This window comes from Microbulbifer rhizosphaerae, assembly GCF_014191725.1.
Classification (GTDB): domain Bacteria; phylum Pseudomonadota; class Gammaproteobacteria; order Pseudomonadales; family Cellvibrionaceae; genus Microbulbifer; species Microbulbifer rhizosphaerae.
Genome location: NZ_JACHWZ010000007.1, coordinates 1 through 57671 on the forward strand (window position 1 = coordinate 1; position 57671 = coordinate 57671).

Annotated in this window: 32 protein-coding genes and 1 tRNA gene (1 of these 33 running past the window's edge); 12 read left to right on the plus strand and 21 right to left on the minus strand. The window is 56.9% G+C overall.

The genetic code is table 11. The annotated features are described in order from the left end of the window. Positions 1 to 364: 364 nt before the first annotated feature. Both FHS09_RS08635 and FHS09_RS08640 read left to right on the plus strand, forming a co-directional pair. The gene (locus FHS09_RS08635; RefSeq protein ID WP_183458821.1) at positions 365 to 943 is read left to right on the plus strand and encodes a hypothetical protein; all 579 of its coding nucleotides are present in this window, start codon (positions 365 to 367) and stop codon (positions 941 to 943) included. 5 nt (positions 944 to 948) lie between these two features. Continuing rightward, on the plus strand, positions 949 to 1314 hold the full coding sequence (locus tag FHS09_RS08640; RefSeq protein ID WP_183458823.1) for a hypothetical protein: 366 nt from the start codon (positions 949 to 951) through the stop codon (positions 1312 to 1314). A 15-nt stretch (positions 1315 to 1329) separates the two neighbouring features. Here FHS09_RS08640 and rlmB read toward each other — a convergent pair whose 3' ends face one another. The 3 genes from rlmB to rnr all read right to left on the minus strand — a co-directional run bounded on the left by rlmB (position 1330) and on the right by rnr (position 4946). Continuing rightward, positions 1330 to 2100: a 23S rRNA (guanosine(2251)-2'-O)-methyltransferase RlmB gene (gene rlmB / locus FHS09_RS08645; protein WP_183458825.1), complete on the minus strand. Its 771-nt coding sequence runs from the start codon at positions 2098 to 2100 to the stop codon at positions 1330 to 1332. A 135-nt stretch (positions 2101 to 2235) separates the two neighbouring features. Continuing rightward, a complete protein-coding gene (locus FHS09_RS08650; RefSeq protein WP_183458827.1) occupies positions 2236 to 2439 on the minus strand; it encodes a hypothetical protein in 204 nt (67 codons plus the stop codon). Next, a complete protein-coding gene (gene rnr / locus FHS09_RS08655) occupies positions 2439 to 4946 on the minus strand; it encodes a ribonuclease R (protein ID WP_183458829.1) in 2508 nt (835 codons plus the stop codon). The genes FHS09_RS08650 and rnr overlap by 1 nt, the downstream gene beginning before the upstream one ends. A 262-nt stretch (positions 4947 to 5208) precedes the next feature. On the opposite strand from rnr, the gene FHS09_RS08660 reads away from it, so the two are divergent. Continuing rightward, positions 5209 to 5295, plus strand: a tRNA-Leu gene (locus FHS09_RS08660). Positions 5296 to 5520: 225 nt separating this feature from the next. Here FHS09_RS08660 and ppc read toward each other — a convergent pair. Continuing rightward, positions 5521 to 8184 carry a phosphoenolpyruvate carboxylase gene (gene ppc / locus FHS09_RS08665; RefSeq protein ID WP_183458831.1) on the minus strand — a complete coding sequence of 888 codons (2664 nt, stop codon included), beginning with the start codon at positions 8182 to 8184 and terminating at the stop codon, positions 5521 to 5523. 685 nt (positions 8185 to 8869) lie between these two features. On the opposite strand from ppc, the gene FHS09_RS08670 reads away from it, so the two are divergent. Then, positions 8870 to 10981: an Ig-like domain-containing protein gene (locus tag FHS09_RS08670; RefSeq protein ID WP_183458833.1), complete on the plus strand. Its 2112-nt coding sequence runs from the start codon at positions 8870 to 8872 to the stop codon at positions 10979 to 10981. A gap of 156 nt (positions 10982 to 11137) precedes the next feature. Here FHS09_RS08670 and FHS09_RS08675 read toward each other — a convergent pair whose 3' ends face one another. From FHS09_RS08675 to FHS09_RS08685, 3 genes are all read right to left on the minus strand, one after another. After that, complete coding sequence (locus FHS09_RS08675) at positions 11138 to 25228, minus strand: filamentous hemagglutinin N-terminal domain-containing protein (RefSeq protein WP_183458835.1); 14091 nt, start codon at positions 25226 to 25228, stop codon at positions 11138 to 11140. Between the two features lie 178 nt (positions 25229 to 25406). Further along, the gene (locus FHS09_RS08680; RefSeq protein WP_183458837.1) at positions 25407 to 27386 is read right to left on the minus strand and encodes a ShlB/FhaC/HecB family hemolysin secretion/activation protein; all 1980 of its coding nucleotides are present in this window, start codon (positions 27384 to 27386) and stop codon (positions 25407 to 25409) included. Positions 27387 to 27469: 83 nt separating this feature from the next. Then, positions 27470 to 30034: a bifunctional serine/threonine-protein kinase/formylglycine-generating enzyme family protein gene (locus tag FHS09_RS08685; RefSeq protein WP_183458839.1), complete on the minus strand. Its 2565-nt coding sequence runs from the start codon at positions 30032 to 30034 to the stop codon at positions 27470 to 27472. 759 nt (positions 30035 to 30793) lie between these two features. On the opposite strand from FHS09_RS08685, the gene FHS09_RS08690 reads away from it, so the two are divergent. The 8 genes from FHS09_RS08690 to FHS09_RS08725 all read left to right on the plus strand — a co-directional run bounded on the left by FHS09_RS08690 (position 30794) and on the right by FHS09_RS08725 (position 38221). After that, positions 30794 to 31282: an Hcp family type VI secretion system effector gene (locus FHS09_RS08690; protein ID WP_183458841.1), complete on the plus strand. Its 489-nt coding sequence runs from the start codon at positions 30794 to 30796 to the stop codon at positions 31280 to 31282. A 120-nt stretch (positions 31283 to 31402) separates the two neighbouring features. Further along, positions 31403 to 32143, plus strand: a complete 741-nt coding sequence (locus FHS09_RS08695) for a hypothetical protein (protein ID WP_183458843.1) — start codon at positions 31403 to 31405, stop codon at positions 32141 to 32143. Between the two features lie 557 nt (positions 32144 to 32700). Continuing rightward, positions 32701 to 34581: a type VI secretion system Vgr family protein gene (locus FHS09_RS08700; RefSeq protein ID WP_246394696.1), complete on the plus strand. Its 1881-nt coding sequence runs from the start codon at positions 32701 to 32703 to the stop codon at positions 34579 to 34581. A gap of 11 nt (positions 34582 to 34592) precedes the next feature. Then, a complete protein-coding gene (locus tag FHS09_RS08705) occupies positions 34593 to 35171 on the plus strand; it encodes a DUF6931 family protein (protein ID WP_183458847.1) in 579 nt (192 codons plus the stop codon). A 49-nt stretch (positions 35172 to 35220) separates the two neighbouring features. Continuing rightward, positions 35221 to 35469 carry a PAAR domain-containing protein gene (locus FHS09_RS08710; RefSeq protein ID WP_246394730.1) on the plus strand — a complete coding sequence of 83 codons (249 nt, stop codon included), beginning with the start codon at positions 35221 to 35223 and terminating at the stop codon, positions 35467 to 35469. Positions 35470 to 35529: 60 nt separating this feature from the next. Next, entirely contained in the window at positions 35530 to 35937 is a 408-nt protein-coding gene (locus tag FHS09_RS08715) for a DUF6795 domain-containing protein (protein ID WP_183458851.1), read from the plus strand. A 10-nt stretch (positions 35938 to 35947) separates the two neighbouring features. Further along, positions 35948 to 37135 (plus strand): lipase family protein, encoded by a 1188-nt coding sequence (locus FHS09_RS08720; RefSeq protein WP_183458853.1) that lies wholly within the window; start codon positions 35948 to 35950, stop codon positions 37133 to 37135. A gap of 366 nt (positions 37136 to 37501) precedes the next feature. After that, positions 37502 to 38221 carry a hypothetical protein gene (locus tag FHS09_RS08725; RefSeq protein WP_183458855.1) on the plus strand — a complete coding sequence of 240 codons (720 nt, stop codon included), beginning with the start codon at positions 37502 to 37504 and terminating at the stop codon, positions 38219 to 38221. Between the two features lie 71 nt (positions 38222 to 38292). On the opposite strand, the gene tssH is transcribed toward FHS09_RS08725, so the two are convergent. The 14 genes from tssH to tssK form a co-directional block, all read right to left on the minus strand. Beyond that, a complete protein-coding gene (gene tssH / locus FHS09_RS08730; RefSeq protein ID WP_183458863.1) occupies positions 38293 to 40971 on the minus strand; it encodes a type VI secretion system ATPase TssH in 2679 nt (892 codons plus the stop codon). A 27-nt stretch (positions 40972 to 40998) separates the two neighbouring features. Continuing rightward, positions 40999 to 42129 carry a type VI secretion system baseplate subunit TssG gene (gene tssG / locus FHS09_RS08735; RefSeq protein WP_183458870.1) on the minus strand — a complete coding sequence of 377 codons (1131 nt, stop codon included), beginning with the start codon at positions 42127 to 42129 and terminating at the stop codon, positions 40999 to 41001. Then, positions 42093 to 43922 carry a type VI secretion system baseplate subunit TssF gene (tssF, locus tag FHS09_RS08740; protein WP_183458872.1) on the minus strand — a complete coding sequence of 610 codons (1830 nt, stop codon included), beginning with the start codon at positions 43920 to 43922 and terminating at the stop codon, positions 42093 to 42095. Before tssF ends, tssG begins: the two co-directional genes overlap by 37 nt. Continuing rightward, a complete protein-coding gene (gene tssE, locus FHS09_RS08745) occupies positions 43922 to 44395 on the minus strand; it encodes a type VI secretion system baseplate subunit TssE (protein WP_183458875.1) in 474 nt (157 codons plus the stop codon). Before tssE ends, tssF begins: the two co-directional genes overlap by 1 nt. A gap of 17 nt (positions 44396 to 44412) precedes the next feature. Then, positions 44413 to 45846: a type VI secretion system contractile sheath large subunit gene (tssC, locus tag FHS09_RS08750; RefSeq protein ID WP_246394706.1), complete on the minus strand. Its 1434-nt coding sequence runs from the start codon at positions 45844 to 45846 to the stop codon at positions 44413 to 44415. A gap of 149 nt (positions 45847 to 45995) precedes the next feature. After that, a complete protein-coding gene (tssC, locus tag FHS09_RS08755) occupies positions 45996 to 47483 on the minus strand; it encodes a type VI secretion system contractile sheath large subunit (protein ID WP_183458883.1) in 1488 nt (495 codons plus the stop codon). Further along, entirely contained in the window at positions 47480 to 48001 is a 522-nt protein-coding gene (gene tssB / locus FHS09_RS08760) for a type VI secretion system contractile sheath small subunit (RefSeq protein WP_183458891.1), read from the minus strand. Before tssB ends, tssC (FHS09_RS08755) begins: the two co-directional genes overlap by 4 nt. Before the next feature lie 46 nt (positions 48002 to 48047). Beyond that, positions 48048 to 49328: a type VI secretion system protein TssA gene (gene tssA, locus FHS09_RS08765; RefSeq protein WP_183458899.1), complete on the minus strand. Its 1281-nt coding sequence runs from the start codon at positions 49326 to 49328 to the stop codon at positions 48048 to 48050. Positions 49329 to 49469: 141 nt separating this feature from the next. After that, complete coding sequence (locus tag FHS09_RS08770) at positions 49470 to 50255, minus strand: hypothetical protein (protein WP_183458902.1); 786 nt, start codon at positions 50253 to 50255, stop codon at positions 49470 to 49472. A gap of 459 nt (positions 50256 to 50714) precedes the next feature. Next, positions 50715 to 51467, minus strand: coding sequence for a SapC family protein (locus tag FHS09_RS08775; RefSeq protein WP_183458904.1), 753 nt, complete (start codon positions 51465 to 51467; stop codon positions 50715 to 50717). A 34-nt stretch (positions 51468 to 51501) separates the two neighbouring features. Beyond that, on the minus strand, positions 51502 to 52179 hold the full coding sequence (tagF, locus tag FHS09_RS08780; RefSeq protein WP_183458906.1) for a type VI secretion system-associated protein TagF: 678 nt from the start codon (positions 52177 to 52179) through the stop codon (positions 51502 to 51504). Between the two features lie 16 nt (positions 52180 to 52195). After that, positions 52196 to 55738: a type VI secretion system membrane subunit TssM gene (gene tssM, locus FHS09_RS08785; RefSeq protein WP_183458908.1), complete on the minus strand. Its 3543-nt coding sequence runs from the start codon at positions 55736 to 55738 to the stop codon at positions 52196 to 52198. Between the two features lie 53 nt (positions 55739 to 55791). After that, positions 55792 to 56667, minus strand: coding sequence for a type IVB secretion system protein IcmH/DotU (gene icmH, locus FHS09_RS08790; protein WP_183458910.1), 876 nt, complete (start codon positions 56665 to 56667; stop codon positions 55792 to 55794). Between the two features lie 2 nt (positions 56668 to 56669). Continuing rightward, on the minus strand, positions 56670 to 57671 hold the 3' portion of the coding sequence (gene tssK / locus FHS09_RS08795) for a type VI secretion system baseplate subunit TssK (RefSeq protein WP_183458918.1). Its footprint extends 336 nt past the window's final position; only the last 1002 of its 1338 coding nucleotides appear in the window; its start codon lies off the right edge, out of view; its stop codon occupies positions 56670 to 56672.

Genomic DNA, 57671 nt, shown 5'->3' on the forward strand with positions numbered 1-57671 from the left:
ATCAAGAGTAGTGCGGCGGCGGGCGCTTAAGGGCGCCCTGGCTAAGGGCCGCGTTCTTGACTTACCTATCCGGGGATTTGGGGGAATCGTGCAGGAAAATTTTGAATGCTGGTGGATATTTGTGACACAGATCACAAAAAATCACCCCTGCAACCCAGGATTGCGCGAATTTTGAACACCGAGTCATAAAATACCTGCCCATCAAGAGATAGCGAGGGCTGAAGTGACAAGCACCCCCAACCAACCTACTCATCAAGTGGCATTTTAAGAATGCTGGAACCCAGCAGTCCCCAGGGTCAACCCTGAGCGCTAGCCGTTCCGGAGCCGGATATGTAGAATGACTCCCATTGACAGGAGAGCTTTCATGCCCACACAGACAAAAGAAGGCCTGGACGCGGAGGAGCTATTTCATTGCGCCTTAGAGGCCAGTAATCGCAAACAGCACGACCAAGCTATAGAACTTTTAAAGCGCAGTATCGATCTTGAAGATCATCCGGCAAAGCGCTTGGTATTGGCTGCAGAACACGCTGAAATCAAGATGTATGACCGTGCAATTGCAGGGATGAAATCAGCTATCACTATGGCCCCCCAGTTATGGGTTGCTCACTTTCAACTAGGGCAACTCTATCTTATAACCCAACAGCTTGACGAAGCCAAAACTGTGTGGCAACACTTGATGAATACAAATGAAGCTCCCAAATATTTTCAAACCCTTGCACAAGGGCTGCTTGCCATAACTGACAACAAGATAGAGGAAGGTGTGGAATGGTTGAGGCAAGGGATCGGGGAGAATACTGAAAATCCGGCGCTAAATGGAGATATAGAACGCATCATCGAAGTCACCCTGAACCCCTCCAGCTCCGACGAGCAAGAGGATGACAAAGCACAAGACGATGATAGTGCGGTCAATAAAATGCTGCTGTCCCGCTATACCCAACATTAATCGCTATGAAAATCGACGGAAACAACACTTCAACGAAACTACTTCTGGAAAAACTACAAGCTTCAGCCAGGAAGAAAAAATCAAAAAGCGGGGGGCACAGCCACCGCAGCGAAGCAAATACCAAAACCGACGGGGTCAACCATCTAGTAATAAACAATGTTCTTCAGCTACACGAGCAGGGAGCGGATTTAGAAACGCTTAAAAGAGCTTTTATCAGTACCGTATTGACGAATGAGTTTGATCAAAAACTTTCGCCCGAACAATTACTCTCTATGGCGGAATCGGCAATAATAGCTTTCACGTCTGATAAAAATTTGAACAGCAAGCTTGATCAATTGATATTAGACCTCACAGAGGTTAATTCGAAATAGCTTTGTGCAAAATGCTCAAAGATTAACTTTTTCACATCGTCTCTGTCGAACCGCTTCAAACAGGCATACACCGGTAGCTACCGAGACATTCAAACTGCTCACCTCCCCCGCCATGGGGATCCTGATCAGGTGGTCACAGTTTTCCCGCGTCAGCCGGCGCAGGCCGGAACCCTCGGCGCCCATCACCAGTGCCATGGGGCCTGTGAGCTGGCTCTGGTAGATATCCTGCTCTGCCTCGCCGGCGGCGCCGAAAATCCATATTCCCGCCTGCTGCAACTGCTGCAATGTGCGCGCTAAATTGGTGACGGTGACAAAGGGCAGCACTTCCGCGGCGCCGCAGGCGACTTTTCTGGCGGTGGGCGTGAGGCCGGCGGATTTGTCTTTGGGGGCGATTACGGCGTGTACGCCGGCGGCCTCGGCGGTGCGCAGGCAGGCGCCGAGGTTGTGGGGGTCGGTGACGCCGTCGAGGACCAGCAGGAACGGCGCCTCGGATTTCTGTTCCAGTTCCTGCAGCAGTTCTTTCAAAAAACGCTCATCGTGGACTTTTGTTTCGCCGGCGCACAGGGCGATCACGCCCTGGTGATTGCCTTCATCGCCGACCTTTTCATCCAGGGTGCGGCGGTCGACAAAGCGCAGGGGAATATCGTTTTGTTCCGCCTGTTTGAGAATTTTCTGCAGGCGCTGGTCTTTGCGGCCGCGCAGCAGGAATAGCTCCTGTACTTGTTGGGGGGAGCTTTTCAGCAGGGCCTGTACGGCGTGGAGGCCGTAGATGTTTTGTTTGGACATTGGTGTTATTTACTGACGATGTGGCGGGGTGGGAATGCCCTCTCCCCCGGCCCCTCTCCCGCAAGCGGGAGAGGGGAGCTAATCTTTCAGGCTTTGTAGCGCTTATCCACCCTACAGCTTTCCCGAATCCCGATATTACTTTTTCTTCTTGCCCTTAGCGGCTATTTTCTTCTTGCCCTTGCCGTTTTTGGCACCGGCCTTTTCCGCTTTTTGTGCGGCTTTGCGCGCGGCTACCGACGGGCGCTTGCCACCCTTGCGGGTTGGGGTACGTTTGGGACCGCGCTTTTTGCGCGGGGCTTCCCCCTCTTCCGGGGCGGGTGTTTTTTCCGGCTGGGCCACTACCGGTTGCGCTTCGGTGGAGCCGACTTTGCGTTTCCGGAAGGGCGTCGCCTTCCCCGGGATTTCCTCGCGCCTGGCCCAGGGGCTGGTCTTTCCTTCCTTTCCTTTCGGGGTTTTTCCGGCGGCGTCTCTACCTCGCCTTTCGCGCTCTCGCTGGTGCTCCAAGGCCATTTCCATAGCGCGCGCACTAATCTGCGGATTTTGTTCGGTTTGTCCGGCTTGTTCGGTTTTTTTTTAGTCTTGCTCAGCAACTCGCCGAAAGCGAAGTCCACCTTGCGCTCTTCGAGATCCACCCGCGCCACCTGCACGGTGACCAGGTCTCCCAGGTGATACCGGGCGCCGCTGCGCTCGCCGATCAGGCGCTGGTGGGCCTGCTCAAAGCGGTAATAGTCCTTGGGCAGGGCGGTGACATGGACCAGGCCCTCCACGTAGAGGTCCTCCAGTTCCACGAACAGGCCGAAGCCGGTGACGGCGCTGATCACGCCGCGGTAGACCTCGCCGACATGGTCCTGCAGGTATTCGCATTTGAGCCAGCTGACCACGTCGCGGGTGGCGTCGTCGGCGCGGCGCTCGGTCATGGAGCAGTGCTCGCCCAATTGGATCATGGCGGGCATATCGTAAGGGAGGATGCGCTCCCGCGGCAGCGCCTTGGCCCCGGGCTCTACGTGGACCTTTTTCGCCACCATGCGCTCGTTGGCGCTGCCATTGCGGACCAGCCAGCGCAGGGCGCGGTGCAGCAGCAGGTCCGGGTAGCGGCGGATGGGGGAGGTGAAGTGGGCGTAGGCGCGGTAGTCGAGGCCGAAATGGCCGCGGTTTTCCGGCTGGTACACCGCCTGGTTCATGGAGCGCAGCAGCATCATCTGAATGATGTGCGCGTCCGGGCGCCCCTCCACGGATTCCAGCAGTGCCTGGAAGTCCTTGGGCTGAGGTTCGGCGCCGCCGGGAAGGCGCAGGCCCAGTTCGCCCAGGTACTCGCGCAGATTGCTGAGCTTCTCCTCCTTGGGGGTATCGTGCACCCGGTAGAGCATTGGCAGCTCCGACAGCTCCATCAGTTCCGCCGCACACACGTTGGCGGCGAGCATGCACTCCTCGATCAGCTTGTGGGCGTCGTTGCGCTGCACCGGGACTATGCGCTCGATCTTGCGGCTCTCATCGAAAATAATCCGCGTCTCGGTGGTTTCGAAGTCGATGGCGCCGCGGCGGTCGCGGGCCCCGCGCAGGGCTTTGTAGAGGTCGTGCAGGTTATCCAGGTGCGGGGTGAGCGCGGCGAATTGCTTGCGCAGGCCGCTGCTGCGCTTGCCGCGCTCCTCGATCATCTGCCCCACCTGGGAGTAGGTGAGGCGCGCGTGGCTGCGCATCACTCCCTCGAAGAAACGGTAATCGAGGATGCGGCCGTCGACGTCGATGCGCATCTCGCACACCATGCACAGCCGGTCCACGTCGGGATTGAGGGAACAGAGACCATTGGACAACTTCTCCGGCAGCATGGGCACCACGAAGTCCGGGAAGTAAACCGAGTTGCCGCGGCTGTGGGCCTCTTCGTCCAGGGCGCTGCCGGGGCGCACATAGTGGGAGACGTCGGCGATGGCCACCAGCAGTTTCCAACTGTCGTCCTTTAACACCTCGCAGAAGACAGCGTCGTCGAAGTCGCGGGCGTCCTCGCCGTCGATGGTGACCAGCGGCAGCTGGCGCAGGTCGACCCTGTGGACCTTGTCCTCCTCTCTCACCTCGTCGGCAATGGCATCCACTTCGCTCTGCAGTCCCGCCAACCAGGTATGGGGGATACCGTAGTTGCGGATGGCGACGTCGATTTCCATGCCCGGCGCCAAGTGGTCGCCGAGCACTTCCGTTACTTCGCCCTGGGGCAGGCTGGTGCGGCTGGGCTGGGTGACGATACCCACCACCACATACTGACCGTGACTGGCGCCGGCGGTCTTGTCCGCCGCCACCATGATGTCCAGGTTGATGCGCGGGTTGTCCGGACGCACGAAGCAGATGCCGTTCTCGCGAAACAGGCGCCCGGCCAGCTCCCGGGTGTTGTGCTTGATCACCCGCACCACCGCCGCCTCGCGCTTGCCTCGGAAGCCGCCGGGGGTCTCGCGCACCAGCACTTCGTCGCCGTCGAACACCTTCTTCATCTGGCGGTGGGAAAGATAGAGGTCGTCGCCACCATCCCTGGGAGAGACGAAGCCGAAGCCGTCCCGGTGGCCGATGACACGACCGCGCACCAGGCTCATCTTGTCCAGCACGCCGAAGTCGCCGGAGCGGTTGCTGGCGATCTGGCCGTCGCGGGACATGGCGATCAGGCGCCGACGCACCCCCTCGCGGCGGTCTTCGTCCTGGATATCCAGGGCGTCGGCCACCGTCTCCCAGGATACCGGGCCCGGCTGCTGCTCCAGCAGCTGCAGCAGGTACTCGCGGCTGGGGACGGGTTTTTCGTATTTCTCGGCCTCGCGCTCGGCGTGGGGATCGGCCTGGGTGTGGTGTGTGGGTTTCTTTTGAGTCAAAGCAGCATCCGTTGTTCGAGGTGACCGCCGGTCTGCGGCGGCTCCCCGGACAGGGCCCGGGGATTGGTAGATTGCGACACGGGGCTCGGCCGATAACGGCGCCAAGGGCCGCGGCAGAAGGTCGCATTGCTGGCAGTATAAGCCATTTCCCGCCCTATCCCGACTCCTGCGAACGATGACGAAACAAACGCAAATTGGCCGTTGACACCCCTGGGGCAAATCTCTATAGTTCGCGACCTCAACGGGGCACACCGTTGAATTTGCCCAGGTGGCGGAATTGGTAGACGCGCTAGCTTCAGGTGCTAGTGGCCTTACGGTCGTGGAAGTTCAAGTCTTCTCCTGGGCACCATATTCAAAAAGGCCGACTCGCGAGAGTCGGCCTTTTTTATTTGGCCCTCGCCACCACTAAGCCAAAGCCCGGGCGGCCCCGCTGCCGGAGGCCATTCGGGAAAAAGCCTGATCGGCGAACATTTCCCAAACAGCCACCGGGGATCAGGGCCTTCGCATCGAACTCCGGTATTCTTCTCCGCCCCCCGGGTGTAGTCACTGACCCTCACCGAAACCCCGCACATCATCATCCGGTGTTGCGCATCCCCGCAGCGATTCCCGCGATGGTTACCATCAACGCGCTTTCCAGAACCGGATCGGTATCGCGCTCACGCAGGCGGGCCATCAGTTCCGCCTGCAGCAGGTGCAGCGGATCGGTATAGGGATCGCGCACGCGGATCGACCAGCGCATCACCGGGTTGTTGTCGAGGAGGCTGTCGTGGCCGGTGAGGCGGTGCAGCGCTGCCACGGTGTCGGCCAGGTGCTCGCGCAGTGTGTCGCCGAGGCGGATCAGCTCCCCCTCATCAGTAAGCCGCTCCTCGTACCAGGACGCGACCCGGGTGTCGGTCTTGGCGAGCACCATCTCAAGCATATCCACGGCGCCCTGAAAGAAGGGCCACTGCTCGTCCATCGCGCGCAATATTTCCGTTTCCTCGTCGCTGGCCAGTGCGCTTTCCAGCGCCGCGCCGGTGCCCAGCCAGGCGGGCAGCATCAGGCGGATCTGCGTCCAGGCGAACACCCAGGGAATGGCGCGCAGGGTTTCCACCCCGCCGCCGGGTTTGCGCCGCGCCGGGCGGCTGCCCAGGGACAGGCGGCTGAGTTCGGTTTCCGGGGTTACGGTGCGCAGGTAGGCCACCAGTGCCGGGTCGTCGCGCACCACTTGGCGGTAGCCGTCCACCGACACTTCGGTCAGGCGATCCATTTCCGCGCGCCACTCCGGGCGCGGCTCCGCCGGCGGCATCAGCGTGGCTTCGAGGGTGGCGGCCACGTACTGCTCCAGGTTGTAGGCTGCCAGCGAGGGACGGCCGTATTTGACTCGGATCATTTCGCCCTGTTCGGTGACGCGGATGCGGCCGGCCACCGAGCCCGGCGGCTGCGACAGCAGCGCCATACGGGTCGGTGCCCCGCCCCGGGAAATGGAACCGCCGCGGCCGTGAAACAGGGTCAGTGGAATACCGTGCTCGCGGAAAATCGCAGTGAGCTTTTCCTGGGTGCGGAACTGGGCCCAGGCGGCGCCGAGGAAGCCGGCGTCCTTGGCGGAATCGGAATAGCCGATCATCACTTCCTGACCGCCGCTCACACGCTGTTTGTACAGCGGAATATCCAGCAGCGCGCGCATGGTGTCGCCAGCGTTGTTGAGGTCATCGAGGGTTTCGAACAGCGGTACCACGCGCATCGGGTGGTGCACACCAGCGATCTTCTGCAACAGCTTCACAGCGAGTACATCGGAAGACGTCCTCGCCATGGAAATCACATAGGCGCCGAGCCCTTCCGGGCCCTGCTCGGCGATCACCTTGCAGGTGTCCAGCACTTCGCGCACGTCTTCATCACAAAGATCGCTGTGATAGAAGGCCTCATCCACCAGCGGACGCCGGCTCTCCAGTTCGGTGAGCAGGAACTGCTGTTTCTGTGCCTCATCCCAGTCCGCATAACCACCGAGGTCCAGGTAGCGGGTGATGGCGTCCAGCGTGTCGATATGGCGGGTGGACTCCTGGCGGATATCCAGGCGCAGCAGTGTGATGCCGAAACAGTTGAGCCGGCGCAGCGTATCCTTGAGCTGGCCGTCGGCGACGGCGGACAGGCCCACCGCGCGCAGGGAGCGGTCTATCAGGCTCAACTCGTCGAACAGTTGCCGGCCGCTGGTGTAGCCCTCGCCTTCCGGTTCCGGGCGGGCCGCCACCCGGGCTTCCATCCGCGCCCGGGTGATGCGCAGGCGCTCGCGCACCTCGCGCAGTACCAGCCGGTAGGGTTCGTGGCTGGGGCCGGTGCGTTCCAGCAGTTCGTCACTGGCCCGGTGCATGGACAGGTCCGCCAGCAGGTTTTCCACATCCCGCAGGTACAGGTCGGCAGCCATCCACCGGGCCAGCAGCAGCACCTGGCGGGTCACGGCGGCGGTGACATTGGGGTTGCCGTCCCGGTCCCCGCCCATCCAGGAGGCAAAACGGATCGGCACCCAGTCCGCGGGCAGCGGTTCCAGGCCGGCCAGGGCCAGCTCCGCTTCAATCTCGCGCATACCCCGGGGCACCGCCTGCCAGAGGGACTGCTCGATAGTGGCGAAGCCCCATTTGGCCTCGTCCACCGGTGTCGGCCGCTCGCGGCGGATTTCGTCGGTACTCCAGGCGGAGACAATCTGTTCGCGCAGGTGACGGCGCAGATCCTGCTCCTCTTCTTCGGTGAGATCGGGCCGGTCCAGATCGGTGAGCAGGTCGGCGATCCGGTCGTACTTGCGAATCAGGGTGCGGCGGGTGACCTCGGTAGGGTGGGCGGTGAGCACCAGCTCCACGGACAAGTCTTCCAGCACCGACTTGACCTTATCGTCGCCGACGCCGGCTTTTTTCAGCTCCGCCAGCACCTGGCGCAGGCCTCGGTCCGTATCCGGGTCGCCGGGATAGCGCTGGTGATGGCGGTGCAAGCGTTCGCGGTGGCGCTGCTCGGCGATATTGGCCAGATTGAGGAACTGGCTGAATGCCCGCGCCACTTCCAGCAGTGTTTCGTCGTCGAGCGGGTCCAGCAACTGGCGCAGGCGCTTCACCGGCATCTCGCCCTGGCTGCGGCTTTCCACCGCGGCTTGGCGGATGGTTTCAACTGTATCGAAAAGTTTCTCGCCGGCCTGCTCCCGCAGTACCGCGCCGAGCTCCTCGCCGAGCAGGCGGACGTCTTCTCGTAGAGGGGCGTTTTGATCCCGATTCACGGACTTTTTCTCCCGGGTGGAACGATTTGGCGCATTTTCGCATATATCCACGGAGAGGGATCGCTCCAGGTGGCTCAAAAAAATTATGGACGGACCCAACGCCCGCAACCAGCCGGGTTGAGCTTGTGATCACAACCACTACGCGTCGAGCGAAACGAGCACATCCAGATGATCCCGCCTCCTTTTGGTAACAGCACAGCATCACATGCGATTACAGTCGCGACTTAGCGCTGACCACCCCCCCCAATAACTACTCCAATGTTCTGAAGTGAGTAGCAACTGATTTCTCTAGTTCAAAGTGGGATTTACCTCACTAATTGCGGCTGCGTTGGTGGATATGGCATTTGCCAATGGGTAAAATCCGTTTTGAATAGCCACGGGTGTGGCAGGGAAACTGCCAGGGAATTGAGGTATGCCTGCCAGCATAGTGGCCATGCGAACAGCTAGGCTAACTACATCCCCTCCCAGATACGGCCAAGCCGGTTCCCCTGGTTGCGATCGACTGCCGATAGCGGGCACCCTGCCCGCAGTCAGCCCAATTTACTGAGGCTGAAAAATATGCAGTTTAACCATATAAATCGAATAGCTTCCCTGAATTAAAAAAAGCAAATACCGAGCCATCAAAGAATACCGTACAGCAACACTATCGAACGGACCCCATACAATCAGTTGAAAAGGAATAGCAATGATCACAACCAGTAAAAACATCAGCCAGGGGCTTGCGGGCCTTACCGGAAAATTACCCGTGCTACTTTTGACCGCAACGTTGGCGGCCTGCGGGGGCGGGGGTGGCGGCAGTGACAATGGGGGCGGCAGCTCGAGTAGTAGCAGCTCCAGCAGCAGTAGTTCCAGCAGCAGTTCCGGCGGCGACGTCGATACGCAACCTCAAGCAGCCGACGACACTATCACCGGCAACGAAGATACCGACATTGTTATCGATGTACTGCAAAACGACGATCTTGGAAGCGATGGAATCAGCACATTGGTGGTGAAGACATCTCCCCAATACGGCCAGGCGACGGTTAACGACTCCGGCACACCCGATGACGCGAGCGATGACACTATCACCTATGTTCCCAGTGTAGACTTCAACGGTGAGGATAGCTTTACCTATGAAATCTCCGATACAGATGGAGACGTCTCCGAAGCGACGGTGACGGTAACGGTCACACCCATCGCCGAGTTGTCAGCGAGCGCCGAGGCAGGTGGTGACGGCACAAATCCGAAAATGCTGAAGATAAGCTGGACGATCGATGTGCCCGTCGACCACTATCGCGTTGAAGTCAACCCGGATGGGAGTTCCGGTTTCACAGACTCAGGTCTTGAAGTCATTGCAGGCGACCAGACTGAAGTGGAAATCGAGGTTCCGTTGCACCTTACGCTCTGGGATAAGGCTCGCCTGCAGCTTATTGCACTGGACCAGGATGAGCGCATTATTGAGAGCTCGAATGAAATCGCCTTGGATGGCGTGGATACGAGGTCCATGATTGGCTATTTTAAGAGAGCCTTACCCGAAACCGGAGATAACATACCAGAGAACGACGACTTGGTATTTGGCTCAAGTGTTTCACTTTCCGCTGACGGTTCGGTTATGGCTGTAGGGGCGCCCGCATACGGAGAGTGGGATATAGGTGGCGTGTATATGTTCCACAAGACGTCGAACGGCTGGACATCGTATTTAAACGGTGGAACTCTGCCGTTACAGAGCAGTGATTTCACCCGCAGCAATGACAATATCGGCGAGACGCTGTCCCTCAGTGCGGATGGAAAGTTTCTCGCGGTAGGTGTCCGATACTCAAACAGAACGCCCACTGGATCGGATGCAACTGACCACGGCGCAGTTCACTTCTTCGCTTATAACGAAAGCGCAGAGGAAGACATGCGCTGGGAATCTATCTGGGAAGACCCGAACCCCGTCGAAGACGGAGAAGGGTATGGAAAATCGATAGCTTTGTCTGCCGATGGTCACACTTTGGCGGTCAGCGCCGGCGAAAAATCTTCCAGCGATCCTGCAAGAGTAGACGTTTTAAAACTAGACAATGACGGTTACATCTTAACGAGGGAAACTATATACACCGATGAGACTGCATATTATTTGAGTGTCGCTGTTTCTGAAGATGGCAGCACCATAGCGGTTGGCAATCTCTACAAGGGTAGGGCTTATCTTTACAGTTCGGCAGACAATTACTCTACTGCACAAGTTGTTACTTCTGATCTCATAGATAACGCCGATGGTGATGCTTTTGGTGCCGATGTTGTTTTATCCGGTGACGGAAAAACACTGGTGGTAGGAGCCATTGCAGATGACACATCCGGCGCAGGTATTGATATTACCCCTGACGACCTTCTAGAGGATTCTGGGGCTGCATATGTGTTCGAAAGAACTGAGGATGGATGGGAGCAGGCGGCCTATATAAAACCATCACACCCTGAAGCAAACATCTATTTTGGTGAAGTATTGGCACTTTCATCGGATGGAAAAAACTTGGCCATAGGGTCTAGAGAAGGTGCCGATAGCACTGCAGGCACCGGCATCAACCCATCTCATGAGGGAACCGCAGAGTATTCCGGAGCTGTCTATACCTTTTACAAGGACGGCAACACCTGGCATCAAGCAAGCTTTGTCAAAGCGTCAAATACTGGAGTTTGGGATGGTTTCGGATATTCCATAGCACTATCTGAAGATGGTAGCACCATGGCCGTCGGCGCTCCTGGGGAGGCGAGCAATGCCACCGGGATTGGGGGCAATCAGGAAGATGACAACAACCGAGGAAGCGGGGCTGCTTACATTTACTAAAGCGATCTAATCTAATCTGCTTGTGACGTTAGCTTAGCCAACTTGGCAAAGCCGTCTAAAGAAAGGGCCGACTCGAGTGAGTCGGCCCTTTTATTTGCTATGGACTGGACTAAGCCAGAAATATCTCCAGACCGTGAAACTATAAGCCTATAGCGATTAGCCTCCAAATCCGGCGGGCGCCAATGCAGCGCGCTTGCGCTCCCGCTCTGGAGCTTCTTCATTTTCTTCCAGTTCAGCGGATCTATCCAGAAACTCATCCTCGTCATCTGGTGTCGTGGAGTTATCAAGCGGAACCAGCGCCTCACCCGTCAGACGCATCTCCGGAGTATTGACCGCATCCACGCCGGTACTGTAGGGATTAACTGCGTTGAAGATACCCGGGTCCACTTGGGCGAAATCCTCCACCGCATTCTGCACTGCGGACTTGAGGCCCTGAGCAGCCTGGGCCCCGGCTACGGATTGCAGCTCGTCACCGGTACTGGTGAAGGCGGGTATCTGGCCGATAAAGTCCGGCTCGAAGTAGCTAATGGACACGATATCCACTGACTGGGAGACATCCATGCGCAGGGGGTTGATCGCGCTGCCGATTACGGTCCACTGCTGCAACTCGGAGCCCAACTTCACGGTACCCGCTGTCAAGTGGGTATCACCGTAGGTCTCAGCGGTAAGACTGCCGAAGCCCGCGCTGTTGATCGTTATATTGCCGCGACCTGCGTTGATTTCGTCGATAACCAAATCTTTTTGGGCCGTAACTAAAATATCAATATCAGGACCGGAGGTGTGGACATCGAGCGTATTCACGTCGGTCACAATATCCATATCGCCGGCAACAATCAGTTCTGCACGGTCCGCTTGCAAGTCCCCACCAATGGTTCCTGTTCCCGTACTGGTGATAGTGATATCACCGCTGCCGTCGTACCCTAAGCGTACACCGCTGTTTGCGAACAAAATTCCGGCGCCATTACGGTTGAAGCTGGCAGATTTGTCGCCCCCGTTTACAAAATCAAAGTTCTGGTCGGTTTCCAAAGTCAGGCTGTCGGTATTGTTATCCAGCCACTCGAAGCCGGAGAACTGGAAGTTACCTACCTGACTGCTGCTGCCTGTAAACTGCCAGGTCTTGTCAGCGATATTGAATTGGAATTCGTCATCGCCGCTACCGCCGTCGAGCAGTATCCCCTCGCTGCTGTCGGTATCGACCTGTAGTTGGTCATTGCCCTCGCTCAGGGATAGGGTTTCCAGGCTGGTTCCGGCAAGTAGTACCCTGTCATTTCCGGCACCGGTATCAATTGCCGTCAGCTCGCCGCCGGAGAGGGTGAACTGGTCTGCGCCACTGCCGGCAACAATGGACTCCACACCGTCGAACACCAGCGACTGGCCGCCGCTGCTGACAGTTCCCTGTGCGGCCTCCAGGGTCCATTGCGCATCTATATCGGCACCGCGCAGCACGTCGAAACCACTTCCGCCGGCGAAGCTGTCCAGGCCGGCGAAGGTAACCCCGGCGACACTCAGGGTATCCAGGCTGCTAAAGGCGTATTCAGCGTCGATATCCTGGCCCGCGTAGGAACCGGCGTCGTCGACCAGCTCCAGATCCTGGAATAGCACCGTCATACTGTTAACCGTAGCCTGGGCACTGCCGTCGACCAGCGCTTCGCCGCTGCGCACCGAGGTCCAACTGGCACCGCTGGAACTGACCGTATCTGCGCCCTCGCCCGCGGCTACGGTTTCGAGGCCGTTGAAGCTGATACCGGCCACGCTGATATCGCCGGAGCCGGCGAGTTCGAAACTGTCCGCGCCTGCGGTGCCCTGCAACAGATCACTGCCGCCGCCGGCCGCCACCTCCGCGATCCCTTCGAATGCCATACCGGCGACGTCCAGAGCACCCTCGCCCGCGAGGGCAAAAGTCTCGCTATTGGCGGTACCGCGCAAGAGCGCATTGGCGGTAACAACCCGGTCGATACCCGACAGCTCTACGCCGTTGACAGACAGTTCGCCGTCAGCGCCGGTCAACTGCCATTCGCTGGCATTGCTGGTTACGGAGTCTCCCGTATCGGCACCGGCAGAGACACTGCCTGCCGAGGAGAAGTCGATCCCGCGCACACTGAGCGCCTGCCCGGAGTCGCTCAGCACGAAATTGTCACTGGCGTTGTTGGTGGCCGCGTCGACCAGCACATTGCCTCCGGCAACGGTTTCGATATTCGCGAATTCTATACCCGCCGCTGCGGCACTGCCGTCTGCGACTCCCAGCACCCAGGTTTCGCCGTCGGCGGAGGTGACCAGGTCTGTGTCCGCACCGGCATCCACCTGTGTAATGGCGGTGAAGGTAATGCTGTTGGCAGTCACCTGGTTATTGGCGGTAATCGTAAATTGATCAATGGAGCCAGACCCGGTCAATACGCCATTGCCACCGCTGGTGGTCTCCAGGCCGGTAAAGTCGATACTGGCATGGCTCAAGGCATTGTCAGTTCCGCTCAGCTGCCAGGATTCGGTATCCAGCCCGATCAGATTGTCGCTGCCACCCGCTGCAGCCACAGAGTTAACACCCTCAAAGCGCACACCGTAACTATCCAGCTGATTGCTCGCGACCACGGTGAACTGGTCGGCGCCGCCGGTGCCGGTGAGGGCGCCGGTGCCGCTTACCGTATCGATATTGGTAAAGGCAATAGATCCTGCGGTCACCGCCTGGGTGCCACTCAGGGTGACGGACCCCAGGGCGACGAGTACATCAGCTCCGTCTCCCGCATCCACGGCAACGAGGCCGCTGAAGCTGAGATCTGTGGAGTCGATATTCAGGGCATCCACGGCCGTCATGGTAAAACCCTCTGCTCCACTGGTTGCCACCAGGGTCGCATTCTGGCCGACGAAATCTTCCGCACCTGTGAAGACTATGCCGTCGTGGGTAACAGAGGCACCGCTATTCAACTGATAGCCCAGGCCATTGCGTCCCAAGACGCTGTCGTTGCCGCCACCTGCATCCAGGGAATTCACACCGGAAATCGTCAGGCCGTAAATGTCCAGGGCGCTGTCAGCGAGCATCTGGAAGCTGTCGTCGCCGCCGGTAGCAACCAGATCCGCCGCGGTAAGGAGATCGAAACCGCTGAAATTCATACTGCTGGTTGAGAAGGCACCATCAGCACCGCTCAGGGTTACACTGGCGATTGCCTGCAGCGAGTCGGTGCCGGAGCTGCCGCTGATATCGGCCAGGTCACTGAATGTCATGTTGTCGACAGACACAGTGCCAACCCCATCCACGCTGTAGCTGTCACCGCTGGTGTGCCCCGACAGAGTGCCGTTGCCGCCGCTAAAGGATTCCACGGCGCTGAAGGTGATGCCGGCGTGCACGGCCTCGTCGCTGTTTGCAGTCAAGGCCCAGGTATCGGAAGCAGAGCTGCTGACACTGTCACTGCCGGCACCGGCGGCAATGCTGTTGACGCTGCTGAAGTCCATTCCCGCGGCGCTCAATGTGCCTGTGCCGGTAATGCTGAAGGTATCTGCGCCGCTGGTGCCGGTCAGGGCGGCCGTGACGGCGTCGTCGATATTACTGAATACCAGCCCGCCAGCGGCCAGTTGCTGGTCGATGCCAGTCAGCGCCAGTCCGGTGTCAAAGGCGCTGGCATCCAGTGAATCGGTCCCGTCCAGTGCGTCTACGGCATCCAGGTCCAGGAAGGTCATGCCGAGCAGCCCGACAGAGCCATCGGCCAGCAGTGTGAAACTGTCGTTGCCGCTGGTACCGACCAGACCAGCGTTGCTGGCACTCAGCACTTCCACATTGCTGAAGGTGATTCCGCTGTTCTCGGCTACGGTGCTACCGACCGCCGTCCAATCAGAGCCGGTGAACCCGGCGACAGTGTCGATGCCGCCCCTGGTATCCACGCTGCTTATACCGCTAAAGGCAATCTCGTTGGCAGATACCGCGTTGGCGCCAGTAATGACAAAAGCATCGGCACTGTCGGATGCCTCCAGGCTGCCGCCTGTGACGGCTTCAATTCCGGTAAAGTCGATACCGCTGGTGCCAGCTTCGCCATTGCTACCGGTCAAAGTAACCACATTCAGCGCAGCAACAGTGTCGCTGCCCGTACCGGCGTTGACGCTGCCCAGGCCGCTGAAACTGATACCGGCGGCATCGAGACTGTTGGCGGCGGTTACAGTGAACAGGTCTGCGCCGCTACTGCCGGTCAGCACCGAGGCCACTGCACTCTGGATATTGCTGAAGGTGAGGGAGCCTGTGCCCAGCTGGTTATCCGTGCCGGTGAGCGCCACGCCCGCCGCATAGGCGCTGGCATCGAGGGAATTGCTGCCGGCCAAGCCATCCACGGAATCCAGACCGCTGAAGCTCATGTCATAGATATCAACGTCACCACTGGCCTGCAATACAAAACTGTCGTCGCTGGCGGTACCGATCAGCCCCCCGTTGATCGCGTTCAGCACTTCCACGTTGGAGAAGGTGATGCCGTTGTTGACCGCCTCATTATTGGTACCGGTCAGTGTCCAGTCGGCGCCATCGGTGCCGGTAACACTGTCGATGCCCTCTTTGGCATTCACACTGCTGATGTTGCTGAAGGCGATTTCGTTGGCGGTTACCGCGTTAGCGCCGGTAACGACAAAGGTATCGGCATTGTCGGAAGCCTCCAAGCTACCGCCTGTGACGGCTTCAATTCCAGCAAAGTCGATACCGCTGGTGCCAGCTTCGCCATTGCTACCAGTTAGAGTAACCACATTCAGCGCTGCGATGGTATCGCTGCCCGTACCGGCGTTGACGCTGCCCAGGCCGCTGAAACTGATACCGGCGGCATCAAGGCTATTGGCGGCGGTGATAGTGAACAGGTCTGCGCCGCTACTGCCGGCCAGCGCCGAGGCCACCGCACTCTGGATATTGCTGAAAGTGAGGGAGCCTGCGCTCAGTTGGTCGTCGGCTCCGGTGAGGGCCACACCCGCAGCATAGGCGCTGGCATCGAGGGAATTGCTACCGGCTAAACCATTCACAGTACCCAGACCGCTGAAGGCCATGCCATAGATACCAACGTCACCACTGGCCTGTAATACAAAACTGTCGTCGCTGGCGGTGCCGATCAGGCCCCCGTTAACCGCGGCCAGCGTTTCCACATTGGAGAAAGTGATGCCGTTGTTGACCGCCTCATAATCGACACCAGTCAGTGTCCAGTCGACACCATCGGCACCGGTGACACTGTCGGCGCCAAGCTTGGCGTCGACGCTGCTGATGTCGCTAAAGGCGATTTCGTTGGCGATTACCGCGTTGGCGCCGGCAACGACAAAGGTATCGGCATTGTCGGAAGCCTCCAGGCTGCCGCCTGTGACGGCTTCAATTCCGGTAAAGTCGATACCGCTGGTGCCAGCTTCACCATTGCTACCAGTCAGAGTAACCACATTCAGCGCTGTAACGGTGTCGCTGCCCGTACCGGCGTTGACGCTGCCCAGGCCGCTGAAGCTGATTTCAGCCGCATCGAGGCTATCGGCGGCGGTAATGGTAAACAGGTCTGCGCCGCTGCTGCCGGCCAGCACCGAGGCCACCGCACTCTGGATATTGCTGAAGGTGAGGGAGTCTGCGCTCAGCTGGTTGTCGGCTCCGGTGAGGGCCACACCCGCTGTATAGGCGCTGGCATCGAGGGAATTGCTGCCGGCCAAGCCATCCACGGAATCCAGACCACTGAAGGTCATGCCGTGGACACCGACTTCGCCGCCGGCCTGTAACACAAAACTGTCGTTGCCGGCAGTACCGATCAGCCCCCCGTTTATTGCGCTCAGAACTTCCACGTTGGAGAAGGTGATGCCGCTATTGACCGCCTCATAGTCGACACCAGTCAATGTCCAGTCGGCGCCGTCGGCACCGGTAACACTGTCATTGCCCAATTTGCCATCGATAGTACCTGTGATGCCGCTAAAGGCAATATCATTGGCGGTTATCGAATCGTTGCCGGTGACAACAAAAGTATCGGCTAAGTCTGAAGCCACCAAGCTGCCGCCCGTGATCGACTCGATATCGCTGAAATTTATACCACTGCTAATGGCCTCCTTACTGCCGCCTGTCAGGGTCACTGTCCCCAAAGCCGCAATCGAGTCGTCGCCGGCGCCGCCGTCGATACTGGATATATTGGAGAAGCGGATACCGATAACATCCAGTACATTGTCAGATACCAGGCTGAAGCTCTCATCGGATAATGAGCCGAATAGTGCGACCGGAGCTGACGCAACAGAGGACTGGATTCCGGAGAACTCAATACCGCTGCTGGTGAATCCGGTTCCAGATTCAGCCAAGTACACATCAGAAATAAGATTAACAGTATCGCCACCGTCGGCCCCATTGAGAGAGGAAAGGCCGGAAAAGCTGATTCCTGCCACATCCAGGCTATTGGAGGACGTTATGGTAAATACTTCAGGAGAGTTGGTGCCGCTGAGAGCACTGGCAACCGCGCTTTCGAAATTGCTAAAGATAAGCCCATCGGCTTCTAATTGACTGTTATTTCCATTCAGGGACAAGGTTTGGGAATAGGCGCTGGCATCGAGAGAATCTAAACCATCGAGTCCATCTATAGAGATCAACCCCTGAAAATCCATTGAGCCTATGCCAACATAACTATCCGTCAGCACAAAGCTATCATTGCTGGAGGTACCCCAAAGGGAAGAGTTTAGTGAAGAGAATATCTCCACATCGGAGAAAAGCATACCGCTAGCTTCGACTTGGTTGACATCAACTATAATCCATACAGTTTCATCCTGGCCAATAACAAAATCTGCACCTGTTTCTCCAGAAACACCTACCAACCCTGAATGTACTTGGCCGCTTTCTTCTCTTACAGATCCATCTCCAACAACTGTAACAACACCAACACCTTCTGTAATCCTAAAAACTGAGTTATTTCCAGTCGTCTCCTCAATGCCAGTAAAATATATACCACTGGTAGTATATTTATTTCCACTACCCTCTATTTCTCCAAGATATATAATCTCATCCCAGCCCCCTCCAGCAAACACATTAAGCAACCCGCTAAAACTAATATTATCCACTGATATACTGTTGTTTCCGGTCACAGTAAATATGTCACTGGAGAACAAACCAGTACCATAAAGCGTCTCTACACTAGCCTCTTCTATGTTATAAATTTCCAGGAAATCTGTTTCTAATTCATTATTGGCGCCGGTCAAGAACAAGCCGTCCGAATATGCAGTCGCATCAATGGAATCAATTCCTTCAGCGGCGTCTACAAATGCAACTCCACTAAAGGTCATGCCCCCCAAAGACACACTGCCGGACGCACTGAGAATAAAGCTATCGTCTCCCGAAGTCCCGATCAGACTCGAATTCGTTGCATTGAAATCTTCCGCATTAACAAACGTAATACCGTTGTTTTCTACTTGATTAGTGCCGAGCAATGCCCACTCTGATCCAGAAGCCCCAGTAACGCTGTCACTGCCCAATCCAGCATCGACATCGCTGATGCCATTAAAGGAAATATCATTCGCCGTTACCGCGTTGGCACCGGTGATGGTAAAGGTATCCGCGCTGTCCGAGCCCTCCAAGCTACCTCCGGTGACGGATTCGATAGCTGAAAAATTAATACCACTGGTGATCGCTTCCTTGCTGTTGCCCGTCAGCGTCACCAGCCCCAACGCCGCCACTGTGTCACTGCCCGCATCGGCATTCACACTACTTAGGCCGGTAAAACTGATAGCCGCCGCATTGAGGGCGTTGTCTGCAGTGATGGTAAATAGGTCCGCGCCGGAGCTACCCACCAGTGCCGCGGCCACCGCATTCTGGATATTACTGAAGAGAATAGAGTCGGCGCCCAGCTCGTTGTCGGTGCCGGTGAGGCTGAGACCCGCTGCATAGGCGCTGGCATCCAGGGTGTTGGTGCCACCCAGAGCATCCACGGAGTCCAGACCATCAAAGGTCATGCCATTGGTAGAAACATCGCCAGAGGCTTGCAGCACAAAGCTCTCATCAGCGCCAGTGCCGATCAGCCCTCCATTTATCGCAGACAATACCTCGATACTGGAGAAAGTAATCCCACTGTTTACCGCTTCGCTAGCGACGCCTGTCAGGGTCCAGTCGGCACCGTCCAAGCCGGTTACGCTATCGCTGCCTAATTTGGCATCGACGCCGTTGATACCACTGAAGGCGATATCATTGGCCGTCAACGCATTGGTACCGGTGACCGCAAAAGAATCCGCGTTATCCGAGCCTTCGAGGCTGCCACCACTGACAGACTCAATGCCCACAAATGAGATACCGCTGGTTTGCGCTTCGCCGCTAACGCCGGTGAGGGATACGATTCCCTGTGCCGCCACGGTATCGCTGCCTATATCGGCATCGACGCTATTCAAGCCGGTAAAACTTATACCTACAGCATCGAGGGCATTAGCGGCGGTTACAGTAAATAGATCGGCACCTGCGCTACCAGCCAGTATCGCCGTTACCGCATTCTGGATATTGCTGAAAACCATTGAGCCGGCGCTCAGCTGATTATCATCGCCGGTCAGAGTCAAGCCCGCCACATAGGTGCTGGCATCCAGAGAGTTGGCGCCTCCCATGCCGTTCACGGCACTCATCCCACTGAAGGTCATACCGTTGACATCTACATCGCCACTAGCTTGCAGCACAAAGCTTTCATCAGCGCTGGTTCCGATCAACCCTCCACTGATCGCGGATAATATCTCTACATTGGTGAAGGTGATATTACTGTTTATTGCCTCATTGTTGAGACTTGTCAGTGTCCAATTGGAGTTCGTGTCATCAGTAACGCTATCGCTACCTAGTTTGGCATCCACACTGCTGATACCATCGAAGGCAATATCATTGGCCGTTAGCGTATTGGTGCCGGTAATCACGAAGATATCGGCATTGTCCGAACCTTCAAGGCTGCCACCACTCACCGACTCTATGCCCGAGAAGCTGATACCACTGGTCAGCGCTTCACCGCTGTTGCCGGTCAGGCTTACCAGTGTTTGAGCAACCACAGTGTCATCACCCAATTTGGTATCGACACTGCTGATACCACTAAAGGCGATATCATTACCCGTCAGCGCATTGGTGCCGGTGACAACGAAAGTATCGGCATTGTCCGAACCCTCAAGGCTGCCACCACTTACCGATTCTATGCCCGAAAAGCTGATACTACTGGTCAGCGCTTCACCGCTGTTGCCGGTCAGGCTAACCAATCCCAGGGCTGCCACCGCGTCACTGCCGGCATCGGCACTGACGCTGCTCAAGCCGGTGAAGTCGATACCTGCAGCACTGAGGGCGTTATCGGCGGTGATGGTGAAAAGATCCACACTGGCGCTGCCTGCCAGCGCTGTGGTTATCGCATTCTGGATGTTGCTGAAAATTACAGACCCGGTGCTCAACTGGTTGTCGGTGTCGGTCAGGGACAGACCGGCGACATAGGCGCTGGCGTCCAGGGCGTTGATGCCGACCAGTCCATCCACGCTGTCCAGGCCGGTAAAGGTCATGCTATTGACATCGACATCGCCGCTGGCCTGCAACGCAAAGTTGTCGTCACCGGCGGTACCGATGAGGCCTCCATTGATCGCGGTCAGAAGCTCGATATTGGAGAAAGTGATACCGCTGTTTTCCGCTTCATTGATGGCGCCCGTCAATGTCCAGTCGGCACCGTCCAGGCCAGTGACACTGTCGGCACCCAGTTTGGCGTCAACGCTGCTGATACCACTAAAGGCAATATCATTGGCGGTTACCCCATTGGTGTCGGTGACAACAAAAGTATCCGCGCTGTCCGATGCTTCCAAACTGCCACCAGTGGCGGACTCGATAGCAGTGAAGAGAATACCGCTGGTACTCGCCTCACCGCTGGTGCCGGTCAGGGTCATTACATTGATAGCCGCGACTGTGTCACTGCCGATATCGGCATTAACAGTGCTTACTCCACTAAAGCTGATACCCGACGCATCAAGGCTGTTAGCGGCGGTGATGGTGAAGGTGTCCGCGCCTGAGCTGCCGGCCAGCGCCGCGGCCACCGCGCTTTGGATATTACTGAAGGTGATGGAGGCCGCGCTCAGCTGGTTGCTATTGCCGGTAAGGGCCACACCCCCCGCATAGACGCTGGCATCGAGCGAGTTGCTAGTGCCACCCGCGCCATCTACAGAGCCCAGGCCACTGAAGGTCATGTTGTAGGTATCGACACTGCCATCAGCATTCATAACAAAGCTGTCGTCGCCAGCGGTGCCAATCAGACCGGCATTAACTGCGGCCAAGGTCTCCACATTGGAAAAGATGATGCCGCTGTTTTCCGCCTCATAGTCGGTGCCGGTCAGTGTCCAGTCGGCACCATCGGCGCCGGTGACGCTATCATTGCCCAACTTGGCATCAATACTGTTGATACCACTAAAGGCAATATCATTCGCAGTTACCACATTGGTGTCGGTGACAACAAAAGTATCCGCGCTGTCCGATGCTTCCAAACTGCCACCAGTGGCGGACTCGATAGCAGTAAAGAGAATACCGCTGGTGCTCGCCTCACCGCTGGTGCCGGTCAGGGTCATTACATTGATGGCCGCGACTGTGTCACTGCCGATATCGGCATTAACAGTGCTTACTCCACTAAAGCTGATACCCGACGCATCAAGGCTGTTAGCGGCGGTGATGGTGAAGGTGTCCGCGCCTGAGCTGCCGGCCAGCGCCGCGGCCACCGCGCTTTGGATATTACTGAAGGTGATGGAGGCCGCGCTCAGCTGGTTGCTATTGCCGGTAAGGGCCACACCCCCCGCATAGACGCTGGCATCGAGAGAGTTGTTAGTGCCACCCGATCCATCTACAGAGCCCAGACCACTGAAGGTCATGTTGTAGGCATTGACATTGCCATCAGCATTCAAAACAAAGCTGTCGTCGCCAGCGGTGCCAATCAAACCGGCATTAACTGCGGCCAAGGTCTCCACATTGGAAAAGGTGATGCCGCTGTTTTCCGCCTCATAGTCGGTGCCGGTCAGTGTCCAGTCGGCGCCGTCCAAGCCGGTGACGCTGTCACTACCCAGCTTGGCATCAATGGCGCTTATGCCTTCAAAAGCGATATCGTTAGCCGTTACCGCACTGCCTCCAGTGATTACAAAGATATCCGCGTTGTCCGAGGCCTCCAGGCTGCCGCCCGTAACAGCGTCGATTCCTGTGAAATTGATGCCGCTGGTGACCGCCTCCCTGCTATTGCCGGTCAACACCACGGCGCCCAGGGCGGCCACTGTGTCGATGCCCGCATCGGCGTCCACGCTGCTCAGGCCGGTAAAACTGATGTTCGCTGCATCTAAGTCGTTGTCACCAGTAACGGTGAACAGATCTGCGCCGGTACTGCCCGCCAGTGCCGAGGCGACTGCATCCTGGATATTGCTGAAGATTATCGAGTTGGCGCTCAGCTGGTTGTCATTGCCGGTCAGGGCCAGGCCCGCTGCATGGGCACTGGCATCCAGGGAGTTGGTGCCGCCCAGCCCGTCCACGGTATCCAGGCTATTAAAGGTCATGCCATTGACTGCAACATCACCACTGGCTTGCAGTGCAAAATTGTCATCGCCGGAAGTTCCGAGCAGACCTCCATTAATTGCAGCCAAAAGTTCTACGTTGGAGAAGGTGATGTCGCTGTTTTCAGCCTCACTGTTGATGCCGGTCAGTGTCCAGTCGGCGCCGTCCAAGCCGGTGACGCTGTCACTACCCAGCTTGGCATCGATAGCGCTTATGCCTTCAAAAGCGATATCGTTAGCCGTTACCGCACTGCCTCCAGTGATTACAAAGATATCCGCGTTGTCCGAGGCCTCCAGGCTGCCGCCTGTAACAGCGTCGATTCCTGTGAAATTGATACCGCTGGTGACCGCCTCCCTGCTATTGCCGGTCAACACCACGGCGCCCAGGGCCTCCACTGTGTCGACGCCCGCATCGGCGTCCACGCTGCTCAGGCCGGTAAAGCTGATGTTCGCTGCATCTAAGTCGTTGTCACCAGTAACGGTGAACAGATCTGCGCCGGTACTGCCCGCCAGTGCCGAGGCAACCGCATTCTGAATATTGCTGAAGATTATAGAACCAGCACTCAGCTCGTTGTCGTTGCCGGTGAGGCTGAGACTCTGTGCATAAGAGCTGGCATCGAGGGAGTTGATCCCAGCCAGACCATTCACAAAATCCAACCCGCTGAAGATCATGCTTTTGACAGCGATATCGCCATCGGCCTGCAGCACAAAACTGTCGTCGCTCGAGGTGCCGATCAACCCCCCATCAGTTGCAGACAGTACTTCTACATTGGAGAAGAAGATACCGCTGTTCTCTGCCTCGTTATTGGCACCGGTCAATATCCAGTCTGCGCCGCTGGCACCGACAACGGTGTCAGAACCATCTCCGGTCTCGACACTGTCAACAGCGGTAAAGGAAATATTTCCCGAAAGAATGAAGGATTTATCGTCATCGACAATCAAGTCATCGTCTGCAGAGGACAGGATGAAGCTATCCAGTCCCGTGCCGCCGATTACACTGCCGTTCCCTGAAACAGCGACATCACCAAGCCTATTCTCAGTATCTGATCCAGTATCACCGACACTCAGAGAAAAGTTTTTGACGGCAATGCCGCCATCGCTTGTGAAGGAGCCATCGGCGATCATGGACAGGTTGCCATTTAGCGCTTCAATTGACACTCCGCTTTCAATATGGATGTCACTAAATGAATCCAGTGTAAGCGTCGTCGCCGCACTCCAATTCAAGCTACTCCGCACCCGAATGCCATCTGCGTAGTCGGTAGCGGGATCACTATCGTCGGGAATAGTTAATCCCGTTCCAGAAGCCGTGTTGGCATCGGCTACTGTAATGGTGACGTTATTCGAAGCAAGGCCACTTTCCAAACTGCTAACAGTGACGCAGTTTGTGCAAGAGCCCGCTCCCGGATCGACAATATCCAGCCAGCCCGGATCCAGCAGCCAGTTCCCGGTTTGCCCCCCGCCCAGGCTCAGCGTGGAGACAAACATGGTGTCTTCGCCCAGGTTCAGATTGACTTTGCCGGAGGTTTCCACGAAGCCGCCATCACCACCCTGCTTACCGGATTCAGCGCGGATACTACCGGCGAAGTAAGTGCTGTCGTCGGCCCATACGACTACCTTGCCACCGTCACTATTACCGATTCCGCTGGCGTCGATATCGGCTTCGGCGGTAACCCTTGTGGCTTCGGCATTGTGGATTTCACTGTTCTTGCCCTGATAGTCTCCGCCGATCAGCACCTCCCCGCCGCCGGCGCGACCACGGGCGTCAATATCGCCGCTGACGGTAACCTCGTCACCCAGAACATAAGCCCGGCCTGCGACACCTGCATTACCGCGCACGGCGATCTCGCCACTGTGAATGGCGCTATCGCCCTCCAAAACCACTTGGCCACCAGTACTGCCCGAGGCGTCCAGGACCCCATCATTGACCACAGAGGAACCGGAACCCGTCAGGCGAATGATGCCGCCACTGGTGTCTATACCCCGGGCACGCACTACGCCTTCGTTGTTTACCGCTGAGGTGAACAGGTCTCCGGAGACACTGGCCTCCATCAGCACCTTGGTACCGTCTATCTGGCCCTGGTTGAGTACGGCAGTATCGATACCCAGCTCGTTCTCCATGACCTCTTTGGTGACCTGTACACCAATAAGGCCATCGGCATCAAAGGTCAGTACCGCCTCATCGGCGGCGACGAGGCTGACCATCTCTGCGCTGATCAGGGAACCCGGTGCATTGGTGATCTGCCTACCCACCAGTACTGCGCTGGCGGCGTTGATTATCCCCCGGTTGATTACCACACCAGCGCTGCCGCTTTTCGCCTTGAAGGCGAAATTGCCGTTCATAAAATCCGCCGGGTCCATATCCAGGCCGGAGGCGGTAATGGCGCCCACATTGATAGTGGCTGTCTCGGTAAACAGCACACCGCGGGGGTTGGCGAGAATCACATGGCCGTTGGACTCGAGACGCCCGCGGATTTCACTGGCATTACTATCCAATATCCGGTTCAGCACCACCGAAGAGGAATCCGGCTGCAGGAACTTGACCAGCTCCTCTTCGCTGATATTGAACGATTCCCAGTCAATGGAAAGCAGATCCGTTTCCTGATTGATAATGGTGGCCAGGTCGTCCACCGTAATATCGCCCTCACCGCCGGTAATCACACCGCCCTTGGGGCCCGCAAACGCCGCCGGGCTGATCACCTGTCCGGCAAGCATACCCGCGCAGGCAAGCTGCCAAACTTTAATGGCTGAAGTCAGTTTTTTCAGTTTACGGGTCATGCTACTTTTTTCCATGTCTGCACCTTACGGTTGCTTCCCTGACGATGCGATTGCCAGGCTTTTAATCTCAGGTTATTCGTTCAAGTTTTCTGGACTGGTAGAAGAATAAATACCGACTTGCACTTCATACCTGAAACCAGATGCCGCGCTGGGCCGATCTGTTTCACTTTCCTTTCAGTTAAAAGAAGAAAGAGAGATCCGCATAAACCGTCGGGTCATCCGCATCGTCTCCGGTGCCTTCAATGGAAGACTTGGAGGTGGTGGGCCAAGCGACGGAGATCTTGCTTGTGAAGGATTCGCGCCAGCTGAATTTGAACAGCATGCCTGCGCCGCCGAAGGCGGCCCAATCGTTGGGAGTTTCTTCACCGAGCTGGTCCTCTTCGTAATTGTTGACCACGCCATAGCCGCCGTCTGCAATCAGGGCGAACTGGAAGATGTTGTTCAGGCGCTCACCGAAAATGCGCGGGTTCAGGGCGTTGGGTAGGTCGAAGTACCATTCGGCGGAGATGAGACCGGCCTGGTCGGCGGAGAAGTCGCGCACGTCGAAGGCCCGCACGCCGTTAGCGCCGCCGAGGGTGAACTGCTCGAAGCCTGGCAGGCTGGTGTCGCTGTACTGCCAGCGGCTCTTCAGGATTAGGCGCGATTTGGCTTCGGTAAACGGCATGGGCAGGAAGAAGAGGGAGCTGGTGTCCATGGCAAATTTGGTGAAGTCTTCGCCGCGCAGCTCGTCCACTTCATTCTGGAATTCGCCGTACTGAATTTTTGTGTTGAGGATGTTGAGCATCGAAACCGCGCCGCTGGAGAGGCCGTCGATGTAGAACCCCAGCTCCCCACCGTAGACGTGATCACCTGGTTCCGGCAGTTCGATGATGGCGTCGAGGTCCGATTTTTTGTCGGTGAGGCTGAAGGAGCCGGTGAGATTGAAGCCCCGGGAGCGGCGAAACTTGTGGTCTACGGTCATCGCGTAGCTTTCATTGGTTCCTTCGATTTCCAGCAGGTTGATGACGTTGGTGCCGTCGTCCAGGTCGCGCAGTTTGAACTGGTTGTAGTCCGCGGAGAACTGCAGCCGGGTGCGCGGGCCGAACAGGGGCAGGCTGTAGCGGATCTGGCCGAGGTCGGAGCCGTAATCCGAGTCCATGTTGTCGACGTTGTTGGATTTGAGATAACCGACGGTCAGGGCGTCGCCGATGCCGGTGGGGTTCAGCCACTCCAGGGAGCTGTAGGAGCGCAGGTCGCCGGTAAAGATAGAGCCGTGGTTGTCCAGGCGGGTTATCATTTTCCAGGTGCTTTCATCCCGCGCTTTTAGATTGAGGCGGGTTTCGCCGGGGTTGTCGCCAGGGCTGAAGTAGCCGGTGATATTGAGGGCCGGCAGGTCATTGAGCAGGTAGAGCCCCTCTTCGATATCTTCGTGGTTGACCAGTTTGCCGCGCTGGCTTTCGAAGGGGACGGCCAGCTGTTCCAGCGAGTAGTTGTTATTGCCTTCGGCGGCAATCTGTCCGAGCAGCCCCTCCTGGACGACAAGGGAGACCACGCCGTTTTGCACTTCCTGTGCAGGTAGCTGTACCTGGGCGAGGAAAAGCCCCTGCTTGCGGTAGAAGCGGGTGAGCTCCGCGGCGATTTCCTCCAGGTCGCCGTAGCTGAGGCCGCGCTCGGCATTCTGCTGGTCGATGATATTGCTGAGGCGGCGCAGCTCCGCAGGGCCCAGGTCTTCGGATTCGTAGCGCAGGTTCATGCCGTCGAGAGTGAGGGCGAGCTCTTCCAGTTCATCGGCGGTGTAGCCGCTGGCGAGGAGCTGGTCTTCCTTCATGAATTTTATCCGCAGCCCTTCGGCAAGCTGCTCCACGGCCTCTTTGGTGATACCGAACTCCGGATATTCCTTCAGGCGATGAAAGCGGAATTCCCTTACGGTGATGCGCGGGCCGCGGTTACGCTGGGAGACTTGGGGAATTTCAGTATTGAGGTTGGGGTCTTCGCTGCGGGTGCGGTGCTCGAAGTCGCGGGTGACGTCCTGCTCGTTGATGGTGGGCGCGTCCTGGTCGAAGGCGGCACGGACGCGGCTGCGAAAGCTGGAGTCCCCTTCCTGGGCGTTGAGATAAGGCGCGACCAGCAGCAGGCTGGCACCGGCGACGGCCAGTCGGGTTTTACCACGGGTATTCATACTCCCCCCTACAAATCCTTGTCACTATTTTTAAGCGCCCGCGGTCTGCTTTTGATTTTGAGCGCAGTATTGGCGTTTTGGAATCACTCGAAATTGCGAACGATACGGAACCCGGTGAGCCCGTCGGCCTCGCCGCTGTGGAAGCGTTTGGTGGTGACCAGGCAGCGGCTCATGGCGTCATCGCGGCTGCCGCCAGCGGCCATCAATTTGCCCTCGGGGCCAAATACCCACTCCTGCACGTTGCCCACGGCGTTGACGATGCCGAAGGCGTTGCCGGTGCCCGCTCTGGCGGCCAACAGTTCGGTCCCCTTCTCAATGCCCCCGTATTTGAGGAAACAGTTGCGGTCGGCGGCCTCGGGGTTGCCGTTGCCGCTGGCGGCGGCAAACCATTCCCGCTCGTTGGGCAGGCGGTAGTCGTAGCCGGTCTGGGCGCTGAGCCAGTCGAGATACTCTTCCGCCTGGGCAATGGAGACGTTATTGACGGGCAGTGTGTCCGGGCCGAGCTCCAGGCCCTCGCAGTGGCTGGTGGCGCTGCAGAAGTGCTTGAAATCCGCGTTGCTGATTTCGTATTTGCTCACCACTAGTGCTTTGCGAGTGTCGCCATTGACGACGACCATGGTGGGGCCTTTGCTGCCATTTTCGAGGCGGTCTGCGCAGGTGTAGCGATCGCCCCGGCCACCGCTGCCCGGTTGCAGGTGGCCGCAGTAGTCCAGCTTGAAGTCCTGCAGCAACTGTTGCTCCGGCAGCAGCGCGCGGGCCTGCTGCAGCAGGGGCTCGGTGCGCAAGGGGTCTTCCGCGGCAAGGCCTTTGATGCAGCCATTCAGCTCTTCGGCCAGTACCGGGCGGATTTTCAGGGCCTTGGCTGCGTCCAGCTGAGCAAGCGCAGTGAGCTGCGGGGAAACGCCGCCGATATTCATATCGAAGCGGCAGCGCAGGGAGTCTTCCATTTCACCGAGGATGGCGTTGAGCTGCCGCTGTTTTTCCTGTTCCGCGCGGCGGCGCTCTTCTGCCAGTTCCTGCTGGCGCAGGCGTTCGGCTTCGCGCTCGGCGGCAAGGCGCTCGGCTTCGAGGCGTGCTCGCAGTTCTTCGCGCTCCTGCTCCAACTGGGATTTGATCGCGGCGGTTTCGCCGGATTCGCCGTACCAGTTGGCGGCGCTGGTAAGCATGGCGTCCGCCTGGTCCAGGTTGCCGAGGTTGAGCTGGCCGGTTGCGGCGGCGACGAAGAGTTCGTAGACCTGCTGGCGTGAGGTGTCGAGGTAGTTCTCATCCTCGGGATTCAGTTGCGCGTATTCATCCAGCTCTACCTGGAGATCTTCTTCCCAGGATGGGGTGAGAGTACTGAGATCGATCAGGCGGCCGATAGTCTGGCGCTTGTCGGCGATCCTCCGCTCTTTCAACTCTTTCTGCAGCTGCTGTTCCAGCTCGATTTTTACCCGCTGCTGCTCGGCTACGTTTTCCCTTTCCAGTTGGTTGTAGGCAACGCCGGCCCCCACCAGCAGAGCGGCAAACGCGCCGCCCAAAAGCCATTTCCAGGTGCTGTTGACATAGAAACGCTGGACAAACTCTTCCACCGTGGCAGTGCGGTCCTGACGCTTGAGGGCCAGCGCGGACTCCAGCGCGCGCCACTGGCGGCGGTTCAGGGATTTAATCCGCTCCGGCTTCAGCTTCTGTTCCCAGGCCTTGTCCGCTGGCGTCTTGCCGAATGGATGCCGGCCGGAAAACAACTCGTAGGCAACGCAGCCCAGCGCGTAGACATCGTCACTGGGTGCGGGCTCTCCGCCCTGCAGCATTTCCATGCTGGCGTAGGCCGGGGTCAGGGCCCCCAGGGTGCTGGCATCGAAGAGGGTTTTCTCGCCGGCCTTGCTGGCGATACTGCCTTCCGAAACCGCGCGGGCGATGCCGAAGTCGAATACCTTCGCACCCTTCTTCTCGGTTACGAAAATATTACCCGGCTTGAAGTCCGAGTGGACGATACTGTGGGAATGTGCGTAGATCAGGGCCTGGGAGATATCTTTCAGAACGCTGCAGGCGAGTTCGAACTCCAGGCCCACACCGGCGTGCTCGCGCAACAGCTTGTCGAGCGGCGCCCCCTCCAGAAACTCCATGGTCATGAAGACCCGCTCGCCCTCGCGGTCGAAGTCATAGACCGTTACGATGTTCGGGTGCGCCAGGGTCTGCGATTTGCGCGCTTCGCGCTGCAATGAGATGAAGGCGTCGGGGTGCTGGCGGAAATCGTCGTTCAGCAGCTTGATGGCGACGTAGGGCTCGCTGTCACTGGCTTCCACTTTCCGCCGATCCAGAGCCTTGTACACCGCTCCCATGCCGCCGACACCGAGCAGCTTGTCCAGCTCGAAGCGGCCCTTGATAACCGTCTTGGTAACGGCACCGACGCGGGAGGAGGAGGGCTCGAAGAATACGGCTTCGCGAGCCGGGGTGGCTATTCGCGTGGTATCCGGGTCCCTGGGATCGGGCTTCAATACGGTAGCGTCAGCGGTAAAATCCGCAGCGGCAGAGGGAATAAGGCCGGGATTGCTCCCCACCGGCGGATGATCGTTAGCCCCGGTGTTGTCGCGGCCGACAAATACGGTCGTATCGCCGTCATCACGCGTCTTGTCAACCGGCTTGGCTATACGAGTCTTGTCGTTCAAATCCACCTCCATGGAAAATGCCCACAGCACGTCCGGATGCCGTAGCTAGCCTGTGAAAGTTCTGGTATCTGACTAAATCTAAAGAAGGAACTGCAGAAGCAGCGGCGGATTATAACGGACGGGGGTCACATCAACAACGATACCTATCACAAATTACATCCGGACCAGCCAGGATGGTACTAAGTATCGATATCAGGCAGCGGCCCCTTGGGGGACGGGTAAGCAGGATGGGCAAAGGAGGGAAGCGAGGTGGTCATTCCGAGACTTGATGGGCACGCTACGCCTTGCCTATCCTATAGTACCTAGTACCCATGGCCCGGATTTTCCGCTTAACTTAATGCTAAAGCCCCCAGCCCTCCCTCTTTCCGACTTTTCGGTCCAGCCAAAGCCTGCCGCGCAGCCGGGTCAAAATTTTTTCACAGAAATTCGGTCCCGAGTGGGGAGCTTGCCCGGACATAGCCTGAGCCCCCTCACCATCACCGCACGAACAGCGCACTCAAGCAACGATGCGGCCCTCAAAAACAGTGCCAGAGTGAATTTTGCGGGAGGTGTCACAACTGCTGCCGGCAAACAAGCTTCGCCAGCTTATGAATTCGTGCCAGAGTCAATTAAATTATTGAAAAACATGGTTTTTTTTTGCAGATCACTCTGATTAAATACTTCCAGTTGCCGTTACGGCAAGCCCTTAACTACTGCGTTTCGCGGTGGTAAAGGAATCACCACCCATGTCACGGACCACATAACCACGAGGGATTTCCCATGGCTATTTACATGAACTTCAACAACAAGGCGCCGAAAGGTAACGTAACCGCTAAAGGTTACGAGGACTGGATCGAAGTGGACAGCTTCAACTTTGGTGTTGGTCGCGGCATCAGCATGGAAGCCGGCGCTATGGCGAACCGCGAGGCTTCACGCCCGAGCATCAGCGAAATCACTGTTACCAAGCGCATCGACGCCGCTTCCGGCGGCCTGTTCAAGGCCTCCGTTTCCGGCGACGAGGGCGTCAAGGCTGAGATCCACGTAGTACAGACCGGGGCCAACTCCGTAGAAAAGTACGCGGTTTACGCCCTGGAGGACTGCATCATCTCTTCCTACAGCATCAGCGCCTCCGCAGGCGGAGCTCCGCAGGAATCCCTGTCCCTGAGCTTCTCCAAGATTGAAGCGGATCTCAACCACGCAGACAAAACCAACAAAAACCCGAAAAATATGCGCGTGGGTTACGATCTCACCACCGCTACCGTGCTGTAAGCAGCTTTTTCGGTTCTCACCGCAGGGGCCGAGTGCCTGCAGCCAAAAGCTGCGGGGGCTGTGGCCCCTCGGTGTTTCTTCCCCTCAGGGAAATACACGGCAGGGCTCCAGGGATTAGCCATGTTTTTGGATGTTGAAAACAAACAGGGCATTCGCTATCGCGTAAGGGAAGGGTGTCCCCTCCCGTTCCTCCCCCAGGCTTTTGCACAGAGCAATGTCGACCTTCAACTGCTCCTGAGCTTTGACGAAACGACCATCGAGCAGATTTACCATAAGTTCCTTTTCTTCGAACAACAGTTCCCCGATCCTACAGATCTGCGTTACCGCGACCGACATGAAGGCCGCCACCCGATGGGCCACTATGCGGGCGCGCTGCCCGGCGTCACCGGCCGACGCAGGGATATCTACCGCGCCCTGGCGGATCAACGGCTGATCATCGCGGAGAATCCCCTCGGTGACGACGTGCTGGAGGAAGAGCAGTCCGCACTGGCGGCGCAGATCCGTCGGGAGTTGCAACAGATCATCGCCCAAGAGCGGGCAGAAGCGGCCCGCATCCAGAGGGAGCACCAACAACGCAGTTTCCTGGGCAAGGCGGGCGCCTACATCAAGCGCGGTGCAGAGGGTTTCGGCCAAGCGACTTGGGCCCTGGGGATTTGGGTCAAGGACGTGCTCGAAGTATCAGCCGTGATCAGCCCCGCCCGCCAGGTATTCGCCGCCGCCAACGCCACAGCCGGCTATTTCCTCCACGGCAATCCCCTGGAGGGATCCGGTCGGAAGTATCTAGCCAACGTCAAAAGAGAAGTAGTTGATCACTGGATCAACAATAAAGTACGACAAGACAGTATTTTGCCAGAAGAATAATTATTGAGCAGCAGGGTTGATTATCCATGCAAAAATGCACTTGACGATATAGAAATTTTCCTAAAAACACATATTAGAGATAAAAGCACACTGGATGAACTTTTAGACCACTTAGACGAATGCAGGACTCGAACAGGGTCGGCTTCAGATATATACATGAAAGATTGATTGAGTATAGAAAAGATTTTTCAGATTATTTTCCTTTTAGTGAAGATGAGAAAGAAATGATTGATGATCTGTTCTATTTTTGGGGGTAATTGAGTTACTTATGGAAGTGGCAGATTATGAAGACCGAGCTTGGCTTTCCTTTTAATCATGAAGGGTCATTGTTCTGGATGTGCGAGGTCACAGAATTTGGTCACAAGATCAGACCTAATATGCCAAGCAGAAATTAATAAGTTGAATTTTGAGAAGATATCAATTGCCAAATGTAAGGCCTGCCTCTGATGACCATCACACAGAAATGCAACTTTTGAATTCCGAGCACAAAGCTCAAACTATGACAACCTCTCAGGAATCCGGTGACAAGCATGTCTATTCTTAGCCAAGACAAACGGATGATTAACGTCGATTGCCCGCTCGGCAAGGACGCGCTGATCGTCACATCCATAGACGGCGACGAGCATATCTCAGGGCTGTTCCGCTACACGCTCAAACTGCTCTCCGACAACCACACCGTCACCCAGGACGACATCGTCGGCAAGGTGATGACGGCGACGGTTCACCACGCCAAAACGCCACGCCATATCAGTGGCTATGTGACGCACTTCTCCATGCACGACGTCAATGCCGAGGGCATGCGCAGCTATACCGCGATACTGCGTCCGGGTCTGTGGTTTACCAGCCTCGGCGGTAAAAACCGCGTTTTCGAGAAGAAGTCGGCCAAGCAGATTCTGGAGGAAGTGCTCGGCGAGTACAGCAAGGTCATCAAGCTTTCCACAAAGCTCAACGCGGAATACATAACCCGCGAGTATTGCGTACAGTTTGATGAGAGCGATTTTGAATTCATCAGCCGCCTGATGTCTGAAGAAGGGATTGTCTACTACTTCAAACACAGCGACGGGCAGCACGAGCTGGTACTTTGCGATGATCCGCAGGATTTCTACGACTGTGAATCGGAAAAGGTGGAATACGACGGCGGCGGCAGCCATCCAACCAAGCACACCATCAGCAGCTGGGACCGGGTCTTCAACTATCACGGCGGAGGTTTTGAATTCAAAGACTACAATGAATTCACGGCGACCAAGGACAACAAGCAGCAAGTCAAGACCACCAGCAAGCTCAACGATATTTCCAGCTATATGCGCAGCCTCTACGGCCTGAATCACTTCGAGCAAGACGGCGAACATAAACGCAAATTCAAGGACAGTTATCACAAGGCGCTGGCGGAAAGGGCCATGGAGTCCCAGGAGGCGCAGTTCGATATCGCCCACGGCAGCAGCGACTGCCCTGTCTTCAGTGCCGGCGGCCGCTTTAATTTCGATCACTCGCTGAGCACGGAGAAAGGCAAGTACCTGCTTACCTCCGTCAAGATACACGCGGTCGACAGCAATATCGGCCAAACGCACTTTAAAAACTCCTTCAGCTGCGTGCCCGCTTCGGTAATGCCTCGCCCCGACCCGCTCGTGCGCAACAACAGGGTTCACTCGCCGCAGGTGGCGCAGGTAATGGAGGTAAAAGCCACGGCTTCCGATAGCTCCCAGGACCCCTATACCCAAATCAAGGTAAAGTTTCCCTGGAATTCCGCGCAGAACAGCTGCTGGATACGGGTGATGCAGTCCTTCGCCGGCAAAAACTGGGGCGCCAACTTCGTGCCCCGTATCGGCCAGGAAGTGGTGGTGACTTACATCAACGGCGATCCGGACCGCCCGTTAGTTACCGGTGCAGTCTACAACGGCGACAATCCCGGCCCCAACTACACCGCCACCCAAAGCGGCTGGAAAACCGAGTACGAGGGCAGCGCGTTCAATGAACTGCGCTTCGACGACAAGGGCGGCAAGGAAGAGATCTATATGGAGGCCGGCAGGGACCACAATTTCGTGATCCACCACGACCAGACCGGCAAGATCGAAAACGAGCAGACCTTGGAGATCAAGCAGGATCGCAGCGTGACTGTCACCGATGGCAGTGAGAAAGTCACCATTGCCAAAGGGGACCAGATTGTCAAGATCGACAAGGGTAATCAAAAAACCACCCTGGGTGCGGGAAACCATACCCTCAAAGTCAGCCAGGGGACGCAGACCACCGATGTTATGGGAGCGGTCAAGATTACCTCCAAGGCCTCTATTGAGCTCAAGGTGGGCAGCAGCAGCATTAAGCTGACACCCGCCGGAATTACCATCAAGGGCACCATGCTGTCATTCAAGGGCGACGCCACTGCCGAAGTTAAAGGCGGCGGCATGCTTACCTTGAAAGGCGGCGTGACCATGATCAATTGATGGAGTAAGCAATGACCGACCTGGTAAAAGTAAATGCTCTGACCGCTGCCGAGTTATTGAAAAATTTCGACGTGAGCGAAGAAGCAGAAGAACACCTGGTACCGGATACCGCACCAGAGGTAAGCATCAACCGCCTGATGGAAGTCGGCCTCTACCCGGATGCGATCAAGCTTCTCGCACACGGGTTGCCCAAGCGTGAAGCCGTATGGTGGGCGTGCCTGGCAGCTCGCGATATCCAGAACCCACAAACCGATGAGGACAATATAAACGCCCTTATCGCCGCGGAAAGCTGGACCAAAAAACCCAGTGAAGAGGGCCGTTTGCGCTGCAAACTGCTCGGTGAAAAAACCAAGCACAAGACCCCCGCCAGTTGGGCGGCGACGGCTGCAAGCTGGTGCCACGGCAGTCTGGCCGCTGAGGGCGAACCGGTTATTGAGCCACCTCAACACTTATATGCCCATGCGGTGGCCGGAAGTATAACGCTTGCAGCAGTGCTCTATGACCCAGTGGACCCCAGTGAACGCTTTGTTCGCTATATGAAGCAGGGACTGGATCTGGCAAGAGGCGGCAACGGACGAATCGAGGAATAGAACTATGGGGAAGCCAGCATCGCGTATCACGGATATGCACGTCTGCCCAATGGTGACCGGCACGGTCCCACACGTTGGCGGGCCGATATTAAGCCCCGGCGGCCCAACCGTCATTATCGGCGGGATGCCATCCGCTACTGTAGGTAGCGTCTGCACCTGCGTCGGCCCGCCCGATACCGTGGCCATGGGCAGTACGAGTGTAATGATCCAGGGGAAACCGGCTGCGCGGATGGGGGATTCTACGGCGCATGGAGGAAAGATTGTGGTTGGATATCCTACCGTATTAATTGGAGGATGAAACATGCGATGTATCACATTGTTAATTCTCGCGTTATCTATTTCAAGTACAGGAGTAGCCATGTCAATGTTTGGAGGAAAAGAGGTTTTTTTGTTTTCAAAAGTTTCCGGATATCTGACTTATGAAAACAAACCAGCCTCACACATAACACTTCGTCGCCTTGTGGAATGTGACGGAGAAAATTATGAAGATACTATAGAAACAAATAGTGACGGATTTTTCTCACTTGAAGCTCTGACAAAAAAAGAAAGAGCTATCTTACCCAAAGAGTTTGTTTCCCATCAGAAGCTAATAGCTGAGTACGAAGGTAAGGAGTTTCTTATCTGGGAAACTGTTAAAAGAAGCGAAGAAGAAAACGCAGAACTTGAAGGTAAAACCCTTGATTTCAAATGTGAACTAACCGACGACACTCGATTTATTCACATGATGCTTCACTCAATAGGAACAAACTGCACCTGGAATAATTAGGAGACAGGACATGGGATGTTTAATTTCACACACAGATGCAGCAAGCTTGGCAAGCGCAGTTTACGAAATTCAAAGTGACTCATTCACGCCTGCAACCATCGATAGATTCAGTGAAAAATGGGATCTATCATGCCACAGCAATGTTGTAAATGGCTCATCAGGAACTCTTTGGGTCATAAAAAAACGAACCGGTTTTGGCGTGGTCGCCGAAGGCAGGGGCGATTTTGAGGGAGATATATTAATCCTTCTCCGTGGGACCGATAATAAGTTTGATTGGGCGACCGATGCAACTGTCGGATTCTCTCCGTCAGCTACTGGAAGGTTTGTACATACAGGATTCAACAAATGCTTCAAGACAATTCTTCCAGAGTTAAAACAGCAACTATCCGTAGTAAACCGGCGTTTTATTGACTTAAAAAAGCCGATTAGAACCGTGCATTGCGTGGGCCACAGCCTTGGCGGCGCCTTAGCCACCCTGACCGCAGAATGGCTAAACAAGTCAAAACATATCCATTATACCGACGTAAAGCTTTATACATTTGGGAGTCCGCGCGTCGGGGCGCACAGTTTTGTAAAGCTGGTTACGGAGGAGATGTCTAAAGGTAAAGATATCTACCGCGTATATCACAAAACAGATGTTGTTCCAATGGTGCCATTGTGGCCCTTCTATCACCTTCCAGAGAGTCATGGGGCCTATTGCCTGAAGAGCCCCGGTACCATGCCATCTGGCGAATACCATAAAATGAAGAATTACATTGCAAGTGTTAGTAAAGCTTCTTCTTGGGAAACCATGTGTGAACTTGAGCCCGAAGTGACCCAATCTGCGATAGAGCAGTGGCTGTCTTCAGATGGCCCTCTGAGCTTTACAATGAACACAATGAATATGATAAATAAAGCTATCGCTTATGTGGTAAAGAAGGTTCTAAAGGTCGCCGGAATAAGCCTACAGTTTGGCATGGCATCTGGCATAACGTTACTTGATATGCTCGCTTACGTTCTAAAGAAAGGCTTTGATTTCTCAAAGGATATGTCCTCCTGGGTATACAAGCTCATAAAACGGATAATGATCGCCTTAGGGATGAAAATCAAAAAGGATGTAGATTTGACCACGAGCTTTATAAGGCACATATTCAAGCTACTGAAAGACAAAGTAGATCGACTGGTTGAAGTCGCCGTTCAATCCATATTTGATCATTAAAATGGAAAGTTGTTACGCGATGATCAGGCCGAATCATAACTAATGATTAAAGTATCTACTATTAACCCGACAACAAACGCTGTCGGGTTAATAGCAATCATCAAGGGCGACAGAATACACACAAACGGAGCGAACCTAAGCGAAACCCAAAGAATGCCTAATTTGATGAACATTCTCTGTAGCTGGATTGTGATATCAACAAGGAGTAAAGTATGTATAGTATGGAAAACTTATTACTCTCGATAAAATATCACTGGCATGATGAAATCCATAGTGCTATTTTAGCCGGGCAGATTTCAATCCGCTCTGAACTCTTCAGGCTATCTTAATAACCCTGACCGTCCACAGCAAAAAGCCACCGTAACCATGCCTGAAATAGCAGCACTTAGCAGTTTATTATTTTTTATCGCTTGCGCACTAGTGTTTATCGACTGCTACGCTTTCAGAAAAAAACTCGCCGACATTAAAGAGGTGACCCATCACAATGAGAGACTAAGCGATCTGGTACTTTTTGTGCCATTTGCAGCTCTATTTTATACGGAAAATTTCTGGAGTAATTTAGGCTGCACGCTACCGATCATTCTGGCTGTTGCCGCAACGCAATGGACCTGCTACAAGAAGGGCTGGCTGGATAGCCCGCCGGAATTGATCACGCTGGCACCCGGCAGTTATCTGCTGACTGTGATAGCCTATTTTGTATTCTTCCATGAGGGAGTTCTGGTTGACTCCAGTTCCACACCAGAGGTCATCCCAGCAGAGACATCGAGAACCGGCTCTCTCTTCTGGCTCGATTTCTGGCCTTATGCGGTCTATCTTGTGTGTTTTCTGCTAGCCATTACTCGAAGGAGCATGGATGGCATCTTCTTATCGGCACTGCTTTTGATCTTGGCAATCACCATATTGCCATTTTTCACGGGCTATTACTGGTGGGCCATGCTGGCAGGTCTCTGCGTGCTGCTTCTTACTTCTCACAGGGCGTTTAATGTTATGGAGCCTGGGACTGCAGGTGCTTATTCATTAGTGAGCAGCCTTTTCTACATGATAGCGGCATTCGGCAGCATGTTAACCTACGGGATTCTTTTTTGACTGGATTCAAAGCTGAAAGTTCTTGACCCGGCAATATCCATTGCCGGGTCAACTGGACCAGCTATCTACTATCAATTGATCTGGTAGCAGAAATCACCCTCTTCAGTAGCACCGACGTGGATGGCGGTAACCTCCTCCTCCTTGGCCATCCGATCCAGACACTCACTAGCCAGCGACGGCAACAGCGTCCGATTCAGAATAACCTCAATATTGCGCGCGCCGGTATCGGACTCCTGACAGCGAGCAACGATATTGATCAACACATCTTCATCATAGCTGAAGCTGGCTCCGTAGTGCTCCTTGACCCGCTTTTCAATACGGCGCATATTGATCTTGCAGATTTCCACCATATCCTCGTCATCCAGCGGATAATAAGCGATCACGTTGGCACGACCTAGGAAGGCGGGTTTGAATTTCTGCAGCAGGTGGGGACGGATATTGTCCAATAGAACGTCTGGCTCCGGCTTTTCCTCCACTTGACTGAAGATTGCACGGATAGCGTCCTCTCCGGCATTGGAGGTCATGATAATAACCGTATTCTTGAAGTCGATATCGCGCCCTTCTCCGTCTTTTATGGTTCCCTTGTCGAACAGGTTGTAGAAGATATCCTGGACGCCTGGGTGCGCTTTTTCTATTTCATCCAACAGAATTACCGAGTAGGGCTTGCGGCGGGCCGCCTCGGTCAATACACCGCCCTCTCCGTAGCCGACATAGCCCGGGGGCGAACCCAGTAACATGGAAACCTTATGCTCCTCCTTGAATTCGGCCATGCTAATGGTGGTGATATTCTGTTCGCCGCCAAATAACTCATCAGCTAGGGCCAGGGCTGTCTCGGTTTTGCCGACACCGCTGGTTCCGCAGAACATAAACACGCCCACCGGTTTGCGGGGGTCTGTCAGGCCGGCGCGTGAAGTACGAATCGCCTGTGCGACAGCTTCAAGGACATGGGGCTGTCCGATAACCCGCCGTTCGAGGCGCTCGGCCAGGGTTTGTACGGCGATTATTTCGTCACTGACCATTTTGCCAACCGGGATTCCAGTCCAGTTGGCTACCACTTCGGCAATGGCCTGTTCATCCACTGCGGGCTGCATCAGCGGAGTATCGCCCTGCACCTCCTGGAGCTGTGCATAAAGCGATTGTAACTGCTGCTTGAGATCGGCCATGGTGGCGGCGTCCAGGGTGTTCTCTTCGCCCTGTTGCCGCGGGGCCTGCTGTTGTTGAAAAAGGTCATCGATTTGATCCCGCAGTTTGTGGATCTGTACGATCAGCTCCTGTTCCTGCTGATGCTGAGCCTGCAACCTATTCAGGCGCTCTTCGGCCTCCGCCTGCTGTTCGGATAAAATTTGCAGCTGCTCTTCATGTTCACCACTGGCAGCATTTTCGCGTTGCAGTTTCTGGATGGTGGTTTTAGCGCGCTCTATTATCCGCCTGGCGTCTTCAATCGCCCCGGGGGTTGCCGACTGGCCAAGAGCGACACGGGCACAGGCGGTGTCCAGGAGACTGACGGACTTATCCGGCAATTGGCGTCCCGGAATATACCGGTGGGATAACTTCACGGACGCAACAATGGCCTCGTCTAGGATACGCACGCGGTGGTGCTCCTCCAGTGAAGTGGCTATGCCGCGCATCATGTCGATGGCTTTCTCTTCACTGGGTTCCTCTACCTTCACCACCTGGAACCGCCGGGTGAGCGCCGGATCGCGTTCGAAATATTTTTTGTACTCCGCCCAGGTGGTCGCGGCAATAGTGCGCAGTTCGCCGCGGGCCAGTGCAGGTTTCAACAGGTTGGCGGCATCCCCCTGCCCCTCTTTACCCCCGGCACCGATCATGGTGTGCGCCTCATCGATAAACAGGATGATAGGCGTTGCCGAGGCTCGCACTTCCTCGATAACGGACTTGAGGCGGTTTTCAAACTCCCCCTTTACACTGGCACCGGCCTGGAGCAGCCCGAGGTCCAGGGTGCGCACGGCGACGCCTTTCAGCGGGTCCGGCACGTCGCCGGTGGCGATACGCAGAGCAAACCCCTCGACCACGGCGGTTTTACCCACACCGGCCTCGCCGGTAAGGATCGGGTTGTTTTGCCGGCGGCGGGTCAGGATATCGATACACTGTCGTATTTCCTCATCCCGCCCCAAAACCGGGTCTATCTCCCCTTTCTGGGCGCGCTCGGTGAGATTGATGGTGTATTTATCCAGCGACGGCGCCTTACTCGCGGCAGCTACCACCGCCGCTGCCCCTTCATCTCCGTCGCCGCCACCGGTCATGTGGCTGGATTCGCCACTGCGACCAAACATTGCCCGGGCGGTCTCACGAATGGATTCCGGTGCTATGGATTTCAGCTCGGGGCAGGACTCCAGCAACTGCCGGCGCGATGTTTCTTCCAGCAGCAATGCGGCCAGCAGGTGGCCGGAACTTATGGAGCGGTGCCCATAGTCGATGGATGCGAGCATCCAGGCATTTTTTGCGGCTTCGACTATCGTCGGCGAAAGCGCCGCCGGCCGACTGCTGCCCGATTTAAATCTCGCAATGGTCGTCGCCAGCTGCTTGGCGAGATTCGATGGATTGACATCGTGTTTCTCCAGCAGGTGGTACAGGTCGGTGTCGGACTGATCCAGCAATTTCAGCAGCCAGTGTTCCAGTTCTACATTGTACTGGCTCTGGGCCAGACAGAGCCCCGCTGCCCCTTCCAGGGAATCGCGCATATGGGGGGTCATGGTATCCACGAGGCGCTTCAGGTCGATATTGATCATATTATTCAAAGTTCCTTTTGGGGATTATCAGGCGGCGGGCAGTGCTTCATCGGGAGAAACCCGGTCCGCACTCAGGGCGATCTCCACCCGCTGGTCATATTGGTGTTCACTGGACATATGGGTATTCCAGCCCAATAGCGGCTGGACGTCGGGTTCATCAATCAACTGCACCGGCACTACCTGTCCGGTAAACAGGGTTACAGAGATTTCGAAATCCATTTCCACACCGGCGCTGAACTGAATAAAAGACTTGAGTGCCTCCAGCTTGTCACTGCCTGGTGCTATGGTCATGAACTGGTCGTACGCCATGGGTTCAACCACGACGCGAAACTTATTCTGTGCCTGGAAGCACATGGTGCCCAGCACAGTGTTGACCCCCAGGCAATTATTCACCCCCTGGGGATATTCCGGCCCCGGCAGTCGACAGAGCACATCTTCCGGCAATTCGTCCCATTGCCCCCGGAACTGCTCAATATTGACTTTCAGGCCGAAGTGATGGCGGATCATACTGGCCAGGGCGGCCGCGGAGCACTGTTGCCTGCCCAGGTGTCCCGCCATGCCAAACAAGGCTTCGTCCGGCAGAGGCATTCGGTAACGCATTTCACTGGTACCGAGCCCGGAGAGCGATGCCAGTGCGTGGCTGAACAGATCCAGTTCACGTTCTTTGCGAAGGTGCTGTCGCTCGTAATTGACCGGCAGCTGGTATTTGTGCCAAGCCTGGTAGAACAGTGAGACGTGGCGATGGTTAAACATATCCAGGAAGTCGCGCAGCGCGGTGTTTTTCTCCCGCAACTCCCTGAGAACCAGCTCAGTCAGGTAGTAAGGCATTACACCCTGGCTGCCGATCAGGCCGGTGAACCCGACATCCATCTTCCACTGTCTGAGTTCATCATCGGCCTGCCCGGTACCGCGGCTTTGATGCTGCTCCAGGCGCAGAATATCGGAGCCGATAAATGACAGGTTCGACTGCGCGCTAAAACGCACTACCTCGCGCGATGGAGGGGAGGAGCCGGCAATCGGTTCCCCAGCGTAACCGTCTCCCCCCAGTACCGCCGCATGTTCAAGGAGCCTGACCGCCTGAAAGAAGTCGAAGCAATAGGGCTCGCGGCGCAGGCGCTCTATTACAGTAAAGCTTTGTCGCCGGCGCGAGGTGGCCATCGCTTCAGTTCTCCATCTCTGCCACTCAGTGTGGCAATCAGTCGGGTAAAGGAATTCAGTGAGCAGTATAGGCCGAGAAAGCGCTCTATAATGCTGGCGAATAACAGCGGGCTGGTGCCGGACAACATCATTGAATCCAGCTCGATCTCAGCCTCTGTTCCCCGGCACAATACTACGCTCTGGTCTATCTGTATCGGCGCGGTGATCGGCCTCGTATTTACCTTCAACAGCGATTCGATCAGGTTTCTGGTGCTGGCTGAATCGCGGAAATCATAGAGCCTTAAAATCTCCTTCAGCGCGTCGCAGCCCCCCGAACCGGAAAGGGACAGGTGATTGAGGTTGAGATGTGAAATCAACCGCCAGTAGCCCCGCTCGCGGTGCGGAGGCCTCAAGGTCGCCGTTGGAGATATCACACTGCTGATTCTGCTCGCCGGCGCATCGCCGTCGACCACTTCCAGGTAAGGCTGTGAATTGCCACTGGGCAGCTTTTTCGGCAGGTTGCGGTTGCAACAGGTCAGTTTCAGGTCCAGCGTCTGATCGCTGATACGATGTGGATTGAAATCCAGATCCACCAGGCATATATCCAATTCCGTCGCCTGTTCATTGCGGTGCTCGCCCTCTATTACGTCGCGGCGGCGAACATACCAGAATGCCGACTGCCGGGCGTGGTGGCGGCTGTGCTGAATACCGTAGAAAGGACGATACGGGGTGGTTTGGCCGCTGCCATCCGTTGCACCGACCGCATCGATCGAATAGACCTCAAGGCCGTCACTTCGGCGCGCATCAGGCACCACATGATAGCTGTATTCTGTATGGCTTAGCGGTATCGGGTCCGCCGTTTGTGGAAACAGATTGACAACCGGCGTACAGCCCAGCGCAAACATGCTGGCAGCAATCTGCTTTTCCAATTCATCGTGGTTTTCCGACAGGTAGAAATAGAGATTGAGTGTATCGCCGTAGCTGTCATTAAGGGCTTCCGGGAGATTGCAGATATCGATAAAGAGAAACTTTTCCGGGAAAGCGAAGTACTCTGTAAGCAGGCGATAGCCGATAAATGCCGTGTCCGGGTATGGCAGGAGGCCCTGGTCCGGTTCCAGTCCGACTTGTTGTATGGCGTCCGGCTCTATAAAAGTGGGTTTTGGATCGGTTTCACCGCTGGCCACCACCAGCTTTACACAACGGCTGAGCAGCAGATCGTACAGTGCGTAGACGTGGCTGGGCTGTCCCCGAAGAAAGAAACGCAATTTCCCGGGCTGTATTTCAGAGAAGCTCAGATCCTGGCTGAGGGTTTTCAGCGACAGTTTGAGTACTGCATTCGCCCCCTGGATATCATTGCACCCAGGCGCGATAAAAGGGCGCGGCATCAGGCTGGCGCTGACCACCTGGAAAGGACAGATATCGACCGGGTAGCGGCTGGTAAAGCGGCAGGTCTGCCCGTTAAAGCTGTCGGTTTCCAGCAAGGTATCGGCATCCACACGGGTAATCGCATCCAGGTCCGGTTCCGGCTCGAACTGCACGATGGCACAGGACGGGATCGGCCTCAGGTAATGGGGATACAAGGTCTCCAGCATCGCATCGGTAAGCTCGGGAAAATCGTCGCTTAGCTTCTGCTGGACACGAGCATTCATATAGGCGAAGCCCGACAGCAGGCGGCCTACCAGGGGGTCGTCCACGGTATCGGTATCCAGTTGTAGCCTGGAGGCTGCGGCCGGATGTATTTTTGTGAACTCGGAAGCCGTCTGCTGGATAAACGCCAGTTCCCGCTCGTAGAGATCAATCAGCTTTTCACTCATTACATAATCTCCGATACATCGACCAGCTGAGTTACCGGATTCAAAGCGGAATCGAACACTATGACCTCCGATGCGGGGTTGACATGCAGAACCGCCTCGACACGAAAGCGTATACTGGGGTCCTCGACATCCATCTTGTCCTGGCTCGTCACTTTTACCGAGCGGATTCTGGGCTCGAAATCCAATATCGTTCTCTCGATTTCCCGGCAGAACCGCTTTCGGCTGTCCATCGAGGAAAGATTGATTGTCGATAGGTCCGGCAGGCCGAAATTGATATTGGAACTACTGAGATGGGTATGGGTTTCCGGAGCGGATATACAGCGATAGCGTGTGTTGAACAGGTACTCCAGATCCCTCCGGACGCCCTCCCGAAGCTGCTTCAGTACCTGATGAGGTTGGTGCAGGTCCATATTGCGGGACGATTCCAATAGCCTGTCGAGTACCGGGGCCAGAAGGCGCTTATCTTTTCGCATAATAATGGGGGCCCTTGTTATCGTATCGTGCCTACGCCGATCTGAGCCAGAGCGGTGGTAAGTTTCAATTCGGAAACCAAATGGTCAACTGTGTAGTGACTTTTCAGGTGAATCACACTCTGATAACTGCCAGCTTTTCCCGGCTCGTCCACCACCCGCACCCGGGCCTCCCTGAGAGGGTAGCGGGCCAACATCTCCCAGGACAGGTCATCTCGCCCGGTGGTGTAGCGGTCCAGCCACTTCTGTAACTGGCGCTCACAGTCCTGGGCGTTCATATAGGCACCCACTTTGTCCCTGATCATCACCTTGATGTAATGGGCAAATCTCGATGCGCAGAGAATCTGCTGCAGCATGGCGCTGATACGCGCATTGGCGGTGGCGGACTTGGTGGTGTACTGCTTGGGTCGCTGTAATGACGGAACACTGTTGAATGCGCTGTACGCGGTATCGTAGCAGTGGCACAGACAGGAGAATCCCAACTCACTCAAGTCCCGCTCTACAAAATCCGTCACGAGGATAGAGGTGGACATGCGGACCATATTCGAAGTTGTATCCGGCTTGTACGAGACCACTGGCAGCTGGGATACCAGGCCGCCACCCAGATGATCCCTGGCAACACCCCGGATGTGCGAAAACCAGCCCACGTCATTGAACTCCCGAATCAACACCGCACCCATTGCGAAACAGGCATTGCCCCAGAGATATTTCCGACTGTGGGATGCAGAGACCCGCTCCGCAAACCGCAGGCCGCCGTAACGGGAGAATTGAGTATTGTAGGGCTGGCGCAGAAGCACCTGCGGCAAGGTAACCGCGAGGAACCGGCTGTCCTCGATATCCCTCAAGCCGTTCCAGCGGATATACTCCTTTTGCCGGAACACTTCTGAAAAATCGATCGGCTTGGCAAGGTCATCGTAGTGATCCACACCGAACAGCTGCGGAGTTGCCGCACAGACAAACGGTGCAAAAGCCGCTGCCGAAGTATGGGCAATACCCTGCAAAGTAAAGACGTCGTCGTACGGGTGATCGGCGAAAGGGCGGTGGGATATGTAATAATCGCCGAGAAGAAGGCCAAAGGGCTCCCCACCCGGGGTTCCGAATTCCTCATTGTAAATGAGGTGAAAAAGGCCCGACTGATCAAAGTCCGGGGCCCGTTCCATATCCTTGCTGAGATCCCTCCAGCTCACATCCAGCAACTTGATCTTGATGTTGTCGGAATGCGGGGTGTTGTGGACCAGCATTGACAGGCCGCGCCAGCTGGCTTCAAGCCTCTGGAAGCGCGGATGATGCAGGATGCTGTTGATCTGATCGCAGATCAGCTCATCCAGTTCCGCTACCAAGCGGCTCAACCACTGGCGGACGGTGAACTGTTCCGGCTGCGGGCAGGGATATATTTCTGACAGCCAGTATTCAAAGGCGAACAGGTCATCCGGTTCCCGCAAAAACTTTTGCAAATCCGCCCCCTGACCAGTAAGCAACTGCGAAGGCAGCTCTATTCCGCAATCGCCGGAATTTTGGTCACTAGATGCAGCGGGCAAGGCAGGACTCCCACGGATAATCTGTCAGTCGGAAAGGAGCGGCCCGCCGGGCGGGCCGCCGTTTATTACCCCGCTGTGGGGATATTGGCCACCATGCGCATGGAGGTGGTCAACTCCTCCATCTGCAGCCAGGGCTTAAGGTAGGCAACTGCACTGTAGCAGCCGGGCTGGCCCGGAATTTCCTTCACTTCCACTCTCGCTTCGGCCAGGGGGTACTTGGCTTTCATCTCCGCGCTGGCATCGGGGTTGGAGTTGGTGTACTGGGTGATCCACTTGTTCAGCCAGCGCTCACAGTCGCTCGCCTCCATAAAGGAACCTACTTTATCGCGCGCCATAACCTTCAGGTAATGGGCGATCCGGGCCGTGGCCATCAGGTATGGCAGGCGGGCGGAGATGGCGGCGTTCGAGGTCGCATCCGGATCGTCATAGGCCTTCGGCTTTTGGGTGCTCTGCGAGCCGAAGAAGACCGAGTAATCGGTATTCTTGTAATGGCACAGCGGCAGGAAGCCCTGGCTGCTGAGCTCCGCTTCGCGACGGTCTGTAATACCGATTTCCGTCGGGCACTTCTGGTCCAGATCGCCGTCGTCGCTCTTGAAGATATGCGTCGGCAGTCCCTCTACCTTACCGCCACCCTCTGCACCGCGAATGGCTGTACACCAGGAATTTTCCGCAAATGCCCTGGTCATGGTGGTACCCATCACATAGGCAGCGTTCATCCAGCAGTACTGATCGTGGTCGGCGGGGCGGGACACACCGGACTCATCCACGTCGAACTCTTCGAAATTGAAGGATTCAATCGGCTTGGTGTTGGCTCCGTAGGGCGTGCGCGCGAGGGTCCTGGGCATCACCAGGGTAACGAAGCGGGAGTCTTCGCTGTCCCGGAAACTGCGCCACTTGATGTATTCGCCGGACTCGAAAATCCCACCCAGGTCCCGGGGCTTGGACAGCTCGGTAAAATCGCTGAAACCGAACATTCCGGCTCCGGCAGCGGAGACAAAGGGACAGAAACCGGCGGCGGCCACGTTGGACATCTTGCTCAGCAGTTCGACATCCTCCGGGTGGCTGGTGAATTCGAAGTCGCCGATCATGCAGCCAAAAGGTTCGCCACCCGCAGTACCAAACTCTTCTTCGTAGACTTTCTTGAAGGTCTGGCTCTGGTCGAATTCAACGGCCTTGTCCAGGTCGCGGAACAGTTCCCGCTTGGTGATATTCAGCATGCGGATCTTCAGGGTCGCGCCGGTTTCGCTGTTCATCACCAGGTGATTGAGGCCGCGCCACGAGCCCTCCAGCTTCTGGAATTTCTCGTCGTGCAGAATGGCCGAAAGCTGCTTGGACATGGCCTCATCGATTGCCTGGACAGCCTTTGAGATCGTCTGGGTCAGGTTTCGGTCCCAGGTTACGGTGCCCTTCAGAACCTGCTCTGTCAGGTTGGAAATCAGGTCCTTTGCTTCGTCCGGCGAGGTTTGTTTGGTCGCAGAAATGGCCTGGTCGAGCAGACTGACCGACTGCTCTTCCGCTTCATTTTCTACTGCATTTTCTGCTTCGGTGCTCATTCTGATTCTTCTCCTTTGTTTTCACCAAGGCCCAGCTGTTCAGAGATAGCGCCTACGTTCTCGGTGCTTTTCAGAATGTCTTCCAGAACTTTCTCGAGATCTTCCGATCGGTCCGCCTTGCTCAGCAGGTCGCGCAGTTTGCTGCGGGCCTCGAGCAGCTGCTTCAGCGGCTCTACCTGATCGACTACTCTCTCCGGAGAGAAGTCGTCCATATGCCTGAAATCCAGGTCCACGGCCATCTTGCTTCCATCTCCGGAGAGGGTGTTCTCCACCTGGAGACTCAGCTTTGGATTGACCTTGGTCATTACGTCGTTGAAGTTATCGCGGTCGATCTGGACAAATTTTCTCTCTTTGAGGGCCTTCCGGTTCTCGGCGTTGTCACCGGAGTAATCGCCCATCACACCGGTTACAAAAGGCAGTTCCTTCTTGACTTCGGCGCCATTGGTTTCGACATCGTAGGTAATATGGACGCGCGGCTTACGCACACGCTTCAGCTTGTTGTGAATGCTCTCGGACATCTCTGATCTCCTTTCCTCGATTTAGGAAGTGTAAAAGTTTAATGTTCTACCAGCCTACGCCGGCGTCCGCTGTTTGTGATTCCTCCGACCATTCTGCCTGACCCGAAGACGCTTCCGGAGTCTCTGCACTCGCGGGCGCCGTGGGAGCCTGCGGCGCCCTGGCGGCCGGAGGGGGGGCGACGTAACGCTGGGTATCAGAACCGTCGAGCTTGACGCCGGTCAACTGGGAGTAGATCGACCGGGACTGGTCATCCGGCAACAGTTCGGCCATGAGTTCCGATACCGTCATGCGACCCCAACCGATAAGGCGCTCCAGGCCCGGCGCCAGTGGGGTGTGGGGTTCGTAGGTGCGGAAGTACTTGGCAGCTGCTTCGAGCAGCTTCAGGGCGTCTTCGCGCGAGGCGACCGGCCCGGTCGGCATGGATACGCCTGCTACCGCGGGCGTCGCCCCGCTGGGAGGGCTGCTCTCCCCGCCTTCGGAGGCGCCCGCCTCCGCATCTGGCGGCGCCGAAGCGGCCAGCGCTTCCAACTGGCTCTTGTAGACAAAGCGCGTGGTCCGCAGCACCTCGTCCAGAAGAGTGGTGATATTGGTGAAGGGTGGAGCGTCGTGGCCACAACTGGAGCGCAACTCTTCACTGATGCTTTTATAGTGGACCAACGCCTCTTCGAGGGTTTCCACAAGATCCTGCGCCCACTCGTTGCTTGCGGCGTTTACGCATTGTTCGATTTCATCAAAGCTGTACCCGAGGACTTCCAGCCGGGCGGCTTTGGCATCGTCATCGGCGATGCGGTCCGCGTCCCGGGCCTGCTGATACTGGAAGAATGAATAGGCACCGTAATCACTTTCCGGGGTAATGGGGGCATTGCGGACTGGCATCATCAGGGTGCCGTCGCCGCCGTCGCCGTTCAGGCCCGTCAGCGGCGCCACCTTGGTTTCCAGACCGTCTTCGTCGGGTTCGGGATAAAGGCCGTCCCAGTGGTCTTTCACCAGGCGTTCTATCAACGCAAAACCGTCGCGCAGGCCGGGAAATCCATGCAGCCGGATCAACGCTTCGGTATACCAGGTCGCGACTTCAAGATCCTTGCTCTGGGCCGAGAGAATTTTCTCAGCGCACTTGGCCACATCGTGCCAGGGTGCGAGCAGGTCGGCATCGCTGTCGTCGAACATGGCGGAGCGTTCGGCGGCGCGGGCGCTGTTGCGGGAGTCTTTGATGGTGTAGTAATCGGAGGTCGGCGAGCGATCTTCTCGAATGTCGCTGCCTGTCGGCTGGTCCTCCGAAATCGGAGCAGCCAACTCGTCGATGTTGATTATATTGGGGAATGCCATGGAAGTTCCTTTGACTCAAATAGTTCCTTTGCCTTGATTCTTATTAGAAAGAGTGCCTGCCGTGAATAAGCTGATCAAGGCAACCAGCCTACCGTACAGCATAGGGTTCATACGAAAGCCGCTCCCTTGCAGGTTCCGCGACTAGCCACACCCCGTCCCCTCCCGGGCAGCCTGCACAACAGGTTCCGTTCGAAAACCGGTCACCATTCTCTGGAACAACGGCTTTTGCCGGGGGAACTCCCGCTGGCTGCACCACAGAAACAAGGTATGGAAATACCGCTCACATTGAAAATGGGCCACCAAATATTGTATTGCGGTAGTATCCAGCCGGGCCGACATTTCAGCGGTACACGCCGGTGAAACTTCATGCTCGACCATCTCGGGCCCGGAGAGTAAACGCCCCGACGTCAACCTGGCCAGGCACTGTTGCAGCTGGGCGACACTGTAATCCGGCAGGGCCAGTCCCGACGGCAGCTCCTCCCTCTCCTGCATCAAGACAATCATGTAGTGGTGGGCATTTCGGTCCCCGGCCTGGAGCACGGCATTCGGATTGAGGTCTGTGCACGGCTGCCAGGATTCCGGCACGACGGCGGAAACCGGGGAATCCCGCCCGCGCATCCGCACCAGACTCGGCCCGACCAGGTCCGGCCCGGGATCCTGAAAGCTTGGCTTCTGCGCCTGATTTGTGCGAAAGACAACGCGGTTGTCCAGGTGCAATTCCGTATGCCATCCCCCATCCCATAGAGCCTTGACGATCCTCTCCGCCTGCCGGCGGTCCTCAACACACTTTACCATTCGGTGAGCACCGGACAGTAAATACCTGATCTGGTCAAAATCCAACGCAAACTGCTTGCCAAGCGACTCGATCCCCCGGCGGCGGTTGAATCCGTCACGGAGTGATCCTGTAAAAATAACCCGGAAAGACATTCTGGCGACCTGCGTTCCATGCATATCTAGATTTTATTAGTGGGGGCCAATCCAGCCCTCCGCAGCGTCTTCGGGGTCAGGGACGCCAGAACTCTGACTGTCTGCTTTCCATTCCGGGGATTTTCGCCGAGCGACGCTCCCCCGCCATCCCAAAGCCACTTACACTACTGGCTCTCCCGCCACCAGCACAATCCAGCATCGGCAGATGCACGCTGAAGGCAGATCCATGCCCCAAGCCATGCCTAATTCTACCTAATCTAACTCACAGTTGGATACCGCCTCACAAAAACAAACACTATCGTACTAATTAAAAAGACATTTTTACATGCCCCCATCGGATGCACGCAAAAACAGTACAATCGTACCACTTTCTTCTGGGCCATTTTCTAACCCAAAGCTTGCCGCCGGGGGCTGGTAAGCCCGGCACGCATTTGTGCTTTGCACAGCAGAGTTTGGGGTTCAGCCCCTTCCGCCACCGGACGCATTTGCATAGCCTTCGGTCTGGGACAGCTGGCCATACAGCCTACTCAAGTTATTTACCTGCCGCAAAGAACCCAAGTGCGCATAGATCGCCGAGAGATACCCCCGCTTTCTCAGTGCAAGGAATTCCTGGTCAGGTAGTCGATTGACGGCTCTTTCATTTACGCGGAAGACACCCGTCAGCCGGTGATCCATACCTCCGGGCAGCTTTACCAGCACCACCTGCTCCTCAAGCAGTCCCTTTTCATCCAGGTAGCGGGCAAACTCATTGCTCAGCGAAGTCTGCATGCGCAGTTCCAGGAGAAAATTGCTGATGTTCGACAGATATTCAGTCTGCTCGCCGTTCTTATCAAACAGCGATTCGCCTCTCTCCCGATCACCGGCCATCGAAGGGGAAGACTCATCGATGCAGATGGCAAACTGCCCCTCCTGCCCCTCAATAGCGACCATTGCAAAGGGATGGGCGCGCAGCGCCGACGGTATATAGGCCCCCTGCCACCGATTGTTTTGCCAAAACAGGTTTCTGCCCGGCTTAACCCCGAGCATGGCGACAGAGCGGAGTTCGCCACCCTGCTCTCCGCCCTGCTCAGATTTGACAAATACAATAGGGTATTCCGCAGCCAGCTGCGGAAACTCGCCGATCAATGCGGGGCAGGTATGCTTCCCGACACTGTGACTGAGGTCCGCCACCTTTATGCGATGGCTGCGATGCCGCTTTTTGTCCAATGCCACTATATTGTTCATACATCACTCCTTGAACGGGCTTCTACCAATGCCGGCTCTGCGCGCCGAGCATGGAGCAGTAGAGGCTGGGCTCGGGCAGGCCGGGGCTCAGCAGGGTGGTGGGCGCCAGATGCTGGGAGCCTGAGCACCACCAGAGGCTGTAGCTGGGGTACTGCTGCTTGTACAACTGATTCAGCAAGCCGGGGTAGCTGCCGGCAATGCTCCCGGTTTCACTGGTGGCGGTTACCGCCGCGCCGAAAAACGCTGACTCTCCACCGGCGGCCGCAGCGGCGGGAAAATCCGGAAACCGCTCCATCACCTGGTCGGCCTGCAGGGTGCTCTGCAGCGCATCTATGGCCAGATCCGACAACAGCCGATACCAGCTGTCTGCGCCCGCCTGCACGGCAAAAGGGTTTGCCTGCGCGGATGCGGGAACAGGTACGGCCATGGTCAGGGGAAAATACCGGCCCACACTGTCCACACTGGGTACCAGCACACCGGCCCAGGCGCTCTCGTCGAGAACACCGCAGGACAGCACGAAACGCCAGATGGGGCTGGTAAGGTAATAATCCAGCCAGGACTCCCCCACGAGTTCCCGCGACCCGTGGACGGCTCTCTGCAGCCATTCGTCCCAGGGCGTCACGAAGCTGCCGGGCAACTGGCGCTGGATAAAATCCCCATGCCCGGGCAGCTTTCCGAATAATCCCTTTGCACTCGACACTGTGTAGACCTCTAAGCTACAGGGTTTCCGGACAGCGGTAGCCCTGAAGCAGGCTGCGGTCGAAGGGGTTTTCAACACCGGAGGCCGTCAACCGGAATTCGGCCTTGCGGCCCTGCTTCTCGAAGGTGACAAAGTACTCGGTACTGCTGCGCCCCGGCTGCAGATCGGAGGCGGCGAGCAGGCGGTACCAGGCCCAGTCCCCTTCAAAATGGCTGCGGTGCACGGTTTCGTTGAGATCCTCAAAAATAATACGCGCCCGGTTGCTCTCCCCGCCCCGCCAAGCTAACTGCTTAGGGGTTCTCGGACCGTGTGAATAGGGAACCCGCTGCCCGCCCATTTCCAGGGCAAACAGCCGGACGCCGGAATCCAGCTTGGTGGGTTCGATGCGGAAGGAGTAGCCCGCCTGTTCGCCACTGCTGAAGAAGGTCCTGCGGATGCGGTCGGCCCGGCGGAGCTGCGAGAGCGCTCCCTGGGACAGGCCCAGGCTCTGCCCCTCCAGGGATTTCACGCTCCAGTTCCGCGTGTCGACGAACGGCTCCAGGTATTCGGAGACGAACTTCTGTTCGGTGCCGCCGGGCTTGAAGTACTCATTGAATTCCATGATCGGCACTTCCTGGTCCCGGCCCGCCCGCAGCGGATAGCGGTTGGCCAGGCTACGGCTGTAACTGCTGTACACCTGCTCGCGCCAGACCCGATCGGCGTGCAGCTTGGCCTTGGCCATCACCAGGGCCCAGGTATTGTCGGCGATATCGGTCAGCCACTGGTCGAAGGGCGCCGGGGCGTTGGCGGCCTTTATACGGAGCTGCTTGATGGCCTCTCCGCCGCCCCCCGCGAAGCGCTCTTTGGCGCTGGCAAAAGCGGCCTCGTTGGCATCCGGGGCGCTGTCTATCTCCGTCAGGAATTCCTGTGCCTTGTTAATCGCAGAGAGATATTCCTGCACCCTGGCCGGCCGGCCTTTTTCACTCTGGGTGATTCGCTGCAGCTCCTCGAAGCGGAGATCGACGATGGTCGGTTCGAAACGTTCCTGTAAAGCGGCGGCGGCACCTCCGGCCACTGCGGAACCCGCACGGCGCGCGTTGCTTGAGACCGGAAGCGCAACACCGGAGGCATCCACCGACAGTTCCGGCCGCGGGGTCAGCCGGGTGTTGTCCGCAGTAATTTCCGACACCGCCAGCAGCGGCGAATACACCGGGTCCGACAACTTGGACAGCATATCCAGCGCCTGGCTGGTGGTGCGGAAACCCTGTATCGAAAAGCTGCCGAGGAACCGCTGCCAGCGCTGGTGGTACTCGCTCAGATAAATCCGCTTTACCTCTTCGCCGAGTTTCTCCCGGTCGGCCTCACTGAAATCCTCACCGCTGATATCGCCGCCATAGATCCACCGCTCCTCCGACAGTTTGGTCATAAGCGGGGAATCGGCGCCGAAGTCCTGTTCCTTGTAGCCGGCTTTGGTGTACAGGTAGGGGATGGAAAAGCGCGGATCAGTTGCCTGGAGACCAAACAGCCGCTCTGTGTCCCCACCGATCTCCCCGTAGAGATCCACCGGCATCACGCCCATATCGCTGTTCTTCAGCTGGGCATACAGCCGCTGGGGAACGGGGATGCGTCGCAGCTGCTGGCGCGCGCGGGCCACCACGCGCTCATTGGCCTGCAGATTCTCCGGCAGCGGTTGCGCGAAGAGCTGTTGCAAATGCACCGCCAGTTGCTCCTGCTGCTGCGCCTGGCCGGGCAGTTGGCGCTCCCAGCTGGCGGTGTAGTAACCCTGCAGGACCTCCCCATTCCGTTTGTCGGGATTGAAAAACATCAGATAGGTTCTCAGCGTATCCGTCAGCGCGGAGTCCTCCGCACCCATCCGAGCCAAGTCGCGCTCGATATCCCGCACCAGGGATGGCAGAAATACATTGAGCAACTGGTCCCGGTATAGGCGATCAGCGGCCCTGTCCACGCGATCGTCATAGAGACCCAGGTTGCTCAGCCAGGGGTGATCCTCTTTTTCATAGACCGAGGCGGCGTGGCGCAGCGGTCCCAGCAGTTGCAGGCTCTCGACGGGGGTGGGCTGGCGGCCCGCGAATTCCCTGCTGTTCTCCCGATAACGGGCGATGTGATCGCTGACCTCACTCATGTAGATCTTGTTCTGGGCGACACTGCCCGTCCAAAGAAAAAGGGCTCCGATAAAAACTGCGGCCAGCGAGACATAGACGCCCCTGCGCAACCACAGTGTAGCGGTCTCAATCTTCCGGTTGACGCCCACCAGCTCCGCTTCGGGAAAGACCACATCCTTGAGCAGCCGGTGCAGGAAGTAGCTTTTTCCCACCCCCTGAAACTTGCGGCCCGCGTCGCGCTCAAGGCCGAAGTCCGCGCTTACCGATGCCATCATCCGGTCGATCGGGCTGCCCTCCTGGGTACCGCTGGTGAAATATACCCCCCTGACCATGGGCACTGTGTCGTACCGGTTGGCACTGAAAGTCTGTTTTACGAAATCGCTCAATACCTCCTGCAGGCTTTCCAGCCGAGCGGGAAAGCCCTGCAGCAATGCCCTCTTTTCGACATTCCGCTCATTGTGAACGCGCCACAGGATTCTCTGGTTGAGCCGCTCGATCAACTGCTGGAACTCGGCGACAAAATTTTCCAGGGGCGCACCGGCGGCCGGGCTGCTCTCGGCGGGGAAACTGATACCCCAGACCTGCTCCCGCTCCGCCTGTGACAGGTTGTCAAAGAACTCACTGAAACCCGCCACCAGGTCGCATTTGGTAAAGGTGAGGTAGATGGGAAAGCGGATCCCCAACTGCTGCTGCAATTCATTGATCCGCTGGCGAAGGGTTTTGGCCTGATGCAGGCGCTGCTCGGCAGTTTGCACCATCAGGTCTTGGAGACTGATGGCCACCAGCGCGCCATTGATTGGGCGACGGCGGCGGTAGCGTTTGAGAAGCCCCAGAAATGCCTGCCAGGCACTGTTGTCGTGTACGCGGTGGCTGTCCTGGGTGGTATATCGCCCTGCGGTGTCGATCAGCACCGCATCGTTGGTAAACCACCAGTCGCAGTTGCGCGTGCCGCCGACACCGCCGAGCGCTTCCCTGCCGTGGCTGCTGGCCAGGGGGAACTCAAGACCGGAATTGATCAGCGCCGTTGTCTTGCCGGAACCGGGGGGGCCGATAATGATGTACCAGGGTAGCTGGTACAGGGATACGTTGCCCTTGTGCGACTTGAACCTGGCTTTGCGCAGGACTTCCATGGCCTCCCGGAAACGCTGTGACAGCGCGCCGAGCTCCTCCTGGCTGCGTTCCTCATCCGGATCGACCTCGCTCTCCTGGGATTCTTCAATGCTGTTGATCAACGCCTGATTCTGTCGCCTTTCGACCAGCCACTGGCTGAGATTCCAAACCAGCCAGATTGCAAAGAGAAAAACGATTATGGTGATGCGCACACCGGTCGACAGGGTCGCGTTGTCCTCGCCGAACTTGATGTAATCCGCCCCAAACCAGATCAACAGCGACAGCGCCGCCAGACCGATAAAACCGACCACCCATTTATTGGTAAAAAAATCGCGCAGGCGTCTCATGAATAGCTCCATCCCCCAGGGCCGAGCGGCACTGGAACACTATTAATCCGTTGTCAGCGGGCTGCTTCGGCATTCTCTTTACTTTCGACTTTGCTGTCGACGACCAGCCCGGTTATGTTTTCAGCCACAGGGGTCGCACTTTCGTACAACCACCAGCGGTAGCCGCTGTAGGTCAATACCAGAGCGCCCAGCACGACACTGGCGATCACCCAGAGGGGTATGTATTGAATCAGGCGGTTTTTCCGTTCGACACATCCCTGCCAGTGGGGGGACAAATCCCTTTCCATCGATGGGCGATGGCTCTCTATGGTGTGATACAGATTGTCGCGAATCTGTTCCAGCTGCTCGTGGCCGCGCTGAGCCAGGCGGTATTTCCCCTGAAACCCGAGACTCAGGCAGAGGTAGAACAGCTCCAGGACCTCCAGGTGGGAACCCGGGGTTTCCAGCATCCGCTGCAGGATAACGAAGCACTTCTCACCGCCAAAAGTCTCCTTGTGGAACAGGCTCAGCAGGGAGTGCTGGCTCCACCCGCTCGCCGTTCCCCAAGGGGTTGTAAGAACCACCTCGTCGACCACGGTGCAGAGCAGATAGCGCGCCGTGAGCACGATGTCCGGGGAGATGGAAAGCTGTTTGGCCTCGCGCTCAAAACTCTGAATTTCCCTGGTGAGCCGCTTGTGCAGGTCCGGCACATTATCGTGACTCATTGTCGTGCGCAGCTTGATGATCACCCCCAGCAGCTTCGACGCGGCGGACACCAGCGGGTTGAGGCTGTTTCTTACCCGGATCGCCTGTTGTACATCCGCGCCGGAAAAAGCCGGGGTCTGGGGGCCGGGTCTTCCACCGGAAGCTGCGGCTCCCGGAGTGGGCACCACGACAGTGCGGTCCCCCGTATTGGGAGCGCGTGGCGGTGTAAAATCATCATTGTTCATGATCAATTATTCCTTATTGCCCAGAGCTCCATGGTCAGGCCGGGGAATTCCGCCCCGAGGTGAACCGCAAACCCCCCGGACCTCTGCATTGCCTGCCACAGCTCTCCCGTGCGCTCCAGCTCAAAGTAGGTAAAGCCAGCGTGATAGGGGATCTGGCGGGGCGCCACCGGAAGCGGACGCAGGGCGAGCCCCGGCAGCTGCGCGGAAATCAGCTCGCGAATAGCCTCCACCGGGGCGACCTTGGCCTGGCCCGGGAAACGGCTGCGCAGCAGGTCGCCGGGCATATCGGCTTTCGCGGCCACGATAAAGCTCGCGGTTTTGACAAGCGACGGGTCGGTGACCGGCGCGACAAAAATTCCGAACTTTCTCTGCACCAGCTCCATTGCAATGGCGGTCTGCTCCAGTACCGTCGACAGCGACTGGCGCAGTGCGGAGAACAACCCGGCGTAGCTCTGCTGCAGGTTTTCGTGTGAATAACCGGGAATTGCCGGCGGCCGCTTGTTGGGCGAGGTAAATGTGGACAACTCCCCGGCCAGTTGAAGCAGCTCCAGAAAAAAGCTGTGGGGATGCAGGCGCGGCTGTGCGGTCAGCTGGCCCAACAGCGGCTCAAAACGGTTGATCACCTGCAGAAGCAGGTAATCGGCTATCTCGGCCGAACCGCTCCTGCCGCTGTCGCTCAGGCGGTGTCCCAGCGCCGAACCGCGGTGATCCAGCAGTCCCCTGATTTCCTCTATATAGGCCTTGATGACAGAGGAAGCCTCGGAATTCAGCAATGGCGGTATATAGTCGGAGTCCAGCTCCACCGGTTTTTCCGGCTGCCGCTCGCGGATTCTGGCAATGCCGATTGCCGCATAGCCGCTGAGATCATCGCTGCCCAACTTCAAACAGGCGCGCAGCTTGCCCACCTGGATGCGCGCCGATTCGCCGGATGCCGAGGCACTGCTGCGGACATCAAAGTTACATGTCTGATAACGCGCCTGGGGAAAATCCTCCTGATCGCGCAC

Bases quoted from the DNA above. Each gene is read 5' to 3' on its own strand.
- tssB (WP_183458891.1), bottom strand. From the start codon at position 48,001: ATGTCCGAGAGCATTCACAACAAGCTGAAGCGTGTGCGTAAGCCGCGC.
- FHS09_RS08635 (WP_183458821.1), top strand. From the start codon at position 365: ATGCCCACACAGACAAAAGAAGGCCTGGACGCGGAGGAGCTATTTCAT.
- FHS09_RS08720 (WP_183458853.1), top strand. From the start codon at position 35,948: ATGGGATGTTTAATTTCACACACAGATGCAGCAAGCTTGGCAAGCGCA.
- tssH (WP_183458863.1), bottom strand. From the start codon at position 40,971: ATGATCAATATCGACCTGAAGCGCCTCGTGGATACCATGACCCCCCAT.
- tssG (WP_183458870.1), bottom strand. From the start codon at position 42,129: ATGGCCACCTCGCGCCGGCGACAAAGCTTTACTGTAATAGAGCGCCTG.
- FHS09_RS08640 (WP_183458823.1), top strand. From the start codon at position 949: ATGAAAATCGACGGAAACAACACTTCAACGAAACTACTTCTGGAAAAA.
- FHS09_RS08705 (WP_183458847.1), top strand. From the start codon at position 34,593: ATGACCGACCTGGTAAAAGTAAATGCTCTGACCGCTGCCGAGTTATTG.
- tssA (WP_183458899.1), bottom strand. From the start codon at position 49,328: ATGGCATTCCCCAATATAATCAACATCGACGAGTTGGCTGCTCCGATT.
- FHS09_RS08725 (WP_183458855.1), top strand. From the start codon at position 37,502: ATGCCTGAAATAGCAGCACTTAGCAGTTTATTATTTTTTATCGCTTGC.
- tssF (WP_183458872.1), bottom strand. From the start codon at position 43,922: ATGAGTGAAAAGCTGATTGATCTCTACGAGCGGGAACTGGCGTTTATC.
- FHS09_RS08690 (WP_183458841.1), top strand. From the start codon at position 30,794: ATGGCTATTTACATGAACTTCAACAACAAGGCGCCGAAAGGTAACGTA.
- FHS09_RS08710 (WP_246394730.1), top strand. From the start codon at position 35,221: ATGGTGACCGGCACGGTCCCACACGTTGGCGGGCCGATATTAAGCCCC.
- FHS09_RS08670 (WP_183458833.1), top strand. From the start codon at position 8,870: ATGATCACAACCAGTAAAAACATCAGCCAGGGGCTTGCGGGCCTTACC.
- FHS09_RS08695 (WP_183458843.1), top strand. From the start codon at position 31,403: ATGTTTTTGGATGTTGAAAACAAACAGGGCATTCGCTATCGCGTAAGG.
- rlmB (WP_183458825.1), bottom strand. From the start codon at position 2,100: ATGTCCAAACAAAACATCTACGGCCTCCACGCCGTACAGGCCCTGCTG.
- FHS09_RS08770 (WP_183458902.1), bottom strand. From the start codon at position 50,255: ATGTCTTTCCGGGTTATTTTTACAGGATCACTCCGTGACGGATTCAAC.
- icmH (WP_183458910.1), bottom strand. From the start codon at position 56,667: ATGAACAATGATGATTTTACACCGCCACGCGCTCCCAATACGGGGGAC.
- FHS09_RS08680 (WP_183458837.1), bottom strand. From the start codon at position 27,386: ATGAATACCCGTGGTAAAACCCGACTGGCCGTCGCCGGTGCCAGCCTG.
- FHS09_RS08715 (WP_183458851.1), top strand. From the start codon at position 35,530: ATGTCAATGTTTGGAGGAAAAGAGGTTTTTTTGTTTTCAAAAGTTTCC.
- FHS09_RS08675 (WP_183458835.1), bottom strand. From the start codon at position 25,228: ATGACCCGTAAACTGAAAAAACTGACTTCAGCCATTAAAGTTTGGCAG.
- FHS09_RS08700 (WP_246394696.1), top strand. From the start codon at position 32,701: ATGATTAACGTCGATTGCCCGCTCGGCAAGGACGCGCTGATCGTCACA.
- tssE (WP_183458875.1), bottom strand. From the start codon at position 44,395: ATGCGAAAAGATAAGCGCCTTCTGGCCCCGGTACTCGACAGGCTATTG.
- tssM (WP_183458908.1), bottom strand. From the start codon at position 55,738: ATGAGACGCCTGCGCGATTTTTTTACCAATAAATGGGTGGTCGGTTTT.
- tssC (WP_183458883.1), bottom strand. From the start codon at position 47,483: ATGAGCACCGAAGCAGAAAATGCAGTAGAAAATGAAGCGGAAGAGCAG.